This window comes from Cernens ardua, from assembly GCF_051251085.1.
GTDB lineage: Bacteria > Pseudomonadota > Gammaproteobacteria > Pseudomonadales > Halomonadaceae > Cernens > Cernens ardua.
Genome location: NZ_JBPCZH010000004.1, coordinates 173,015 through 230,685 on the forward strand (window position 1 = coordinate 173,015; position 57,671 = coordinate 230,685).

Annotated in this window: 48 protein-coding genes and 1 tRNA gene (2 of these 49 running past the window's edge); 24 read left to right on the forward strand and 25 right to left on the reverse strand. The window is 49.3% G+C overall.

The window, feature by feature from the left end; all coding sequences use genetic code 11:
* The 3 genes from LMG33818_RS08800 to LMG33818_RS08810 form a co-directional block, all read right to left on the reverse strand.
* Positions 1 to 427: the 5' portion of a formate/nitrite transporter family protein gene (locus LMG33818_RS08800; RefSeq protein ID WP_442323005.1), read on the reverse strand. It extends 353 nt beyond the left edge of the window; only the first 427 of its 780 coding nucleotides appear in the window; the start codon lies at positions 425 to 427; its stop codon lies beyond the left edge, outside the window.
* A 468-nt stretch (positions 428 to 895) separates the two neighbouring features.
* Entirely contained in the window at positions 896 to 4,039 is a 3,144-nt protein-coding gene (locus tag LMG33818_RS08805; RefSeq protein ID WP_442323006.1) for an efflux RND transporter permease subunit, read from the reverse strand.
* A 372-nt stretch (positions 4,040 to 4,411) separates the two neighbouring features.
* The gene (locus tag LMG33818_RS08810; protein ID WP_442323007.1) at positions 4,412 to 4,717 is read right to left on the reverse strand and encodes a hypothetical protein; all 306 of its coding nucleotides are present in this window, start codon (positions 4,715 to 4,717) and stop codon (positions 4,412 to 4,414) included.
* A 303-nt stretch (positions 4,718 to 5,020) separates the two neighbouring features.
* Between LMG33818_RS08810 and LMG33818_RS08815 the strand changes: the two genes are divergently transcribed.
* Both LMG33818_RS08815 and LMG33818_RS08820 read left to right on the forward strand, forming a co-directional pair.
* The gene (locus LMG33818_RS08815) at positions 5,021 to 6,523 is read left to right on the forward strand and encodes an amino acid permease (RefSeq protein WP_442323008.1); all 1,503 of its coding nucleotides are present in this window, start codon (positions 5,021 to 5,023) and stop codon (positions 6,521 to 6,523) included.
* Between the two features lie 107 nt (positions 6,524 to 6,630).
* Complete coding sequence (locus tag LMG33818_RS08820; protein WP_442323009.1) at positions 6,631 to 7,635, forward strand: ornithine carbamoyltransferase; 1,005 nt, start codon at positions 6,631 to 6,633, stop codon at positions 7,633 to 7,635.
* Between the two features lie 133 nt (positions 7,636 to 7,768).
* Here LMG33818_RS08820 and mltA read toward each other — a convergent pair whose 3' ends face one another.
* A complete protein-coding gene (mltA, locus tag LMG33818_RS08825) occupies positions 7,769 to 8,968 on the reverse strand; it encodes a murein transglycosylase A (protein ID WP_442323010.1) in 1,200 nt (399 codons plus the stop codon).
* Between the two features lie 123 nt (positions 8,969 to 9,091).
* A complete protein-coding gene (locus LMG33818_RS08830; protein ID WP_442323011.1) occupies positions 9,092 to 10,687 on the reverse strand; it encodes a peptide ABC transporter substrate-binding protein in 1,596 nt (531 codons plus the stop codon).
* A 231-nt stretch (positions 10,688 to 10,918) separates the two neighbouring features.
* Between LMG33818_RS08830 and LMG33818_RS08835 the strand changes: the two genes are divergently transcribed.
* The gene (locus tag LMG33818_RS08835; RefSeq protein WP_442323012.1) at positions 10,919 to 11,812 is read left to right on the forward strand and encodes a DUF72 domain-containing protein; all 894 of its coding nucleotides are present in this window, start codon (positions 10,919 to 10,921) and stop codon (positions 11,810 to 11,812) included.
* Positions 11,813 to 12,220: 408 nt separating this feature from the next.
* Here the strand turns inward: LMG33818_RS08835 and LMG33818_RS08840 are convergent, their stop codons facing one another.
* Positions 12,221 to 12,403, reverse strand: coding sequence for a hypothetical protein (locus LMG33818_RS08840; protein WP_442323013.1), 183 nt, complete (start codon positions 12,401 to 12,403; stop codon positions 12,221 to 12,223).
* Positions 12,404 to 12,945: 542 nt separating this feature from the next.
* Here LMG33818_RS08840 and uvrD point away from each other — a divergent pair.
* The 4 genes from uvrD (at position 12,946) to LMG33818_RS08860 (ending at position 18,377) form a co-directional block, all read left to right on the forward strand.
* On the forward strand, positions 12,946 to 15,201 hold the full coding sequence (gene uvrD, locus LMG33818_RS08845) for a DNA helicase II (protein WP_442323134.1): 2,256 nt from the start codon (positions 12,946 to 12,948) through the stop codon (positions 15,199 to 15,201).
* A gap of 144 nt (positions 15,202 to 15,345) precedes the next feature.
* On the forward strand, positions 15,346 to 16,089 hold the full coding sequence (phoU, locus tag LMG33818_RS08850) for a phosphate signaling complex protein PhoU (RefSeq protein ID WP_442323014.1): 744 nt from the start codon (positions 15,346 to 15,348) through the stop codon (positions 16,087 to 16,089).
* 405 nt (positions 16,090 to 16,494) lie between these two features.
* Positions 16,495 to 17,277 (forward strand): sulfate transporter CysZ, encoded by a 783-nt coding sequence (cysZ, locus tag LMG33818_RS08855; RefSeq protein ID WP_442323015.1) that lies wholly within the window; start codon positions 16,495 to 16,497, stop codon positions 17,275 to 17,277.
* Positions 17,278 to 17,378: 101 nt separating this feature from the next.
* The gene (locus LMG33818_RS08860) at positions 17,379 to 18,377 is read left to right on the forward strand and encodes an N-acetylmuramoyl-L-alanine amidase (RefSeq protein WP_442323016.1); all 999 of its coding nucleotides are present in this window, start codon (positions 17,379 to 17,381) and stop codon (positions 18,375 to 18,377) included.
* Positions 18,378 to 18,380: 3 nt separating this feature from the next.
* On the opposite strand, the gene phoR is transcribed toward LMG33818_RS08860, so the two are convergent.
* The 3 genes from phoR to ubiA form a co-directional block, all read right to left on the reverse strand.
* Positions 18,381 to 19,676, reverse strand: a complete 1,296-nt coding sequence (gene phoR / locus LMG33818_RS08865) for a phosphate regulon sensor histidine kinase PhoR (RefSeq protein WP_442323017.1) — start codon at positions 19,674 to 19,676, stop codon at positions 18,381 to 18,383.
* Between the two features lie 54 nt (positions 19,677 to 19,730).
* Positions 19,731 to 20,426, reverse strand: coding sequence for a phosphate regulon transcriptional regulator PhoB (gene phoB, locus LMG33818_RS08870; protein ID WP_442323018.1), 696 nt, complete (start codon positions 20,424 to 20,426; stop codon positions 19,731 to 19,733).
* Between the two features lie 184 nt (positions 20,427 to 20,610).
* On the reverse strand, positions 20,611 to 21,504 hold the full coding sequence (gene ubiA / locus LMG33818_RS08875; RefSeq protein WP_442323019.1) for a 4-hydroxybenzoate octaprenyltransferase: 894 nt from the start codon (positions 21,502 to 21,504) through the stop codon (positions 20,611 to 20,613).
* Between the two features lie 537 nt (positions 21,505 to 22,041).
* Here ubiA and LMG33818_RS08880 point away from each other — a divergent pair.
* The 3 genes from LMG33818_RS08880 to LMG33818_RS08890 all read left to right on the forward strand — a co-directional run bounded on the left by LMG33818_RS08880 (position 22,042) and on the right by LMG33818_RS08890 (position 24,178).
* Positions 22,042 to 22,320 carry an HU family DNA-binding protein gene (locus LMG33818_RS08880; RefSeq protein ID WP_442323020.1) on the forward strand — a complete coding sequence of 93 codons (279 nt, stop codon included), beginning with the start codon at positions 22,042 to 22,044 and terminating at the stop codon, positions 22,318 to 22,320.
* A 288-nt stretch (positions 22,321 to 22,608) separates the two neighbouring features.
* A complete protein-coding gene (hmuQ, locus tag LMG33818_RS08885; protein ID WP_442323021.1) occupies positions 22,609 to 22,944 on the forward strand; it encodes a heme-degrading protein HmuQ in 336 nt (111 codons plus the stop codon).
* Positions 22,945 to 23,293: 349 nt separating this feature from the next.
* Complete coding sequence (locus tag LMG33818_RS08890; RefSeq protein ID WP_442323022.1) at positions 23,294 to 24,178, forward strand: VOC family protein; 885 nt, start codon at positions 23,294 to 23,296, stop codon at positions 24,176 to 24,178.
* 229 nt (positions 24,179 to 24,407) lie between these two features.
* On the opposite strand, the gene recG is transcribed toward LMG33818_RS08890, so the two are convergent.
* Positions 24,408 to 26,516, reverse strand: a complete 2,109-nt coding sequence (recG, locus tag LMG33818_RS08895) for an ATP-dependent DNA helicase RecG (RefSeq protein ID WP_442323023.1) — start codon at positions 26,514 to 26,516, stop codon at positions 24,408 to 24,410.
* A gap of 19 nt (positions 26,517 to 26,535) precedes the next feature.
* Complete coding sequence (locus LMG33818_RS08900; protein WP_442323024.1) at positions 26,536 to 27,504, reverse strand: hydrogen peroxide-inducible genes activator; 969 nt, start codon at positions 27,502 to 27,504, stop codon at positions 26,536 to 26,538.
* Between the two features lie 154 nt (positions 27,505 to 27,658).
* Here LMG33818_RS08900 and LMG33818_RS08905 point away from each other — a divergent pair, with 154 nt between their 5' ends.
* Positions 27,659 to 28,522 (forward strand): SDR family oxidoreductase, encoded by an 864-nt coding sequence (locus tag LMG33818_RS08905; protein WP_442323025.1) that lies wholly within the window; start codon positions 27,659 to 27,661, stop codon positions 28,520 to 28,522.
* Between the two features lie 80 nt (positions 28,523 to 28,602).
* On the opposite strand, the gene ridA is transcribed toward LMG33818_RS08905, so the two are convergent.
* The 4 genes from ridA to gmk form a co-directional block, all read right to left on the reverse strand.
* Positions 28,603 to 28,992 carry a deaminase RidA gene (gene ridA, locus LMG33818_RS08910; RefSeq protein WP_442323026.1) on the reverse strand — a complete coding sequence of 130 codons (390 nt, stop codon included), beginning with the start codon at positions 28,990 to 28,992 and terminating at the stop codon, positions 28,603 to 28,605.
* 158 nt (positions 28,993 to 29,150) lie between these two features.
* Complete coding sequence (locus LMG33818_RS08915; protein WP_442323027.1) at positions 29,151 to 31,283, reverse strand: RelA/SpoT family protein; 2,133 nt, start codon at positions 31,281 to 31,283, stop codon at positions 29,151 to 29,153.
* Between the two features lie 48 nt (positions 31,284 to 31,331).
* Positions 31,332 to 31,589: a DNA-directed RNA polymerase subunit omega gene (gene rpoZ, locus LMG33818_RS08920; RefSeq protein ID WP_442323028.1), complete on the reverse strand. Its 258-nt coding sequence runs from the start codon at positions 31,587 to 31,589 to the stop codon at positions 31,332 to 31,334.
* A gap of 144 nt (positions 31,590 to 31,733) precedes the next feature.
* A complete protein-coding gene (gene gmk, locus LMG33818_RS08925; RefSeq protein ID WP_442323029.1) occupies positions 31,734 to 32,387 on the reverse strand; it encodes a guanylate kinase in 654 nt (217 codons plus the stop codon).
* 141 nt (positions 32,388 to 32,528) lie between these two features.
* Between gmk and LMG33818_RS08930 the strand changes: the two genes are divergently transcribed.
* Positions 32,529 to 33,800: an NTP/NDP exchange transporter gene (locus LMG33818_RS08930; RefSeq protein ID WP_442323030.1), complete on the forward strand. Its 1,272-nt coding sequence runs from the start codon at positions 32,529 to 32,531 to the stop codon at positions 33,798 to 33,800.
* 163 nt (positions 33,801 to 33,963) lie between these two features.
* On the opposite strand, the gene LMG33818_RS08935 is transcribed toward LMG33818_RS08930, so the two are convergent.
* Together LMG33818_RS08935 and LMG33818_RS08940 are read right to left on the reverse strand one after the other, a co-directional pair.
* A complete protein-coding gene (locus tag LMG33818_RS08935) occupies positions 33,964 to 34,980 on the reverse strand; it encodes a bile acid:sodium symporter family protein (protein ID WP_442323031.1) in 1,017 nt (338 codons plus the stop codon).
* Between the two features lie 56 nt (positions 34,981 to 35,036).
* A complete protein-coding gene (locus LMG33818_RS08940) occupies positions 35,037 to 35,888 on the reverse strand; it encodes a YicC/YloC family endoribonuclease (RefSeq protein ID WP_442323135.1) in 852 nt (283 codons plus the stop codon).
* A gap of 301 nt (positions 35,889 to 36,189) precedes the next feature.
* Here LMG33818_RS08940 and rph point away from each other — a divergent pair, with 301 nt between their 5' ends.
* Positions 36,190 to 36,909: a ribonuclease PH gene (gene rph / locus LMG33818_RS08945; RefSeq protein ID WP_442323032.1), complete on the forward strand. Its 720-nt coding sequence runs from the start codon at positions 36,190 to 36,192 to the stop codon at positions 36,907 to 36,909.
* Between the two features lie 254 nt (positions 36,910 to 37,163).
* Positions 37,164 to 37,715: a menaquinone-dependent protoporphyrinogen IX dehydrogenase gene (gene hemG / locus LMG33818_RS08950; RefSeq protein WP_442323033.1), complete on the forward strand. Its 552-nt coding sequence runs from the start codon at positions 37,164 to 37,166 to the stop codon at positions 37,713 to 37,715.
* 208 nt (positions 37,716 to 37,923) lie between these two features.
* Here hemG and LMG33818_RS08955 read toward each other — a convergent pair whose 3' ends face one another.
* Positions 37,924 to 38,685: an exodeoxyribonuclease III gene (locus LMG33818_RS08955; protein WP_442323034.1), complete on the reverse strand. Its 762-nt coding sequence runs from the start codon at positions 38,683 to 38,685 to the stop codon at positions 37,924 to 37,926.
* Positions 38,686 to 38,796: 111 nt separating this feature from the next.
* Here LMG33818_RS08955 and pyrE point away from each other — a divergent pair, with 111 nt between their 5' ends.
* The 6 genes from pyrE to LMG33818_RS08985 all read left to right on the forward strand — a co-directional run bounded on the left by pyrE (position 38,797) and on the right by LMG33818_RS08985 (position 44,623).
* Complete coding sequence (pyrE, locus tag LMG33818_RS08960) at positions 38,797 to 39,462, forward strand: orotate phosphoribosyltransferase (protein WP_442323035.1); 666 nt, start codon at positions 38,797 to 38,799, stop codon at positions 39,460 to 39,462.
* 181 nt (positions 39,463 to 39,643) lie between these two features.
* Positions 39,644 to 40,201 (forward strand): YfaZ family outer membrane protein, encoded by a 558-nt coding sequence (locus LMG33818_RS08965; protein WP_442323036.1) that lies wholly within the window; start codon positions 39,644 to 39,646, stop codon positions 40,199 to 40,201.
* Positions 40,202 to 40,423: 222 nt separating this feature from the next.
* Entirely contained in the window at positions 40,424 to 40,912 is a 489-nt protein-coding gene (trmL, locus tag LMG33818_RS08970) for a tRNA (uridine(34)/cytosine(34)/5-carboxymethylaminomethyluridine(34)-2'-O)-methyltransferase TrmL (RefSeq protein ID WP_442323037.1), read from the forward strand.
* Positions 40,912 to 42,978 carry a DNA helicase Rep gene (rep, locus tag LMG33818_RS08975; protein ID WP_442323038.1) on the forward strand — a complete coding sequence of 689 codons (2,067 nt, stop codon included), beginning with the start codon at positions 40,912 to 40,914 and terminating at the stop codon, positions 42,976 to 42,978. Before trmL ends, rep begins: the two co-directional genes overlap by 1 nt.
* Positions 42,979 to 43,140: 162 nt before the next feature.
* A tRNA-Arg gene (locus LMG33818_RS08980) sits at positions 43,141 to 43,217 on the forward strand.
* A gap of 488 nt (positions 43,218 to 43,705) precedes the next feature.
* Positions 43,706 to 44,623: an LAPAL motif-containing putative phage structural protein gene (locus LMG33818_RS08985; protein WP_442323039.1), complete on the forward strand. Its 918-nt coding sequence runs from the start codon at positions 43,706 to 43,708 to the stop codon at positions 44,621 to 44,623.
* 126 nt (positions 44,624 to 44,749) lie between these two features.
* Here LMG33818_RS08985 and ypfJ read toward each other — a convergent pair whose 3' ends face one another.
* Complete coding sequence (ypfJ, locus tag LMG33818_RS08990; RefSeq protein WP_442323040.1) at positions 44,750 to 45,676, reverse strand: KPN_02809 family neutral zinc metallopeptidase; 927 nt, start codon at positions 45,674 to 45,676, stop codon at positions 44,750 to 44,752.
* Positions 45,677 to 46,065: 389 nt separating this feature from the next.
* Here ypfJ and LMG33818_RS08995 point away from each other — a divergent pair, with 389 nt between their 5' ends.
* Positions 46,066 to 46,833, forward strand: a complete 768-nt coding sequence (locus tag LMG33818_RS08995) for a nucleotidyltransferase domain-containing protein (RefSeq protein WP_442323041.1) — start codon at positions 46,066 to 46,068, stop codon at positions 46,831 to 46,833.
* Between the two features lie 114 nt (positions 46,834 to 46,947).
* Here the strand turns inward: LMG33818_RS08995 and LMG33818_RS09000 are convergent, their stop codons facing one another.
* Together LMG33818_RS09000 and LMG33818_RS09005 are read right to left on the reverse strand one after the other, a co-directional pair.
* The gene (locus LMG33818_RS09000) at positions 46,948 to 48,144 is read right to left on the reverse strand and encodes an AAA family ATPase (protein WP_442323042.1); all 1,197 of its coding nucleotides are present in this window, start codon (positions 48,142 to 48,144) and stop codon (positions 46,948 to 46,950) included.
* Positions 48,145 to 48,599: 455 nt separating this feature from the next.
* A complete protein-coding gene (locus tag LMG33818_RS09005) occupies positions 48,600 to 48,809 on the reverse strand; it encodes a hypothetical protein (RefSeq protein WP_442323043.1) in 210 nt (69 codons plus the stop codon).
* 481 nt (positions 48,810 to 49,290) lie between these two features.
* On the opposite strand from LMG33818_RS09005, the gene proP reads away from it, so the two are divergent.
* Together proP and LMG33818_RS09015 are read left to right on the forward strand one after the other, a co-directional pair.
* Positions 49,291 to 50,808, forward strand: a complete 1,518-nt coding sequence (proP, locus tag LMG33818_RS09010) for a glycine betaine/L-proline transporter ProP (protein ID WP_442323044.1) — start codon at positions 49,291 to 49,293, stop codon at positions 50,806 to 50,808.
* Positions 50,809 to 50,963: 155 nt separating this feature from the next.
* The gene (locus LMG33818_RS09015) at positions 50,964 to 51,431 is read left to right on the forward strand and encodes an NUDIX domain-containing protein (protein ID WP_442323045.1); all 468 of its coding nucleotides are present in this window, start codon (positions 50,964 to 50,966) and stop codon (positions 51,429 to 51,431) included.
* Positions 51,432 to 51,434: 3 nt separating this feature from the next.
* On the opposite strand, the gene LMG33818_RS09020 is transcribed toward LMG33818_RS09015, so the two are convergent.
* A complete protein-coding gene (locus LMG33818_RS09020; protein ID WP_442323046.1) occupies positions 51,435 to 52,421 on the reverse strand; it encodes an alpha/beta hydrolase in 987 nt (328 codons plus the stop codon).
* A gap of 320 nt (positions 52,422 to 52,741) precedes the next feature.
* On the opposite strand from LMG33818_RS09020, the gene LMG33818_RS09025 reads away from it, so the two are divergent.
* Entirely contained in the window at positions 52,742 to 53,455 is a 714-nt protein-coding gene (locus LMG33818_RS09025; RefSeq protein ID WP_442323047.1) for a nucleoside 2-deoxyribosyltransferase, read from the forward strand.
* Between the two features lie 91 nt (positions 53,456 to 53,546).
* Here the strand turns inward: LMG33818_RS09025 and LMG33818_RS09030 are convergent, their stop codons facing one another.
* The 3 genes from LMG33818_RS09030 to speA all read right to left on the reverse strand — a co-directional run.
* Positions 53,547 to 53,894 carry a hypothetical protein gene (locus LMG33818_RS09030; protein ID WP_442323048.1) on the reverse strand — a complete coding sequence of 116 codons (348 nt, stop codon included), beginning with the start codon at positions 53,892 to 53,894 and terminating at the stop codon, positions 53,547 to 53,549.
* Positions 53,895 to 54,292: 398 nt separating this feature from the next.
* The gene (locus LMG33818_RS09035; RefSeq protein ID WP_442323049.1) at positions 54,293 to 55,633 is read right to left on the reverse strand and encodes a hypothetical protein; all 1,341 of its coding nucleotides are present in this window, start codon (positions 55,631 to 55,633) and stop codon (positions 54,293 to 54,295) included.
* A 392-nt stretch (positions 55,634 to 56,025) separates the two neighbouring features.
* A protein-coding gene (gene speA, locus LMG33818_RS09040) for a biosynthetic arginine decarboxylase (protein WP_442323050.1) crosses the window boundary here: on the reverse strand, positions 56,026 to 57,671 show its 3' portion. Its footprint extends 301 nt past the window's final position; 1,646 of the gene's 1,947 nt are visible here — the last part of the coding sequence; its start codon lies beyond the right edge, outside the window — the gene reads right to left on this strand; the stop codon is at positions 56,026 to 56,028.

Consider the following 57,671-nt stretch of genomic DNA (forward strand, 5'->3'; position numbering starts at 1 on the left):
CCCCATGATTGAAAATAGGTAGATATGTGATCGTCAACGAAGCAATCAGGGCACCCACCAAATTCCCTGTAAACACAGCGAGCCATATCCTCAGCACGCGGCGAAAGCGCCTGAATGAGGGCTTGCTCATGAACGGCAAGACAGGCGTCACGGTGTTTTCAGTAAACAATTGTTGATTGGCCGTGATAACTAGAATGAAGCCCACGGTATACCCCATGGCTTCGATCAGGAAATCAAAAGGGCTATTACCAATGTAGGTATGCAGGACTGCACGGGCAATCAGGGAGGTGCTCATGGTGATACCACCGGCAACGGCAGACCACCAAAGGGCCATGAAATCACGGCTGAGCTCTTTCTCTCCACTGCGACGGATCTTTTCATGTACCGCAGCTGCCTTCGACGGCATGTTCTCTTCTGTGATACTCATTAACTCATGACTCCAAAGTGATAAAGGCCATTATAGACAAGTGGCCCAGTATCCTGTTTGAGACTCATTCATCAGGGAATGAGGCGAGCGCACTTATGGGGCAATAACTGAAGCAATCCAGTTTAGCTGGTTTTTCTTCATGTGTGTGCGGTTAATGTAACCGTCGGTTAGCCAGCACTCGGTGCTTGATTCAAAAGAGGCGGCAATATATAGACTTTATCCTCTTATGGATAGGGGGCGCGGTAATTTATCTTCAATCGCATTGATGTGTTTCTACTATAAGAACGCGTTTATGTGCGGGCGTTCATACGTAACGACAGAATGAAGAGGCGTATGCAGTTTTGAAGACAAAAACATGTTAAGCGTTATCTTCTCCCGCTATGTGAAGGTTGGATGCCGATAAGGAGACAACACCACCCCCCATGCAGTGGCTCGGTTTTCGACGGGTTTGTCCTATTGAAGAATAACTTATCGTGCTGAAGAAGGTTGAATGAACCTCAGAATGTATTTGAACCACAGCCGCGAAATAAATTTGCCTACTTTATCAAGATAGACATAGATGACCGGTGTTGTGTAAAGCGTAAAAAGCTGACTGACGACCAACCCACCGCAAATGGCAATACCCAACGGATGACGCAGCCCTGCATCGCCGCGTGTTTCCAGTACCATGGGGAAGGCACCTAGAAAGGCAGCCAGTGACGTCATGATAATGGGGCGAAAGCGTAGTTTGCATGCTTCCAGTACCGATGCTTCAGGTGTATCGCCCGTTTCACGTTCATGAGAGATGGCAAAATCTACCACCATAATGGCATTTTTCTTTACTATGCCTATCAATAGCAGTATCCCTATCATTGCGATGACGGTGAGCTGTGTCTTGGTCATGATCATCAGCAGGAGCGCTCCCAGCCCAGCGGGTGGAATCGTCGACATGATGGTAATCGGATGGATCAGGTTTTCATAAAGCATTCCCAGCACAATATACATGGTGACTAACGCCGCCAGTAGTAGCCATGGGATGGACTCGGCAAATTCGATCATTTCCTGCCCTTCACCGGGATAGACACCATGGATGGAATCAGGTACGCCTACTTGTACCATCGCTTGTTGAATAGCCTGTTGGGCTTGTTGAAGGGAGTAGCCATGCGCCAGATTGAAGGAAATATTGCTGACTGCCGACTGATCCTGATGATCGACCTCTACCGGCGCATTGGCGGGTCGGAAGCGGGTAAACAGTGAGAGAGGAATTGCTTTCCCTTGTGTATTTACGATGTAGAGTTTATTCAGAATATTCGGGCTTTGCCGGTACGCGGCTTTCACGTCCATGACGACATAATACTGGTTGAGGGGGTAGTAAAGTGTCGCAATTTGCGATTGTGCAAATGCATTCCCCAATAACGTATCAATGGTTTGGGCATTGATACCGTAACGCGCTGCCGCCTGCCGGTCGATTTCCAGCATGATTTCCTGACCCGCATTTTGTGATGAAGCATCCACACCGGTGAGCTGGGGCAAATGCTTCATGGCCTGCGCCACTTTCGGGGCCCATTGTTTTAAAGCGGTCAGGTCTCCTGATTCCAGACTGTACTGGTAAGCACCACCAGAACTACCACCGCCGCCCGATTGAAGGTCACCAGCCGAATGGACAAACAACTGTGCTCCCGGGATATTGGCCGTTTTAGCCATCAGGCGGTTGGCTACATCCGTAGCAGAATCGCTGCGTTGATTGAGAGGCTTTAGATCGATGATGAACTGCGCTTCGTTGACGGAACCAAAATTATCCCCCACGAACATCATTAAGTTATTCACATCCGGATCTTTGCGGATGATGCTCGACATACGGTGGACAATTGGCAGCATGGCCTGATACGACGTCGTTTGATCTGCCGTCGCCATGCCGAATACGATCCCTGTGTCCTGATCGGGGAAAAACCCCTTTTGCACAACAGTAAACAAGTAGCCATTCAAGACAATGGAGCCAATGAACAGTAAAAGTACCAGCGGTTTCAACCGAATGGCCCAGGTAAGCGAGCGAGCATATCCCTGAGTGAGGGCATTCAGGCCCCGTTCTGCCCTGTCTGAAAGTCGCTGTAGTATGGCTTTGAAGGTGCTTTGGGAGCTGGTGTGTACCTGTGGGGAAAGTTTCAATAGGTAGGCGCACAGCATGGGCGTGAGCGTTAGCGAGACGAAGAGAGACATGACCAGAGAGATAGAGAGTGTCATCGCAAACTCTCGGAAAAGACGCCCGATAATGCTGCCCATCAACAGGATAGGAAGGAAGACGGCAATGAGTGAGGCTGTCATGGCCACGACGGTAAAACCTACCTCGCGAGTGCCCTTGATAGCCGCTGCTATCGGATTCATCCCCTCTTCAATATGACGTGTAATGTTTTCCAGCACGACAATGGCATCGTCGACGACAAACCCGGTGGCGACGATGAGCGCCATGAGGGAAAGGTTATCCAGGCTATAGCCCATCAGATACATCACCGCACAGCTTCCCATCAGTGAAATGGGCAGGGCAACGGCAGGGATGAGCATGGCTCTGAGGTTACGTAAGAACAGCAATACGACCACGATCACCAACAGTACGGCAATATACAGCGTCAGCTCTGTGCTTTGGAGAAATGCTTGAATGGTCGTGGAGCGATCAAGGCTAAGATTGAGTGAAACGCCCGCTGGAAGCTGGCTTCTCAATTCAGGCAATCGGGCTTTGATCGCATTGACCGTTTGCAGGATATTGGCATCCGCTGATTGGCTGATAATCAGCATGACGGTTGGCTGACCGTTGTATTCTCCCGAGTTATAAATATCTTCGACGGAATCCGTGACGTTAGCGACATCGCCAAGATGCACGCTATGCCCCTGATGGTAGCCGATGACCAATGGGCGATAATCCGCTGCTACGCTTTGTTGTGCGTTATTTTCGATAATCCAGTGAGTACTTTTTCCCTCCAGTCCACCGACAGGTGCTACGCCGGTGGTTTCCCTGATAGCGGTAGCAATGCTGTTAAGTGAAATACCCTCATGGCTTAAGCGATTCGGGTCAAGTTCGACGCGAATAGCGGGTAAAGAGCTGCCAGCCACTTGCACCTGACCCACGCCACTGACTTGTGAAATGCTTTGTTGCAACCGGCTGGAAGCAATGTTGTACAGTTCTGTAGAAGTGTGATTATGAGACGTAAGTGCCAGAACCAGAATGGGGGCCTGAGAAGGATTCGCCTTGAAGTAGGTGGGCATTTGCGTCATGCCGCTGGGGAGCATACTGCGTGTTGATTCGATGGCGGCTTGTACGTCACGTGCGGCGCCATTGATATTACGATTCAAGTCAAATTGTACGATGACCTGGGTATAACCTACTTGACTGCTTGAGGTAATTTGGGAGATGCCACCTATTTGCCCCATCGCTCGTTCCAACGGCGCCGCAACGGTTGATGCCATTGTGTCCGGATTGGCACCCGATAGTGATGCCTGAACAATGATGGTGGGCAGCGTAAGCTGCGGTAACGGAGCAACAGGCATCAAGGCATAGCCAAGGCAGCCCAGCAGAAAGATGGAAGCGCTGATCAGCACAGTGGCAACGGGCCGACGGATGAATAATTCGAGAAATTTCATTCGTCACAACCTGTTTGAGTCGCTATGTTCGCTATATGCGCGTTACAAGGTATACAAGGAAGAAGCGATCCACTAAAAAGCGGCCGCTCCGCGGGAGAGCTTCCCCGACGATTTGCTACCCTTTCATACCTCATTCCCTCATGAGAATTGAGAGTGGTATATCCGCGATTACCATCACTGGAAGAGATTCCCGTCACAACGATTTACGCCCTGTACTTTTTATAATTTTAATCAGTATTTTTATCAGAAGAGGCTTTCTTTTTTGCTCCTTATAGCATAGCAGGGCGGACAATAGCGTCTACCCCGAATATGGTCAAAATTCATGATCTTTTAGCAGGGCCGAATTTTACGTGAGTTCATGTTGGCATTTAATCAAACCGGGCTGCCCTCGACGGGTTGATTTTGCTGATCGAAGAAAAATGAATTGAAGTCTGAACTTACGTGAGAAAAGAAGTGGACTGTCATAATCGCGAATACAATATTGAGCACAAACAAAATGATAGCCCACAGCAATGCCGCAGCAGCAAAGTTTCGTTTGGTTGGATTCGTGTTTTTGCTAAAAAACCAATACAGACAAAATGCAAGCCCTACCATGGGGATGCTTAATGCTAATAGTGTCCAGAACCAATTCGTTTTGGATATGATGGGGGTAGCTGATTGCTCATGAGAAGGGGACATGTGGAGGCTCCTATAATGGGTACAGTAAAGCTGCAAAGAGAACGACGTAAAAGATAGATGTAAAGAATGGTATGTTGGGACGGAATTGAATGTGTTCTCGGACTGATTGATATCGTTAGGGGCATTATAGTGCTTTGAAGCACCGGGCGCTCTTTCAGTGAGTATTCAGAGAGTATGCAAGAAGTGCCCTTTCTATTTACATCGAGACATGAATGATTCACATTCGATAGGGATGCTTTTTCGGTATCCACAGTATCTACCACGATTAAACAATAACAAAGATAACAACAGTGAGATCAACGTATGACAGTTAGCTCCGAACCGGGCAACAATAAACGATCAGTCCCTGCTTCTTCATCTCTAATTACGTCCAAAACCACAATGACGTCCACATCTGTAGATGCACATGCACCTCGTACGCTTAAAGGTAAGCTCAAAACGCGTCAGGTGACCATGCTATCGATGGCTGGGGTTATTGGGGCAGGGCTGTTTATTGGATCCGGGCATGTGATTGCTCTGGCTGGCCCTGCAGCCTTTTTGTCTTATCTGGTCGTGGGCCTGCTGGTGTTTTCGGTAATGCGCATGTTGGGAGAGATGGCAGTCATTCAGCCGGATTCCGGTTCATTCTCAACCTATGCTGATCGCGCTATCGGTAAGTGGGCCGGATTTACCATCGGGTGGCTGTATTGGTGGTTTTGGGTGTTGATTATCCCTGTTGAAGGGATCGCCGGTGGCGGGATTATTCATAGTTATCTTCCCATGGTGCCGGTGTGGTTGGCTGCTTTGCTGATATTACTATTGTTGACGTCGACCAACCTTTTGAGTGTGAGTGGCTTCGGTGAATTTGAATTCTGGTTCGCACTGATCAAGATTGTGGCCATCATTGCCTTTATTGTTCTTGGTATTCTTGCCGTGTGTGGATTACTGCCCTGGGTTCACGATGAAGGCGGTTTTGCCCGTCTAACCTCCAATGATGGCTTTGCACCCCATGGATATGGTGCTGTCTTTGGGGGAATGCTGGTGGCGGTGGGCTCTTTCTTTGGCTCTGAAATTGTCACTATTGCGGCTGCGGAGTCACGTAACCCTGAGCGTCAGATCACGCGTGCGACCAACCTGGTGGTATGGCGCATCGCTATTTTTTACCTGCTATCGATTTTTTTGGCGGTGGTTCTTGTTAATTGGAACGATCCGCGTCTGATTTCTCAGGGTACCTTTGAAACGGCGATGGAGATGATGAATATTCCCGCGGCCAAATTCATTGTCGATATGGTGGTGCTGGTGACGGTAACCAGCTGTACCAATTCGGCCATCTATACAGCATCCCGCATGCTCTATTCGCTGGGTACGCGTCAGGATGCACCAGCAGCCATGGGGCGTATTGCGGTGAATGGTGTGCCCCGTAAAGCGGTCTGGGGCTCTACCTTCGTTGGGGTTATCGCGTGCCTCTGTAATTTTGTTTTCCCCGGAGAGGTTTTTGATATTTTGCTGGCTACCACTGGAGCCATGGCCATTCTGGTTTATATATTCATCGTCATCTCGCAAATTCGTTCGCGTAATGCTCTGCAAAAACGAGGTGAGGAGCCTCAGTTAAAGATGTGGTTGTTCCCATGGCTGAGCTATCTGACATTAATTATTCTGTGTGCGATTCTGGTGTATATGATTTTTGATCCTGCCTTTCGCATTCAGGCTGTCATGACGGGTATTGTGGCAATTGGGGTTATTTGCTGTGGCATTCTCAACAGCCGCAGGCTGAAGCGTCGTCGTGATGAACAGGCAGTAGCACAACAAACCTCTGCAAATATTTGAGTGAACCTCTTCGTTTGAAGCCCGGTTCCTGATATGTTGAACGATTCCGTTTCTACCTCGAAAAGTGCGGCGAGTAGCGCACCGACTGTTATTCATGGAAGTGGGTCATGGCCTTTAATTTGAAAAATCGCTCTTTGTTGAGCCTAATGCATCATACTCAGCGTGAAATTGAATTTCTTGTTGATCTGGCAATTGACCTGAAACATGCCAAGTATTCAGGAACAGAGCGCCCCTGTCTCTCCGGTAAGAATATCGCGCTGATTTTCGAAAAAACATCAACGCGAACACGCTGTGCTTTCGAAGTAGCAGCTCGGGATCAAGGGGCGGGTGTCACCTATATAGAGCCGTCCTCTTCCCAGATCGGTCACAAAGAGTCAATCAAGGATACTGCCCGCGTATTGGGACGTATGTTTGATGCGATCGAATATCGAGGCGACAGCCAGAATACGGTTGAAGAATTGGCTGCTTACGCAGGTGTGCCCGTTTTCAATGGGTTGACGGCTGAGTTTCATCCGACCCAAATGCTGGCAGACGTGATGACAATGCGAGAGCATGCCAGTAAGCCCTCTCGTGATATCAGCTATGCCTATCTGGGAGATGCCCGCTATAACATGGGGCGTTCACTTTTGATGATTGGTGCCAAGCTGGGAATGGATGTGCGTATCGGAGCACCCCGTTCGCTTTGGCCAGATGATGCTTTCGTGGAAGAGTGCCGTGCGTTTGCCAACGCCAGCGGTGCGACGGTCACTTTGACAGAAGATCCCCATGAAGCGGTGGATGGCGTTGATTTCATTCATACCGATATTTGGGTCTCCATGGGTGAACCCGTAGAAGTATGGGATGAACGTATCAAGCTTCTGACGCCATACCGCGTTGACGATGCCATGATGGATGCCGCTAATAATCCTCAGGTGAAGTTCATGCACTGCTTGCCTGCATTCCATAATTCGGAGACGAAGGTTGGTCGTGAGGTGGCGCAGCGATATCCCGATTTTGCCGATGGGATTGAAGTGACTGAGCAGGTATTCGAGTCTCCCGCTAACGTATGCTTTGATCAGGCGGAAAATCGCTTGCATACGATCAAGGCATTGATGGTGTCCTCATTGGGCTGAGTTGCAGTTTGCCAGTTGTTTTATTTTGAGGACAACTTGCTGTTTTTTGCCTAGGCAGCGTGAGATATCAGGGATAAAAGAGAAAGATATGAAAAAGCACGATACCGAAAGGTGTCGTGCTTTTTTCCTGAAATTATCGAGGCAGCAACACCCACATTGAGCCGCGCTGTTTCATCCGACCTGCTTCCAGCCCGGCTGTATCCCCTCTTCCCCAAAAGAAGTCCGCACGTACAGACCCTTTGATTGCATTCCCCGTGTCCTGAGCCATCATGAGCTTTTGCAACGGAGCACCACTCAAGGGTTGCGTAGTGGAAAGGAAGACCGGCGCGCCCAATGGGATTCTCGTGGGATCAATCGCGATACTGCGTTGAGGCGTCAGCGGCACTCCCAAAGCACCGATGGGGCCATTCTGTTCACTTTCATTGTTGATAGGCAACGCACGGAAGTAAACGTATCGCGGATTGGAGTTCAACATGCGGGCCACTTGCTGGGGATGCGCTCGTGCCCAGTCTTTGATACCCCGCATGGTTGCATTGGCATATGTGATCTCCCCCCGCCGAATCAACCATGTGGCAAATGAGCGAAAAGCATGTTCATTCGTGCCTGCAAAACCAACACGCATCAGCCGACCATTATCCAGCTGGATAACGCCGGAGCCCTGAATCTGTAAAAAGGCAGCTTCCACTGGATCGTTTACCCACACCAGTTCGTGCCCTTTCAGCACACCACTTGCCAATAATTGTGCCCTTGGACGGGTAAGGCGCCAGTGGCTCACATCCCGGGGGCGTGAGTAGAGCGGTGTTTGATAAGGTCCGTGTCGATACAGTGAGCCTTCCAATACGGGTTCGTAATAACCTGTGATCGTACCGGTACGTGTGCCATTTGGATTGATGACCCGATAGGGGACAAAATTGGCATGGAAAAAGTGCTGGATAGCCTGGGCATCCAGTGGATCAACATCATTGGCTGCCCGACACACAGGGGCCCAGCGTACTTTTTTGACCAATGCCAGGCAGCTGGATTTGAATGCACCCCATGCTGGAATGAGGTTGTCGTTACTCCACCCGGGCAAGTCCGACCAGTGGCTACGGACAAGATGTGAATTACGTGCATCCGGAGGTGTCGCAGGATGGAGCCCGGCTCCCGGCGAAGAGATTACGGAAGGGTTATTGGCCTGCTCATCGGTAGGAATGGGGGCCGGTTGCCCGCCCGGTGTTTCAACAATAGTGGGCTGGTTGGACGTAGGGGTAGCACAAGAAGCCAAAAGCAATAGGCAGCCCAGCGTTAGGCCAGTGCCCAGTGAAAATCGGCGACCAAAAATTGAACTAAACAAGTGAGTACCTCTTTCCCGATCCGTTTGTGCAGCCACGATGGCACGAGAGACTGTGATGATATGGGCTCATGATACAGATATCCCTCATGCCTTTATATGGGCCTATTGGAGAGTATTCATGATTTAAAAACTCATCCACCGTGCCGGATGTGTATTCAGTACGTTGGCTTTCCAGCCATGTATCTTTGGATTCACCAAATACTGTGAAACATAGGTGAACAATGGCAATAATGCATAATCATTCATGGCGACCCCTTCAGCCTGCTCCATAAGCTGGATACGTTTGGCTTCGTCTGTGGTTGCATCTGTTTCGCCCATTAAATGATCGAACATGGGGCTTGCATAACCTTCGTAATTCTTGGCGACCCCACTTTGGAGAATCGACAGGAAATCTTCGGGATCATTATAGTCAGCAATCCAGGACGCGCGCCCGACATCAAACTTGCCTTCGCGCAGCGAGGCAAAGTGCACCGAGGCTTCGCTGTTATTCATCCTGACGTTGACACCCAACGGGCGCCACATGGCAGCCACAGCGACAGCTACTCTGCGCCACTGATCGTTGGTGTTATAGCTCAGGGTCAGCGTGAGAGGGTGAGAGGGTGAATAACCGGCCTCAGCCAGGAGTTGTTTTGCTTTCGCCAAACGCTGAGCATATGGAGCGTTCCTGTCATCTGCCGTTTGAGGGGTATAGCCCTTCATACCGGGGGGAACGAGGCTCTCCGAAGGCAGAAAGGAACCTTCCATGATGGCTTTTGCCAGCACATCACGCCTGACTGCCAGCGTAAGGGCTTCTCTGACCCGCTTATCCGAAGTGGGATGCCCCGGACGATTATTGAAGGCATAGTATTCGGTCCCCAGATAAGGGGACTGGTGCAGTGCATCTGCATACTTTGACTTCAACATGTTATAGAGCGTCGGCGGTACAGAGGTGATATCGAACTCTCCGGCACGGTAGCGTATCACCGCCGAGTTGATATCCTCTGCGTTGTAATAATTGACTGTATTGATGGCTACTTTGCTGGCGTCGTAGTAATAGGGATTTTTGACGACCTCAATGTGATCATGCAAGATCCATTGCACAGGTTTATAGGCGCCATCTGTCACAATATGATTCATCTTCACCCAATTGGAGCCATATTTCTTGACCACTTTTTCAGGCTGAGGGTAGGCGGTGAAATGCGTCATCATGTGAAGGAAATAAGAGGTTGGTCTGTTGAGTGTGACCTGGAAGACACGACCATTTTCCAGCGATTTCACCCCAAGAGAATTTACGGGCTTTTTACCGCTGTTGATCGCTTTTGCATTTACCACCGGGTATAGCATATAGGCATAATCGGACGCATTTTTCGGATTGAGTACCTGTTGCCAACCAAAGACGAAATCATCCGCAGTGACCGGTGTGCCATCTGACCATTTTGCATCCGGGCGAAGATAGAACGTATACGTTTTGCCGTCATCGGATATTTTCCAGTGAGAGGCCACCCCAGGGATTGGTGTGCCTTCTGCCGAGTTTTGCAATAGCCCTTCATACACATCCTGAAGAATTTGCGACTCCCAGATACCCCCTTGTACCTGCGAAGTATCAAACGAAGTCAATTCACCCCCCACCCCGATATTAAGTGTGGTTGCATCGGCAGCGGTGGTTGTGACGCATAACACCGAAAACAGACCAAGGGATAGGAGAGCCAAGGGCATGGTGTGTTTGAAGTATTTCAGCATGCAAGGACGTCCTGATTTTCAGGGAAAAAGTATAGGGTGAAAACGTGACGCGTTCATCGCGTCGTTTGAGCTACATCCGGTTTATCGGAGAGATGCAGAGCGATTGAAAGCCAAGCAACCCTCATCAACACCTGTCATGGCACTCATACACGGATTAAAATGCTACTCATGATGGGCGATGTTTAGAGCAACAGCAACAGTTATTAAGTTGGAATGATTTAAGGTTGAACCATGTCTCGAGGGAATGGCAGGTTGTATCTGGGGTTACCCATGTGGGCCAACGGCGATTGGCGCGGCTCGCTGTATGCACAACATATGGATATGCAGCAAAGTCTGAAAGAATACGCCACCGTTTTCTCGGCAGTAGAGGGTAACACTACCTTCTATAGTGGTGCGCCCAAAAGTGAGACAATTCAGTCCTGGTTAAGCTCGGCACCCGAAACCTTCAAGTTTTCTTTCAAGCTCCCCTCGTTGTTAACGCATGAAAAACGTTTACACGAAATTGATTCAGAACTGAATGAATTTTTGGATCGAATATCTCCGCTAGGTAAACGGCTCGGGCCAGTGATGATTCAGCTACCACGAAATTTTGGTCCTGATGAAGTTGAAAAACTTGAGGCGGTTCTAGCCCACTGGCCACGTCATATTCCTTGTGCCGTAGAACCTCGTGATATCGCATTATTTAATAAAGATGCGGTGGAAAAGTATTTTAATCGCTTGTTGATAACTTATCAGGTAGATCGTGTCTTATTGGATGTCAGGCCTCTTTTTTCAACACCATCAAATAATGACCTGGCACTTGTACATGCACAAAAGGAAAAGCCAAAGCGTCCTCTACATGTGATTTCTACTGGTGTATCGCCAATAATACGTTTTATTGGTCATACTGACATGAATATTAATGACTATTATTTTACACCCTGGATTGAACGTATAGTCCTGTGGATAACTCAGGGGAAAACCCCTTTCTTGTTTGTGCATACCGCGGATAACAAAAGCGCCCCAGCCCTTGCCAGACAATGCTTGCAGCGGATTGAGAAAAGGCTTTTGGATAATTCATCCGAATTGCCTGAGGGATGTTATATAGGAGAATTTCCGGGAGAAAGACAGGGAACACTTTTTTGATAAATGCGTTCTCGTCCAGCATGAGTCGAGCATCTTAAGAAATAATTGATATTCGACTGAATAAAATAGTTTATAAATGAAAGTATTTGAGAATAATTTTTAAAGCACACGCAGTCATCTCACAGCACTTTGCCTTACTTATACTTTTCATTTCATCTCAAGATAGGCCTAAGGTAAAGCTACTGTTTAGTAGGGAATGAAGAAGTGGGGGCCTGCGACATCTTTTCTTTTATATTAGTTACCAGGATGTTCATTGTTCGTAATATATTAAGTTATATTTTAGTGTGGGAGCTTCCTTTCATCTCATTGTTCTAGCCCGATTTCCTTAAACAAATACTTCTACACCAAAACGGCCGCGCATACGGCCGTTGATTTCCCGGTTGTATCGGTTTTTACCCTTTATAGGGGCTAAAGCATTTTCATCTCATGATCAAGTTTGCGCCTTTCCCAGTGGCGTTCTATCCCCTGGCGCGCATGGCGATATCGGTAGGAGGCGAGCTTTTGGCGTTTGGTTTGTGCCATGGCTTCCAGTTGAAGGAAAGTATCGAGCAATTTGTTTTCAACAGCAGTATGTGACGATTTGTGATGCATTCACAAGCTCCTTGAATCGCAGGAAAGCAGTGAAGAACCGGACATCCGAACCGCGTGTGCAACAGTATGAGGTATCGTTTCCAACTATTGTACAGACAGTTCAGGCGCAGGTTCTCGCCTTACATATCAGGTTGTAACGATGCGAATGATAGCCGTATTGAGTCTCTCGCCTTGTTGGATATTGGCAGTTGTAATGCGTGACACATTAAAGCGCTTTGCCCTTGATGGCAGTCGATAGCCACGTCCACAGAAAGCACAATGTCACTGTATGGTTATAACGGTAGCCGATGACATTCTGATGACGCCTCTTTATTTCTTGCCAAGGCTACCTTCTTTGTATAACTCAAAAATACCCTTGTGAAAAGCAGATGTCGTCAAAAGGTGGTAATGACATGTTTTACAGGCCAGCAATGAGAGGTACTGCCTCACTGTTCGATAGAGATACGATGCTACTGGTACCGCCATTTCCTTCAGGTTCAACAGGGTAATTATGGTAGAATCAGCGGTATTGGCATGATTTCAATCCTCTTGGAACAGAAGGTATCGACGTGACATCAGCGCATCCTTTGCTAGACCATCTGAATGATGCACAGCGTGAGGCTGTCAGTGCACCTCAGGGCAACCTTCTGGTGCTGGCAGGAGCAGGTTCAGGTAAAACACGGGTATTGGTCCACCGCATTGCCTGGATGATCGAGCAAGAGCATCTTTCTCCTTATTCCATTCTAGCGGTAACGTTTACCAATAAGGCCGCGCGGGAGATGCGTACGCGCCTGGATGCGATTCTGAGCCTTTCTTCCCGTGGTATGTGGGTAGGGACTTTCCACTCGATTGCCCACCGTTTGCTGCGTACCCACTGGCACGATGCCAAATTGATCGAACATTTTCAGATCATCGATGCAGACGACCAGCTACGCCTCATCAAACGTCTGCTGAAAGATCACGGGATTGATGATGAGAAGTTTCCTCCGCGTCAGGTGGTCAATTTCATCGCCGGTTGCAAGGAAGAGGGGTTGCGTCCACCACAGATCGATACGGCAGGTGATCCCTACCTCCATCAGATGGTGGAGTTGTACGCGCTTTATCAGAATGCCTGTGAGCTGTCCGGGCTGGTTGACTTCGCCGAGCTGTTGCTGCGTTCTCTGGAGCTGCTACGGGATAATCCCGCACTTTTAGAACATTATCAGGAGCGCTTCTCTCACATTCTGGTGGATGAGTTCCAGGATACCAATACCTTGCAATACCTATGGCTCAAGCTATTGGCAGGAGAACGGGCACGGTTAACGGTAGTGGGCGATGATGATCAGTCGATCTATGGCTGGCGTGGTGCCAAGGTGGAAAATCTTGAGCGTTTTCGGGATGAATTCGAATCGACCAAAGTGATACGGCTTGAACGTAACTACCGCTCCACCGAAGCGATCCTTGAAGCAGCTAATGCCCTGATACGCAATAACACTGGGCGCATGGGTAAAGAGCTCTGGACGGATATTGGGCAGGGCGACAAAATCTCTGTTTACGCCGGTTTCAATGATTTGGATGAAGCCCGGTTTATTGTTGATACCCTTTCCCGCACGGTGAAAGAGGAAGGGCTGTCTCGAAGTGATGTAGCAATTCTTTACCGCTCCAATGCACAGTCACGTGTGCTGGAAGAAGCGCTGATTCGTGCGTCTGTTCCGTATCGGATTTATGGCGGACATCGTTTTTATGAGCGTTTGGAAATCAAGAATGCGCTTTCCTATCTACGATTGATGGTGACGCGTAATGACGATGCGGCGTTGGAGCGTGTGATCAACGTACCGGCGCGCGGTATCGGTTCCAAAAGTGTGGAGCGGCTGCGTGCCCATGCTCGCGATGAAGGCATGACACTGTGGGATGCCATTCATGATGCCATCGCGAAAAAGGCGATTTCTGGGCGAGCAGCCAATGCGCTGACTGATTTCGTTAATCTGATTGATGGGCTGGATAACGACACGTCCGGATTACCTTTGGATGAGCTGATTGATCATGTATTGACGAAAACCGGCTTGATTGAATTTCACCGAGCCGAGCCCGGAGAAAAAGGGCAGGCACGTGTTGAAAACCTGGAGGAACTGGTCAGTGCCGCACGTGCCTTTGCACAAGGGCAAACGGGGGTACGTGGCCTTGACCCGTTCGAGCCAGAGGGTGAAGCGGCTGGTGAGGCCACGCTGGAACAGTTTCTGGCGGATGCATCACTGGATGCGGGTGAGCAGCAGGCAGATGAATACGAAGATGCCGTTCAGATGATGACGTTGCACTCTGCGAAAGGGCTGGAGTTCCCGCTCGTCTTTATTGCGGGGGTAGAGGAAGGGTTGTTTCCTCATAAAATGTCTGCAGAAGAGCCGGGGCGTTTGGAAGAGGAGCGCCGCCTTTGCTATGTCGGTATCACTCGTGCAATGAAGAAGCTGTACCTGACTTACGCTGAGATGCGCCGCCTTCACGGCAAGGAAACCTATCAGCGTCCCTCCCGCTTTATTCGCGAATTACCCGCGGGGCTGGTGGATGAAGTGCGTTTGCGAGGGCAGGTGTCGCGTCCCATGACGGAACGTCCTTCCTCTGGCTATCGCGCACCAAAACCAGCCTCTGGGCTTTCCCGTCAAACAGAGGCAGAGGGCGCGGGGATGACATTGTCATTAGGGCAGCGTGTCCGTCACCCGATGTTTGGCGAAGGGGTGATCGTCAATGCAGAAGGGCAGGGAGATCGCGCGCGCGTTCAGGTCAGTTTTGAGGATCATGGCGATAAATGGCTGGTACTGGGCTTTGCCAAACTCGAAGCACTGTAATGTAGAAACAAAGACTGGAGTAGAAACCAAAACCAGCAACGAGAGTAGTGCGATCACGCTCCCTAGGCGCACAGCGTCATATTAATGTCATTCAATCAGGTGATACTATCGGTCATAGCGCCTATTACGTATTAAGGGAGATCCATGGATATTTCCAACGAACAATACAGCCAACATATCTCCCGCCAATTCAATCAGGAATTGGAAGGATTGAAGACGAACCTGATGGCGATGGGGGGGCTGGTCGAGAAACAGCTTACCGATGCACTGACAGCATTACTGGAGCGTGATGGTGCGCTGGCTGAACAAGTGCGTCAGCAGGATCACGACGTCAATGAAATGCAGCTTAAGATCGATGATGAAAGCACTGAAATCATCGCGCGTCGACAACCGGCTGCCTCGGATTTACGGTTAGTCATTGCTGTTATACGTGCGGCGTCTGATCTTGAGCGTATAGGTGATGAGGCGGACAAGATTGCTCGTCATGCCCTGGCTCTGATTGGGGGCAAGGAAACGGACAGAGGCATCACTGAAATTCGCCGCATTGGCACGCAGGTTAAAACCATGGTGCGTAATGCGCTTACTGCATTCGCGCGTTTTGATACGCAACTGGCGCTTGATGTACGCCGTGCAGACACCGACGTGGACCAAGAGTACAAAAGTGCCTTGCGCTCATTGGCTACCTTCATGATGGAAGATTCTTCCTCTATCACCAGCGTCATCGATGTCATGTGGGTACTGCGTGCGCTGGAACGAATAGGTGACCATGCCGATAACCTCGCAGAATCTGTGGTATATCTGGTCAAAGGGTTGGATCTGCGCCACTCCAATCGTCGCGATCTTGATGAAAAGGATCTGGACGATGGCTCTTTAGGTAGTTACAAGTAGTTATGAATAGCGAATATGTTTTTAGTAGCTCTTATCTGGGTGGCTCATGGTAGCAGGATGTCATTCGGTTCTCAGTCACCTATATTTTGACTGAATAAAGAGTTCTTTTGCTTTGTTGAAGCTGAAATAGTTGGTTTTGCAGGAACTAGGCCCCGATTGCTGGACTCAAATGCCAGCATCGGGGTTTTTCATTGGAAACACCTGCGTAAATCCGTGTTGTGACGTTGTATTGTTCAAACGAGTTATAGGTTAGTGTTCCTTTGGAATGCGGTTCATACTAGCGTGATCGAACCGTGGGGACGGCTGAATCGTCGTACTTCGTGGGTCGATTGACTCTGCCGAGTATAATCAGGGCGAGTGAGCCCGCTTACCAGAATTTGTAGCATTGGAGGTTGGAAGAAATAGATGTTGGAAGGATTCGAAGCGTTGGGTGAGGGAATAAGACTGGTGATGCGCCCCGGCCTAAGGCGTTATGTCATCATCCCGGTCATTATTATTCTTGTAGTGTATTCACTTACGCTTTATGGCCTTGTAAAGGTATTTACCCATTGGCTGGATGAGTGGATTGCCTTGATTCCCCACTGGCTGGACTGGCTGGGCTGGATCCTCATTCCCCTGATTACGCTGACATTGATCGTCATTGCGTTCTTCACGTTTACATTGATGGTTAACCTTTTGGCTTCGCCGTTTTATGGTTTTCTGGTTGAACGCGTTGAAAATGAGTTGGGCATGGAGGGCGCCAATGACCAGCGTAGCCTTGGACGGCAGGCATGGGATGGATTTATTCGTGAACTGCACAAGCTCAGCTATATCCTGCCCCGAATGCTGATTCTATTCTTGCTGGGGTGGGTACCTGTTGTTCATTTGATCACGCCATTTCTATGGCTGGTGTTCTCCTTTTGGAGCGTTGCGCTGGAATATCTTGATTACACGATGGATGTCCACGAAGTTTCTTTCAAAAAAATGCTCAAATTATTGGGCAAGCTGCCGATAAAAACATTGGGATTCGGATTTGCGGTGAGTGTTTTGCTATGGATTCCCATTGTGAACCTGATTGTGATGCCTGCCGCCGTCGCAGCGGGGGTAATCATGTGGCGCGATAGTTATGGCAAGGTAAGCCGGCAGCTTGAGTATCAGTCTGGCGCACGGGCCTCGGCATCATCGGATCATAAATCATCAGGCGAATAAAAGGGCAAAACACAATAGTGGAGAAACACCCCGCGGGGAAAAAGCCGTATTTCAACTCGCTTGGCGTATTGAGAGATAAATATTTCTGGAATTTCAGTGTAATGATTAAATGGATAAGCGGGTTGTTGTGTCTGTTGATATTAACAGCCTGTAGTAGTGGCCAACCAATAGGTCCCGGTACATCTTCCTTGTACAACAAGCCTCCCTCATACAAAAAGGCACGTTCTGATGATTTTAGTGTGCCGGTCATTCAGGACAGGTCTCCGGGAAAGATACTGACAAAACGTGAAGGGGCTCGATTAAAGCCCAGGCAAGGCTATTGGGTAGATCGCTCTCTTCATACCCGTGGGGAGAACCAGCGTATCCACTTTTTGGTACTGCATTACACCGCAGGCAATGATCAACAATCAATAGATGCGTTGACAGAAGGCGCTGTAGGTGTGCACTACCTTGTGACCAATCAGCCGGCCAGTTATCGCCAACGGCCCGTGGTGTATCAATTGGCGGATGAGCAGATGAGAACCTGGCACGCGGGGGTAAGTGCCTGGGGGAATAGACATAATCTGAATGACACATCCATTGGGATTGAAATCGTGAATCCGGGTTATACACGCTCTTTAAGTGGCCGGGTATATGCGCCTTATTCAGAGTCTCAGATTCGTTTGATCATCGCGTTGGCACGAGATATCGTCAAACGCTATGACATTCCGCCTACTCATGTGGTGGGGCATGCCGATATTGCTCCCGGTCGCAAGACAGACCCGGGCCCGTTCTTCCCATGGGAGCAGTTATATCGTGCTGGTATCGGTGCATGGCCTGATCATCAGACGGTTTTGATGTATAAGAACCGTTTTGCTGGTGGTCATATGCCAAGTATACGTGTGTTACAGCGTGGGCTGGCGGCTTATGGTTATGCCATTGAGCCGACAGGTAGGATGGACAAGCAAACGAAGCAGGTATTGACCAGCTTCCAAATGCATTTTCGCCCCACCAATTATTCGGGTCACTATGATCTTGAAACTGCCGCAATTCTTTTCGCGTTGTTGAACAAGTATGATGGGGAACAAAAGGCTCAATCGTTGCTGGATGAGGCGTGGTAGCCTTCACTCCTGAATGACGCGGTTGGCAGGAAAGGCAAGCGTGAAATGTGCGCCGTCTCCTGGCTGTGATTCGACCTGAATCTGGCCTTCATGGTGAATCATCACGTGCTTGACGATGGCAAGCCCAAGGCCAGTGCCACCTGTTGAACTGGAACGACCTTTGTCTACGCGATAAAACCGTTCGGTCAGGCGGTCAAGGTGATGTTTTTCGATACCTTCTCCGTCATCACTGACACAGAGTTGACCGGAGCCGTCTTCCTCAACTCGCCATGTAATATGAATATGCGCCTTTTCACCTGAATATCTGACCGCATTCGAGACCAGATTGGTGACGGCGCTACGCAGTTCTTCTTCTGCCCCCAGCAAATGGTAACCCGGTGTTATATCCACGCTGATGGAATGTTGGCCTTGCGATAATGCATTGCCGTCCTGTTCCGCCTGTTGAACGAGCATGGCGATATTGACGGGATTGTAAGGGCTGATAGGTACGCCATTTTCAAGCCGCGACAGCATGAGTAGATCGTCTATCAAATGTCGCATGCGGTCACTTTGCTGCTGCATCTGTTCAAGTCCGCGTTGCATTCGCGGCGGCAGCAGTTCGCCAGCGTAATCCGCCAGAGGCTCCAGATAACCGGTAAAAACGGTAAGAGGCGTACGTAGCTCATGAGAAACATTGGCGACAAAATCGCGGCGCATTTCCTGGAGGCGTTGCAGGCGGGTGATGTCGCGAACCACCATCAGTCGTTCATTACGGCTATCACTGACAATCTGGAAATGTAACCAACGGGATTCATCGAGCGGCGAGCGGGTAGTCAACCCCTCTTCATATTTTCCGGACTCGAAATAGCGAACGAACTGCGGATGGCGAAGGAGATTCGTTACATATTGCCCGCGGTCTGCCGGATACTCCAGGCCCAACATCGTGCTGGCGGCTGCATTCCAGGTGTCCAGTGCCCCTTTATTATCAAGGACGATCATGCCATCTTTCATGGCCTCGGAGAGGCGGTCGAAACGTCCAATCACCTGGCGTAATTGGGTTTGTCGACGGCGCTCACGGCGTTGATAGCGATATAGATGGTCGAAAATATTGCCCCAGACTCCGGGGGCCGAGGGCGGCAATGTGTCGTAGGCTTTGTGAGACCAGCGCAGAATCCGCCACACCTGCCAAAAGCTATAAGTGATATAGAGCGCCAACCCGAGCACCATTCCTGTGACAGGATGATCCGCTAATAAGCCAATAACACAGCCTATGAGGAAAAGGGCGACGAGCAGTGCTATCTCTTGAGTCCAATAACGCATGAGGTATCAACAATAGCCTCGGATAGTTGAACAATGCGGGTAGTTGAACAGTTCTCAAATGGCACGGGAACGCTGGTTTGAGAAACGATACCCGGTGCCTCTCACTGTTTGTACCAAATAGTCATGTTGCTTGCCCAGCGCTTTTCGCAGGCGGCGGATATGCACATCGACGGTACGTTCCTCGACATACACACTGGCTCCCCAGACCTGATCCAGCAGTTGTGCGCGGGAATAAGCACGTTCCTGATGCGACATGAAGAAGGCCAGCAAGCGGTATTCTGTCGGGCCCATATCGATAGATTCACCATTGATACTGACACGCTTGCTATCAAGGTTAAGTGCCAACCCATCGATTTCGACAATATTCTGGCTGGAAGGGGAAGAACGCCTTAAAACAGCGCGGAGGCGGGCAACCAGCTCGCGGGGGGAAAACGGTTTGGTAATGTAGTCATCGGCACCCGCTTCCAGCCCCTGCACCTTGTTATCTTCTTCACCCTTGGCTGTCAGCAGGATGATCGGTGTCTCTTTAGTGGTTTCTTCCCGTTTCAGGCGGCGCGCCAGTTCAACACCACTGACCCCCGGCATCATCCAATCGAGCAAAATAAGATCAGGACGCTCATCGACAGCCAAGGGCAGCGCCTGTTGAGCATTTTCCGCTTCGAGCACATTGAAATCGGCCATTTCCAGCGCAATGGCGATCATGTCCCGGATAGAAGCTTCGTCATCTACAATCAACACTGTCTGTTTCATTGCATCTCTTCTCGTTGTGGTCGAAGAACAGGCAAAACCGCATTTAATACTTGCCGAACAAAAATGCCTCTGTGCCCTTGAGGGGCGTTTATGGCGGTTGCATGACAATTTAAGCGCAATGTGGTGACAGTCTTATGACACTGCTGAATCCAACCTGTTTTTGCTGTTTAGGATGCTTTCTTGATTATCCTGCCGTAGGCCAAAGTGCCAAAACAATGCCGGCGAAGAGGGAAATGCCGACCCAGTTATTATTCAGGAATGCCTGAAAGCAGCCTTCCCTGCTTCTGTGCCGTGTCAAATACCCCTGGTAGACGAATAGGCAAATCACACCCACGAGTCCCAACCAGTAGAAACCGTCCAGACCTGCCTCCACACCGAGGCCTGCCAGCAATAATAAAGTGATGACCTTTAATAAGGTCAAAATAGTGAGGTCATATTCACCGAAGAGAATGGCTGTTGATTTTACGCCAATCTTGAGGTCGTCATCACGATCCACCATGGCATAGGCTGTGTCGTACATGAGCGTCCAAACCACATTGGCCAGGAAAAGCCACCAGGCGATCGCAGGTACATTCCCTTTGACTGCCATGAAGGCTGTAGGAATACCCCAGCTGAAGGCAGCTCCCAATACGACTTGAGGAAGTTGGGTGTAGCGCTTCGCAAAAGGGTAGCAGGCAGCCAGAACAGCGCCCCCAAGGGAAACAAGAACCGTTTTTCCGCCGGTGAAGCAGACCAAGATGAATGAGATCACCATGAGTGAGAAAAACAGGATGAGCGCTTCCCTGGCAGAAATCCTGCCAGTAGCCAGCGGACGGTTTTTTGTTCGCTTTACCTTGCCATCGAAGTGCCTGTCCGCGTAATCATTAATTACACAGCCTGCAGCTCGCATGCAATACACTCCAACAACAAAAATGATGAGAAGCTTGCGCGAAGGTAAGCCATCCGCTGCCAACCAGAGGGCGGCCAGCGTGGGCCACATCAGTAGCCATGTGCCTATGGGGCGGTCAAGGCGCATGAGTTGAAGAAAGTCGGGCAGTCGCGTCAATCTATGGCGGAGCGATACATTCGGGTGTGTCATGAAATTGCCGATGTTCTCAGAAGAAGGTTGTAAAAAGCTGGATTAGCGGTGAAATCATATCGCCAATATACGAATGCTGGCATTAATGTAGATGGGAAAATTGTAGCATTTTCTGGCAATGTAAGGACATGTCCGCTATGGTTGCGGCTTATACGCTTGTTTTATGTCAGATAGTGGCCCATTTTCATGAATTTATTGGATCATTTTTCTTACGTAAACCATGCTTGTACAAGGATAGACATTTCCCCTATAAAGAGTGAAAGTCTGATTCCATATAGCGTGTGCGTTTTCATTCCAACGTACACAAAAGGTGTTCAAGTGAATGCTTGATTTCCCTATCGGCATGACATCGTTCATGATGATCGAAAGGGTATGTTACAAGGGCCAAATGGCTTCCTGTAATAACAGTCAAGTGAACCTCGTAGCTGCCTGTGTGTTTCTTGTAAAAGCCGCCCAGGGTCTGTTGCGTGAGTTCCCATATAAACACCGGTAAACCGGTGATCTGCCAGATAATGGCAAATTCAGGAGATTATATTTATGCGTAAACCCGAACTCGCAGCTGCCATCGCTGAAAAGTCTGATCTGTCCAAGGAAAAGGCCGGTCAGGTTCTGAATGTGATTCTTGATGAAATCACTGCCAGTGTTGCCAAAGGGCAAGACGTTAGCCTTGTCGGATTTGGTTCCTTCACCGTTCGTGAGCGTGCTGCTCGTACGGGTAAAAACCCGCAAACTGGCGCAGAGCTCAAGATTCCTGCCAGCAAAAATGTTGCCTTCAAGGCAGGTAAAGGCCTGAAAGACGCCGTTTCCGGTAAATAAAGCCCTTTCGGCACACTATCTCGATACCGGCTATTCGGTTTGGCCGGTATCGTTCGGTTTTCTGCTGCGCTGATCATTTGCCCCGCTGTTTTCTCCCCCCTTTCGTTGTAATTTGCCTCCTCTTACTGTCTACGACTTTACTCATCCTTAATATTGGGCTTTTTCTATCTATTCGATAGTGTCAATTTCAAGTTTTCCTCTGATGTATTGGTATCAAGCAGGGTAGAATGAGGATGTGATTCAATTCATGGCTACTCACTTGAAGCCCCAGACCGGAGAAAGATCCACATGTATATCGCAATGAATCGTTTCAAGGTACGTCCTGATGCAACCGATGCGTTCGAGAAACGTTGGCTGGATCGTGAAACCCACCTGGAAACCCTGCCGGGATTCGTTGAATTCAATTTACTGCGTGGGCCAGAGCAAGAAGATCACGTTCTCTATGCCTCACATACCATTTGGCGCAGTAAAGAAGATTTTGTGCAATGGACAAAATCAGAGGCATTCCGTGCAGCGCATGCCAACGCAGGGCAGGCAAAACGTGAAGAGATCTATCTTGGCCCTCCCGTATTCGAAGGGTTTGAGTCTCTTCAAGCGGTGGTTGCAGACAAGAAAAGTGATTGATTCTTCCTGCAAAATGGCTGGAAGATAAATAGTCAAGAAGCCATATCACTTTGCGGTACAAGCCAAACAGAATGGAATGGCTGGACGGCCCTCTATCAGCGCTTTATGCTGAAGGTGAGTATCACTGCCTGTTTTCGGGTTATGTCGATGTATCAGTCTTTTACAGATGAATACCGATGTGCTTCCTCACCGTTCATTAAGATCCAACTGGTTGGTAAGCGTTGTTTTTGATGAACAGAAAGTGATATGTAAATGAGTGAATTGCTGCGTGGCAGGTCATAAAGTAGGGGGGTGATAGCGTCAAAAACCCTATATTTTTAGTGGAAAGCGATACGATAAGGATTCGTGGATGGGTTTTGGCATTGATCACCCCATGATAGCGGTGAAGGATCTCGACTCTGCATTAAAGCAAGTGTTGGCGTTGGGGTTTGTACATAATCAGCGACAAAGTCACCCTTGGGGAACGGATAACTATCTGCTGCTTTTTCCCGATACTTTTATTGAAATCATTACGATTGCCCGCCCGGAACAAACCAGCTATTCGGATGCCAATGGTTTTCGATTTGCTCGCGCTATAGAAGCTCGCTTGAGATATGGTGATGGTGTTGCCATGTTGGCACTTGATTCACAGTGCATGGCACATGATCATGCGCTGGTTGAAGCCAGAGGTTTCGCCCCCTGGGAGCCTATCGAGTTCAAGCGAATGTCGCACAGCCGGCAAGGCTCCGTTGAAATGAGCGTTGTTCTTGATATTCTACATGACCCTTCACAGCCATTTCTTACCCAATTTCTTTGTCATTATCCGCACCCTGAATTGCTTCGTCGTGATCCTTCTGATGAATACCATCCCAATCAGGTCTCACGCCTCAAGGCCATGTGGTATATCAGTGATAATATCCAGCGTGATTTCGAATATTATCGGCTTATCCATGGGGCGGCCAATATCTTTTCTGTAAATGGCGGATACCGTGTGGCAACTCCCAAAGGCGATATCTGGCTGCTTTCCCCGTCCTCCCTGAAAGAACACATCCCTGATTTGGAAAATGTCGCTGAAGCGCCTTCCCGTGCGGTGGCCATCAGTTTGGAAACCATGGACCTGAACGCCGCTATCGCCCACTGGGAAAGGAACAATGTACCCTACATGAGGATCAATGAGCATATAGCAGATATCCCTGCCAGCGTTTTGGGAGGCACCGTTTTACGCTTTGAGCAGTGCGAAGACTGTCTTCTTTGAGAAATGAAAAGAATAGTTGAGACTTTTTAAGAGCCGTCGGGAACTCAGCCGATCAGCCATGGCCCCCTGTAATGTAACTTTCAGTACTTGTGACTTATAACGTGACGTTTGGCTTTTTAAAGGCTTGGAGACGAAAAAACATAAAATATCAAATATACGCCTTACGGAAATATCCAAAGCGGCCATGAAATGGCGGGGCTTTATAGAGAATAGGGCTTTTTTTTATTGGTTACACAGTGGCATAACGTCCGGTTTCTTCGCCTAACCACCGGCGTATCAATGGGACAGCGACCTCTGGATGAGTCTCCATTAACTCTCCCCCCAATCGATGGACGGGCTCAAGTAACGGGCGATCCCTCACCATATCGGCAATCTTCATGCCCAGCAGCCCTGTTTGGCGTGTTCCCAGCACTTCACCGGGGCCCCGCAGCTCAAGGTCACGTTCTGCAATCCTGAAACCATCATTGGTTTCTCGCATTACAGCGAGCCGTTCGCGTGAATGATCCGATAATGGTGCGGCATAGAGCAGTACACAATAGCTGTCTGTACTTCCTCGGCCTACACGCCCTCGCAGCTGATGTAGTTGGGCCAAGCCAAGGCGCTCCGGATTCTCGATCACCATCAGGCTGGCATTGGGAACATCCACGCCCACCTCTATCACAGTAGTGGCGACAAGAAGATCGATATCACCTTCCTTGAAGGCCTGCATTACCGTGCTTTTTTCCTGTGCTTTCATCCGCCCATGGACCAATCCAATGGTGAATTCAGGTAACGCTTCCGATAGCAGAGCGTAAGTATCTTCTGCGGCCTGGCTTTCGAGAACCTCCGACTCTTCAATCAATGTACAAACCCAATAGGCCTGACGCCCCTCTTCACAAGCATTACGAATCCGCTCAATAACCTCTTGCCGCCGATTGTTGGCGACTGCCACGGTTTTGATTGGCGTACGCCCGGGGGGTAATTCATCAATCACGGAAAGATCCAGATCCGCGTAGGCGCTCATGGCCAACGTACGGGGAATGGGGGTTGCTGTCATGACCAACTGGTGCGGTGTAATACCGCTTGCTTCCCCTTTTTCCCGAAGAGCAAGCCGCTGATGAACACCAAAGCGGTGCTGCTCATCAATAATGGCGAGTCCCAAGCGATGAAACTGAACATCCGGTTGAAACAGTGCATGCGTTCCCACAATGACATTTGCTGTGCCATCGGCAATGTTGGCTTTGGCATCCAACCGAGCCTTGCCCTTTAATTTGCCAGCCAGCCATGCGACTTCGATTCCCAAGGGGGTGAACCAGCTCTTGAAACTATTGTAATGTTGTTCAGCCAATAGCTCTGTAGGTGCCATGATGGCGGCCTGATAACCACTGCCTACGGCTCTGAGGGCAGCGGCGGCCGCCACTACCGTCTTACCCGAGCCGACATCGCCCTGAACCAGCCGAAGCATGGGTGACTGGCATTCGATATCCCGATCAATTTCGTTCAATACGCGGCGTTGTGCACCTGTCAGCGCGAACGGTAATAACGTCAGGAATCGTGTTCGCAGGGATTCTCCTCCTGTCAGGGCGGGTGCATCATCGCTCTGAATCTGAACACGAATTTGGCGAAGGCTCAGCTGGTGAGCGAGCAGCTCCTCGAATGCCAACCGTTGTTGCGCAGGGTGTGTGCCACCAGCCAATGATTCCAAAGAGGCTTCGGGTGCAGGGTGGTGAAGTTCACGGATGGCATCGTGCAGATGAATCAAATGAAAGCGGGAGCGAAGTGTTTCAGGCAACCATTCCGGTAATGCATCCGGATGTTGCTGAAAACGCTGGTAGGCCTGTTCTACCAGTCCACGTAAACGTTGCTGTGTGAGCCCTTCAGTAGTGGGATAAATGGGCGTTAAATGTGCCTCATTGCTGGAATCATCATCATGACCGCCCTTGAGAAGCTGATACTCGGGATGATAGACCTCTAACCCAGTACTCCCTGCCCGTGCTTCACCAAAAAGGCGTACCTGAACACCCGGTGTGAATTGCCGTGCTTGCGCAGGTGCAAAGTGGTAAAAGCGAAGCGATAAAATACCTGTTGTGTCTTTCAGGCGAACCAGCAGGCTGCGCCGACGCCCCTGGATAACATTCGAGGCTGTCACCACACCTTCCACTACCGCTTCCTGCCCTGCTCGCAATTCACCTATCGGCGTAATACGTGTTCTGTCCTGATAGCGTAATGGCAGATGGAACAACAGATCAGCAATAGAGTGAATACCCAGTCGAGCCAGCTTCACTGCCATGGCATCTCCTACACCTGCCAACTCGGTAACGGAGTGATCCAGCGGGCTCATATAGGCGTTATCTCTCACTCTTGTCCAATCAGTGTCCTCAAACGGTTGAAGACGACGTCGTATGTTCAGGTGTTTGCTGTGCTTCGGTGCCCGATTTATCCAAATGCATACTGGCTGGATTAATCGCGCTGGTCAGTGCATCTATGGCTTTGGGGCGAGGGAAACTGGCCCGCCAGGCGATGGCGACTGAGCGTGAAGGCTGCGGCGATGTGAAGGGGCGAGAGTCGATCATCCCTTCCTCATAGTAATTCAGGCCCGTCGCAGAACGAGGGAGAACCGTGATACCCAACCCGGAGGCCACCATATGGCGAATGGTCTCCAGTGAACCGCCTTCAGCCATTAATCCATTATTCGGATTGTTGACACGCGCATCCAATGCCGGGCAGGCTTCAAGTATCTGATCACGGAAGCAATGACCTTCACCCAGCAGTAGCAGACGCTCATCTGCCAGCCACTCCTTGCTAATCTCTTTTTCAGCAAGCCAGGGGTGGCCTTTCGGCAGAATGACCTCGAAGGGTTCTTCGTAAATGACCTTAGTCAAAACATCCGGTTCGGTGAAGGGTAGCGCCACGATAATGACATCGAGTTCACCTGAACGAAGCTTGCGTCGTAGATCACCTGTCAGCCCTTCCTCGATATACAAAGGCATTTGGGGTGCGGTTTTGGCGAGCTCAGGCACCAAGTGAGGGAATAGATAAGGCCCAATGGTATAGATAGCGCCAATGCGCAGAGGGCTTGAAAGCTGGTCTTTTCCTTCACTGGCCAATTCCTTGATAACATTGGCCTGTTCGAGTACTCGCGTAGCCTGACCAATGATACGCTCCCCCATCGGGGTGACCTGGACTGTCGATTTGCTACGCTCGAAGAGCGCAATACCCAACTCTTCCTCGAGTTTTTTTACGGCGACAGAGAGTGTTGGCTGCGAAACGAAGCAACGTTCTGCGGCACGTCCGAAATGACGTTCTTGCGAAAGCGTCACGATGTAGCGAAGTTCTGTTAAAGTCATGGATCCCTTCCATCATGCACCACGCAGGGTGCCGCGGCAGGTTCAGCGACAGTTCTTTAACGACAGTCTTTTTGAAACCGGCCACTTATGAGTGTATTGCTAGCCATTGGTTAGAGCCAAATCGACGATAATTTATTACCCGGGAGTTGCACAGATGAATAGCTCGATCCTGATCGTAGGCTGTGGATATGTAGGTACTGAGCTGGGCATCCGTCTGGTGAACCAGGGGCATCGTGTATGGGGAGCTCGTCGTTCCCCCCAGGGATTGCCCGATAGTATAGAGCCTGTAGCGCTTGATATCACAGACCCAGTATCGCTCTTATCCCTACCGGATGTCGATGTCCTAGTATACGCTATCAGTGCAGATAAATTCGACGAATCTGCCTATCAAACTGCCTACGTCGATGGTCTGAATACAGTTCTGTCCCATTATGAACAACGTGCTCATTCACCACGTCATGTCTTTTTTGTCTCATCAACGGCGGTATATAACCAATCCGAGGGAGAGATTGTGGATGAAGACAGCCCGACAGAGCCGACCTCGTTTTCAGGCGCATTGATGCTGCAGGCGGAACAGCGCTTGCTGAATAGCTCCTTGCAGGGCAGTGTCCTTCGATTATCGGGTATTTATGGCCCTGGCCGAGAGCGATTGATCAATCAGGTAGAAGAGGGGCATGTTGCACCACCCGACCCTGAAGTGCTGACTAACCGTATTCACCGGAATGATGCAGCGGGCACACTGGCCTTTCTGATTCAGCGAGTCCTTTCCGGCGCATCATTGGCGCCCGTTTATTTGGGTACGGATTGTGATCCGGCCTCCTTGCATGAGGTGACCCAATGGTTGGCGGATCGTTTGGGGGTAACACCGCAGGCAACGATGGAAAGATCAGCCCGCCGTCGTTCCAACAAGCGGTGTTCCAACGCACGTTTGTTATCGGAAGGATATAGGTTTCAGTTTCCCGATTTCAAAGCAGGCTATGAGCAGGTGTTGGAGGAAAGGGCATCTTCAACACGGTGAGCTGAAGGATTGGATATGAATATAAAAGCGCTGCCAAAGGGGCTCGGCAGCGCTTTTCAGACTGACTTTGAAAGCAGTACTTAGTCACCAATGACCATCACGCCTTCTGCTTCTACCAGACTTCCCTTGGGAAGCTCTGAGATACCCACAGCAGCGCGTGCAGGGAAGGGTTCGGAAAAGAATTCCTGCATGACCGTGTTGACCTTGCCGAAGTTGCTCAGGTCCGTCATGTAGATATTCAATTTGACGATCTCGCTCAATGAGCCGCCCGCCGCTTTACATACCTGTTCCAGATTCGTGAATACCTGACGCGCTTGTGCTTCTACGTCACCTTCCACCAATTCCATTGTAGCGGGATCAAGCGGAATCTGGCCTGAAAGATAAACAGTATTACCTGCTTTTACTGCCTGAGAGTAGGGCCCAATGGCTGCAGGCGCCTTTTCCGTGTGAATAACAGAACGATTGCTCATGAAACACCTCTACTATTTGTCACCATGTGACTGTCATTGTATGACGCTATGTAATGGAACATGTGTCAATGCGTACAAAATTCGATGGTTTTCACGAAACGTGAAGGAATCCATTATCTTTTTTATGAAAGAGATTTTATACGCATGGGTAAATGTCATTATTGCTGAATAACGCGAGTGACATGCTCCAACGATTGTAAATTACGCAAGCGCTTGATAATACGGGCCAGGTGAATACGGTCCTGTACCAACAGGATCAGGCGGATGACAACCAGCCGCTCATCGTGTTCACAGCGGCGTATACTCTCGATATCGGCGCCGGCATCATCGGCGAGCTCACTGATGTTGGCGATCAGATGAGGGTGTCGGCCGATGGTAATTTCCAGCTCTGAGGGGAATAATACGTGCCCAGGCATATCGGCCCACTCTATTTCCACACATTGATTCGGTGAAGTGAGCAATTGGATGGCATTGGGACAAACTCTTCGATGTACCCAAATACCTTCATTCGAGGTCAGGTGACCAATAACATGATCACCGGGAAGCGGATAGCAGCAACGTGCTGCACGGATCCCTTCTGTTTTTGGTCCGAATTCGATGGAGAGAAGATTCGGCTTCGGAAGCAGAGCCAAATCGCCACCGGATTCAGGTTGTGCCAATTTACGCGCAATACTATAAGTAATATTACTGCCGGAACCGATGGCATGAAAAAGATCATCGACGGTTTCCAGATTGGCATCATGTAACACAGCCTCCATGATCCCCGGGGGCAGGTCGTCCAGATGAGTATTGAAATCCGCCAATGCCTTGTTCAGTAGCTTTCGGCCAAGAAGGATGGAGTGACTGAGTTGCTGATGCTTGAGAAAGTGACGAATGGCAGAGCGCGCTTTGGCGGTGACAACAAAATTCAGCCAGTTCTGGTTTGGTGTGGCGCCGGGTGCGGTAATGATTTCGACGGTCTGACCGCTGCTCAGGGGCATGGACAATGACGCTAGATGTCGATTGATTCGACAGGCAATACAGCTGTTCCCTATATCCGTATGAACTGCGTAAGCAAAATCGACCGCGGTAGCATCGCGCGGCAGTTCCATGATTTCCCCTTTTGGGGTGAATACGTAGGTATCATCAGGGAAAAGATCATTTTTGACATGCTCGAAAAACTCAAGCGAGCTACCCGCCTGACGTTGTATTTCCAAGAGGCCCTGCACCCACTCATGGGCGCGTTCGTGACTCGCGCCACCTTCTGCTACCTCGTCGGACTCTGCCTTGTACAGCCAATGTGCCGCAATGCCATTGTTGGCTGTGGCTTCCATTGCACGCGTGCGTATTTGTACCTCTATAGGATAACCATCAACACCAAAGAGGGTGGTATGCAAACTTTGGTAACCGTTTGACTTGGGGATGGCGATGTAATCCTTGAAGCGCCCGGGGACTGGCTTGTAAAGGCCATGTACCGCGCCAAGGATGCGATAACAGTCATCCACATGGTCAGTGATAATCCGGAAACCGAAGACATCCATCAAATCATTGAAGGACTTGTGTTTGTCGCGCATTTTCCGGTAGATGGAAAGCAGGTGTTTTTGGCGTCCAACGACGGTACCGGGTAACCCGGCATTATCCAGAGTTTCCTGCAGCGTATTCTGGATTTGCCGTATCAAAGAGCGGCGGTTACCTCGCGCACTGGCGACTGCACTTCGAATACGTTCCGAACGCATGGGATGGATGGCCTGAAACGCAAGGTCTTCCAACTCTACATGGATCGTATTAATACCCAGCCGATTCGCAATTCGGGCGTAAATATCGAGCGTTTCACGCGCAATTCGCCGCTTCTTGTCAGGTCGAAGCGAGCCCAGGGTACGCATGTTGTGCAGACGGTCGGCCAGCTTGACGATAATGACACGGATATCCCGTGACATGGCCAGCACCATCTTTTGCAGGTTGTCTGCTTGTGCTACGGCCTTGTCTTCAAAGGCTATCTTGGCGAGCTTGGAGACGCCATCGACCAAATTGGCCACTTCCCGCCCGAACTGCTCTTCCAATGCCTCACGGGTAACAGCGGTATCCTCGATGACATCATGCAGCATGGCTGCCATCAGACTTTGAGGATCCATGTGAAGGTTGGCGAGGATATTGGCGACAGCCAGGGGGTGGGAGACGTATGGTTCGCCCGAGCGGCGACGCTGACCATCATGGGCCTGTTCAGCATAGTAATAGGCACGTTTGACCTGACGGATTTCCTCTTCCTGAAGATATCCCTCTAAGCGGTCGGCCAAATCATCTATTGCAAACATGAAGCAAGCAAAGTCTGAGCCCGGATGGCTCCGAGCCCATCGATATTATCAAATATCGTATTCGGGTTGCGGTTCAGGGCGAACACGCGGTGCCGGTGCTTCAACGGGCTCGTCCAGTACACTGGAGGTTACCATACCTGCAGCGACTTCACGCAGCGCCAGTACGGTCGCCTTGTCGTTTTCCCAGGGAAGGTCGGAAGTACGGGAACCGCGGGCAAGCTGGCGCGCACGGCGGCTGGCAATCAGTACGAGCTGAAAGCGGTTATCTACATTTTCAAGACAGTCTTCAACTGTTACTCGTGCCATGGATATCACCTGCTATGAGCTGAATAAATGAATAAGGGCTTTCCTTGAGCGCTATTACAGGGCTGGAAAGCATGATCCAGGGTTGCATAACACCCTACTTTAGGCGGAAGTTCGCCATAAATCAAAAGGAGGGTGAGTCTACTCTCAGGACGTAACCCGTGACAAGAGGGCATCCAACAGTTTTTGGTGACTGATACCTGCTCGTGGCATGGCTGCCCGCTCCGAGAGGACGATGGCCTCAAGTTCCTTGAGCGCTTGCTCGAAATCATCGTTGAAGACCACGTAATCATATTCGTCATAGTGTGAGCTTTCACTCACGGCTTCCTGCATTCTGCGTGCAATGGTTTCTTCGGAATCCTGACCACGCTGGCTTAAGCGAGAATAAAGAGCTTCCTGACTGGGCGGCAGAATAAAGATACTGCGCGCTTCAGCCATTTTCTCACGGACTTGCCGGGCACCTTGCCAGTCAATTTCCAGTATGACGTCTTCACCGCTGGTCAAACGGGATTCGACTTCCTGTTTTGACGAACCATACATCCGGTCAAACACATGGGCATATTCGAAGAAAGCCTCATCTGCCACCATCTGCTGGAATTTCTCCATACTCACGAAATGATAATTCACACCGTTCACTTCCCCCGGGCGTTGATCGCGCGTAGTGTGGGAAATTGAAACAGCGATACCTGACATCTTCTTGAGTAGCGCGGTGACGAGACTGGTTTTTCCCGCCCCTGAAGGGGCTGAAACGATGAAAAGCGTGCCACGTTCGGACGCCTTGTATGAAGGTGCATGTGCCATAACTGCAGATCCGTGAAATATCAGTCTGCTAGTATGACATAAGTTGAGGGTAGATAGTGCGGTGATACAGGTTGAATTATAAGTACATGGCCGTGTTTTACACGTGCGTTGCCATGCTTTTCCATTCATAAGAGGGTGCGCATGTTTCAGCGTTGTATTGCCTGTTTTGTGGATATTCGCGAGAACGAGGCCACTGCGCTGAAGTGGTCTTGGCTGTACTCTTTCTCCCTGCTGTTGTGTTATTACATTTTACGACCGATCCGCGATGATTTGGGCGTAAACGGGGGGGTTCATAACCTTCCCTGGCTTTTTACTGGTACGTTGATCACCATGATTCTATTGAATCCGGTGTTCGGTTATCTGGTGAAGCGATGGCCGCGGGAAAAGTTCGTTGCCATCGCCTATCGCTTTTTTGCGCTGAATTTGGTGATATTTTCGCTGGCACTCGTTTTTTCTACTGCCACTGAACGTGTCTGGGTGGGCAGAGTCTTCTTCATATGGGTGTCCGTTTTTAATCTCTTCGTAGTCTCGGTGTTCTGGTCATTGGTGGACGATGTATTCTCCAGTGAACAGGGTAAGCGACTCTTTGGATTTCTTGCCGCAGGTGCGACATTGGGCGGCGTAGCCGGCGCTTTGACAACCTCCGTGGTTGTCGAATTGATTGGTCAAAGCTGGATGCTGATCCTCTCGGCTATATTATTGGAGTTTGGCATCTTCGCAGCACGCAAACTATTGCGAAATTCTCCCCGTTTTGTTGATAAAGAGGCTACAAGTGAGGAGATAATCAAGGGCGGGAGCATTATTTCCGGGTTGGTGAACACGTTTAAATCACCCTACCTGCTGGGCATTGCCGGTTTCATCCTGTTTTATAGTGTAACCTCGACGTTCCTCTATTTTCAGCAAGGCTCTATTGCCCAATCCGATTTTCATAACAACGGTGCGCGTACCGTTTTCTTTGCCCACATTGACCTCTGGGTCAACATCATCACGTTTATTCTACAGATGGGAATAACCGGCAGGTTGACCCGCTGGTTAGGGGTCGCACTGATTATCAGTATTTTGCCGCTGGTCTCGGTTCTGGGGTTTGGTTCGTTACTGGTCTGGCCGAGTGTGGTAGCGCTCATTCTGGTGCAGGTAGTGCGTCGTGTCAGCAATTTCGCCTTTGCACGTCCAACCCGGGAAATCCTCTTTACCGTGATTCCGCAAGAAGACCGTTATAAGGCAAAGAATTTTATCGATACGGTGGTCTACCGTAGTGGAGATCAGATTGGCAGTTGGTCCTACGTAGGGCTTACTACTATAGGATTGGGAGCGACCGGTGTAGTCGTGGTGGCCATTCCTCTATCGGTAGCATGGTTACTGTTAAGTTTGTGGTTAGGCTGGCGGCATCACAAAATAGAGCAGCTTTGCTGAATAGCATTCTACGCACTCTTCGGCGTTAACCGCCTCTAACCGTCAATGATTAATGAATACGCTTGAGTTCATTTCATGAACATAGACTGTTTCCAGTCCCCGAGAGGGTTAGGCTGCAGGCCGATATTTCATGAACCGCCCCTCGGTATCCAGTGAGCAATCGCTAGAGCGAGTTGTCGTCCCGTTTGCTCAAGCGCTGCGCAATAAAGGCACAGACCATGAGCTGAACCTGATGGAAAATCATCACCGGCAAAATAATCAACCCTATGGATGACGCGGGGAACAACACTTGCGCCATGGGAACGCCGGTCGCGAGGCTTTTCTTCGATCCGCAAAACAGGATCGTAATGCGGTCTTCCAGATTGAAGCCAAACTGCTTGCCAAAAAATGCGGTCAATCCCAATGCAATCGCCAACAGTAGCGCACAGAAAATTACCAACGCCAGTAGGGAAAGAATTGGTACGCGATGCCAAATTCCCCCAATTACCGCGCTACTGAAAGCGGTATACACCACGAGCAGAATCGATCCCTGATCCAGATATTTGAGTACCCCCTTATTGCGCGATACCCAGCCGCTGATCCATTTACGGGCGACTTGCCCGGCAATGAAGGGCACCAATAGCTGAAGCATGATTTTCTCAATGGCATCCATCATGGAGTGGCTATCCGTCGTGCCACTGGCTTGCATGGTGAGCGCCACAATAAGCGGCGTCAAAAAGATACCGAACAGGCTGGAGGCCGCTGCACTACAAATGGCGGCGGAAACATTGCCTCGTGCCATCGAAACAAATGCAATGGAAGACTGGACGGTAGAGGGCAGCGCGCACAGATAAAGAATACCGGTGTAGAGTCCAGTCCCTAGCAGGGGAATCCCCAGTGGGCGTAGCGCCAGTCCAATCAGAGGAAAGACAATGAACGTGGTAGCAAAGATGAACAGATGCAGCCGCCAATGGCTAGCTCCCGCAATGATGTTCTCTCGTGACAGCTTGGCCCCATGCATGAAGAAGAGGGCAGCAATGGCAATATTGGTGAGCCATGAAAACATCGTTGCGACTTCCCCGTGGCAAGGGAGGAACGATGCAATCAGTACAGTACACAGTATTGATAACGTAAAATTGTTGGGTAACCACGTGGGGCGGGCCATCATGTTCTTTTTCATCTCCCTTGCTACCGCGGACATTCATGTACTTGAATTCATGGCGTTTGGTACATGAAGCAATGCACGGTTTTATAGCGTTATTCTATATTCTGAATTTGCTCTCTAACCTGTTCGATCACTACTTTCAGCTCGACAGCCAAGTGTGTAGTTTCCCTGACGACAGACTTGGACGCAATTGTATTGGCTTCGCGATTCAATTCCTGGCTGAGAAAATCGAGGCGACGGCCAATGGCATCCCCGCTTTTCAACTGAAGTGACATTTCCTGAATATGGCTGGACAAGCGATCCAGTTCTTCACTGACATCGGCACGCTGGACCAACAGCGCCAGCTCACTTCCAAGCCGATGTTCGTCCAGCTCCAGCCCCAGTTTTTCGGCTCTGCTCTCCAATAGCGCACGCTGACGTTGATTAATATCCGGAATCAATTGCCGAATATCGGTCACGATAACGGAAAGAGTTTCAATACGTGTCTGGATTGCTGCCGTCAGGCGCTCACCCTCACGGTGGCGTGCCTGCTGCAACTGGGCTGTCCCCTCTTCCAATAACTGTAAAGCCGTGTTCTCGAGTATTTCGGTATCGAGGGTGGGCGGTGTACAGATACCGGGCCATGCAAGTATATCGAGTGATGTGGGCTGTGCAATTCCGATAATCCGGTTTTCGACAACCTCCATTGCGTGTTGCAGCTCCGTAAGTCGGTCATTATTGACATGAAGAGCTTCTTTCGAGGAAGGGTGTGAATATTTCAGAGTGACACTGACTTTGCCTCGGTGTAAATGTTCTTTCAAAAACTGTCGGAAGGCAGCCTCTAATCCACTGAATTCAGAGGGTAAATGGAAGGAAAGATCTAGATACCGGTGATTGATCGAACGCACTTCGAGTTCAAGACTGCCTTGTGATGTATGTGTTTCTACACGAGCAAAGCCTGTCATGCTATTCACGTCAATTTCCTTGTATTGAAAAGGCTGTAGTCAGCGCTTTTGATTTTATGGCGTATCCATAAAGGATTGGGCATTATTTCTGGTGAACCCTAACGCATTTTTTAGCAGGAGTCTGTGTTATCACTCGAACCACGTTACAATAGTGGTCATGAATGCACTTGCAGGCTGGCCGAGTTCTTCCATTCGAATCTGTCAGCCAGATGGCATGTCTTTATATTCAGTCCATCATTTCTTGAATAGTGCACCCATCCTCTGTTGAATAATTTCATAACCTGATCGAGAAAAAGTTCCTATGCGACCAAGTGGAAGACAACCTGACGCCCCCCGTGATATCCGTATTACACGTGAATATACCAAACATGCAGAAGGGTCCGTACTGGTAGAGTTTGGCGACACGAAAGTACTGTGTAATGCCTCGGTGGAGGAGGGCGTGCCACGCTGGTTGCGTGGTAAAGGCCAGGGGTGGGTGACTGCAGAATATGGCATGTTGCCCCGTGCGACGCATACCCGAGGAGGGCGCGAAGCAACCCGTGGTAAGCAAGGGGGGCGTACTCTCGAGATCCAGCGCTTGATTGGGCGTTCACTTCGTGCGGCAGTCAACCTGAAAAAACTGGGCGAATTCACGATTACCGTCGATTGCGATGTTATTCAGGCGGATGGTGGTACACGTACAGCGTCCATTACAGGCGGTTGTGTTGCACTGGTGGATGCACTGCATTACCTGCAACGTACGAAGAAAATCAAAAGTGATCCTCTGGTTCAGTTGGTGTCATCGGTATCGGTAGGTATCTATCGTGGTACCCCTGTGGTAGATCTGGACTACGCTGAAGACTCCAGTGCGGATACGGATCTCAACGTCGTCATGACAGAATCCAAAGGGCTGATTGAAGTACAGGGTACTGCCGAGAAAGCCCCTTTTGATCGCTCCGAACTGAATGCCATGCTGGATCTGGCCGAGCAAACGGGTGTCCAATTATTCGAACATCAGCGTAAAGCGTTGGGACTGGTGTAACTTAGCGACAAGTATCAATGTCAGTAAGTCCCTGAGCAGTACTGCAATGGGGCGCCTGACAGTGAATGTTGTGAAGCTTTTCGGCATGCATGCTCGCGTTGTAGTGTTCAGCGTCCAAAATACTCAAGAGAGCGCACGAATAGCGGGCAACAAAACACCTGTGATATTGCAGTAGTGGTAAGTCGTAGTGATAAGTCAGTCGTAGTGATAAGTAGCAACAAGTAGTCGTAATTATTCTTAAAAGGAGCTCAATCGTGACATCTGCCCCTGCAAAACGTGTTTTGCTTCTTTATAGCACTCATGATGGTCAGACCCGAAAAATCGCGGACGCTGTTGCCTTGCAAATGAGTGAGTCAGGAGTAGAGGCACATATTGCGGATCTTCAGGATTCGGCGGCGCCTTCACCCGAGCATTTTGATGGCGTGTTGATAGCGGCGTCGATTCGTTATGGAAAATTCAACCCGGCTCTTTCGAAATTTACCACGCATTACGCGCCACAATTGAATGCGATGACGACCGCTTTTATTTCTGTCAATCTCACGGCGCGCAAGCCCGACAAAAATACGCCCGAGACCAATGTGTATACGCGCAAATTTCTCGAAGGCTCATCCTGGCAACCGACTGAGTGCCTGGTCGCTGCGGGTGCCCTGCGTTATCCACGTTACGGTTTTTTCGACAAGCTGATGATCCGTATGATAATGAAAATGACGGGTGGTCCAACGGATCCTTCTACGGATGAAGAATATACTGACTGGCAACAGTTATCGTCATTCACACAACGATTTATTGACCGATTGAACGCGTGATTTCTTCTCTTCGCGAATGATGGATGCTCTCTTTATGACGAGGGTTGAACAACCGCATGTCATGTGGAGGGGATCGAGAGGTTGGACGAAAGGCAAGATGTAAAATAAACAGGAATGAAAAAGAGAGTCCCCTGACAACTGTCAGGGGGAATTCAGGCCTGATAAGGCATTATGGTGTGCGTATTTTCTGTTCTAATTCTATTAACGCTTAGATTTCAATATCGTATTCCACGATCAGGGGAGCGTATTCAGAGAACGTGGCCTCCCGATCAATCCAGGCGTTTTTGATATGACGCTGTAGATTTGGGCCTACCACCTGATAGTCCATTCGCCATCCATCCTGCAGATTTCGAGGGACATCCTGATCCAGCTGCGGCCAATAGGTATATTGTTCTGCTCCACGCTCGACTTCACGGAATGTATCAACAAATCCGAGCGGCCCAAATACCTGATCCATGAATGCGCGCTCTTCTGCGCGGAATCCGGGGGTAATCTGGTAATCCGCCCAATGCCTGACGTCGATGGTTTTGTGTGCAATTTGCCAGGTACCGCAAAGTACATACTCACGACGCTTGCGCCGTAGCTTGTTCAGATACTCGCTAAAAGGCGTAATAAACTTCAGTTTTGCTTCAGGGTCTTCGGGCATCAAAAACGAGGCAACGCTGAATTTTTCATAATCGGCCTGAAGGAAACGCCCTTCATGATCGCATTGCTCAAATCCCAATCCATACATGATGGCTTTGGGAATCTGACGACAATACAAGCCCACACCGGAAAATCCATCTTCCTCGGCATCAATAAAATAGCCTTCATATCCTTCCGGATAAAGGATGTCATCGCTCAGTTCGAAGCTTTTTACCTTGAGATTCTGAATGCAGACAACGTCAGCATCCTGAGCATTTAGCCAATCAAGAAAGCCCCTCTCTACCGCGCGTTTAATACCATTGACATTGACAGTAACGATCTTCATACATGGTCCCTTGTTATCTGCGCGTGTATGATACCTGAGGTTTTATCTTTTTGGGTTAATTCGCGTCGCTTTTTAAGATTTTAATCAGACGCCAGTTTCAAAGGCACGCACATGCAAGACTTTCAACGCAGGTTTATAGAATTCGCCATAGAGGAAAAAGTCCTCTCTTTTGGTGAATTCACTCTTAAATCAGGGCGAATTAGCCCCTACTTCTTTAATGCTGGCAGGTTTACCAGTGGCCGAGCCCTTGCTGAGCTGGGGCGCTCCTATGCGGAAGCCATCATCCAGTCCGCACCACAATTTGATGTGTTGTTTGGGCCGGCCTACAAGGGGATTCCTTTAGCCGCATCCACCAGTGTAGCTCTTGCGGAACATTTTAGCCGAGATATTGCATATTCGTTCAATCGAAAAGAAGCCAAGGATCACGGTGAAGGTGGTTCCATTGTGGGTGCTGAACTCAAGGGTAATGTGCTCATCATTGATGATGTAATTACGGCGGGCACCGCCATCCGTGAATCGATCGCGCTTATCAAGGCACAGGGAGCGACCCCTGCGGGCGTAGTCGTTGCGCTTGACCGTGAAGAACGGGCCAATGATGAAACCTCATACAGTGCCATTCAAGCGGTAGAAGCCGAGTTTGGTATACCCGTTATTCCTATTGTGGGATTGGATAGCATTCTGACGTATCTGGAAACAGAAAGCGCTCATCCCCAGCTTGAGCAGTTTGCCCTCAAAATCCGTGATTATCGTAACCGTTACGGCATAAAGCAAAAATAGTTGCTGATACCTGTTGATTCACATTATTGTCATGATTCAAACAGGTGTACTCTGTCACTAGCCTGGCGTTAAAAGCCAAGGATCAGGAAAACAAGGGTACCTGAACCCACGAGTAATTCAGTACGCTATTATACTCAGTGGCTCACGGGCTCTCCATGAGCATCAAAAGGTTGATAAAGTTATGAAACGTATTCTTACCATTGCGACTCTCTCTGGCGCCGTTTTGTTGGCCAGTCATCAGGCAGAAGCCATTAGCATCAATGGGGAAGTCGGTAGTCACTATGAAGGCGTGAATGCGACGCAGGCATTTACTCCCCTGTTCCGTGGCAGTCTTGGCTATGCACATACAAACCGCCATGGTCATAAAGCCAATTTATACAATGCATCCCTGATGTTTACCCCCTGGGTGCCGGGTTTGGATGTAGGCGTGGGTGGTCGTTACCAGTACCAGAATACTCACTACGGTAATGGCGGTGGCCTTGGGCTCGGTGGTTATGTGTACTACCCATTGCCTGCCTTCCCCCTTCTGAGCATTGGTGGTGATGCCTATTACACGCCCAGTGCCCTTTCGCAGGGAAGTGCAAAAGAAAGCTACGAATATGATGTGCGTGGTCGCTTCAAACTGTTTGCGCAAACCTATGCGTTTGTGGGCTACCACTACCAGCACTCCAAGTTCAAACACACTGGCGGCCACTCCTTCTTTAATGGGCCCCAAATCGGTGTCAGTGTTGGTTTCTAATCCTTGATTTGATTGAATTTGAGGGTAGGAATCAATGCCCTGAGTATTGATGGCGATCTGGCGTTCTCTCTTTGAAAGGGCGCCAGATTTTTGTTTTCATGGCCAGCTTTCTGCCTATACCCACCTGATGTGTGCCTGATTTAGCATCCCCAACTCCCCCATTGTTGCAGTGATTCCTGTATCATGAGGTGATCTGCCCATCTACTGTGCCAGTAACCTTCTATGTTAGATATCGTTCTCTATGAACCTGAAATTGCCCCTAATACCGGCAACATCATTCGTCTATGTGCCAATACCGGCTTTCGATTGCATTTGATCGAGCCCCTTGGGTTTGTACTGGATGATCGGCGCTTGCGTCGGGCAGGCCTGGATTATCATGAATGGGCAGCCATGCGTGTTCATAAAAGCTATGCAGATTTTCTGGCGGATATTGCACCCAAACGTATATTTGCCATCACGACCAAAGGTACCACCACGCATGACACCCCCGATTATCAGATAGGGGATGCCCTGATGTTCGGGCCTGAAAGTCGTGGATTACCGCCAAGTATCATTGAATCTCTGCCGCCTGAACAACGTCTTCGTATCCCGATGCAACCCGACAGCCGTAGCCTGAACTTGTCCAATGCCTGTGCGGTCATGGTGTATGAATCCTGGCGGCACTTGGGCTTCGCGGGCGCAGGAATAAAAACGTCCCCCGGGGTGTCGTGATGGACGCAGATATCAAGCAACGGGTAGCCAAACTCAATCCGCGCCAGCAGGAAGCCGTTCGCTACATCGATGGCCCTTGTTTGGTACTGGCCGGCGCGGGTTCGGGTAAGACAAGCGTTATTACCACCAAAATTGCCTATCTGATTCGCGAATGCGGCATGAGCGCGCGCCGTATTGCTGCCGTAACGTTTACCAACAAGGCGGCACGCGAAATGAAAGAGCGTGTCAGTAGCATGTTACCGGGGCGTTCCGGCTATGGGCTGACGGTGTCCACCTTCCATACTCTGGGGCTGAATATTATTCGTGCCGAGTTGAAACGGCTCGGGTATCGCTCAGGTTTTTCACTTTTCGACCCTGAAGATGCCAAGGCACTGTTGCGTGATCTGATGCACAAGGACGCGCAGGTAGATGCTGATCAGATCAGCCGTGTTCAGAGCATTATTTCCAATTGGAAGAATGATCTTGTCTCGCCCGGTCAGGCGTTGTCTCATGCGGAAACGGACGATGACGCCTATGCAGCGCACGTCTATGAAGCTTATGTACGCCATTTGAAGGCCTATAATGCTGTTGATTTCGATGATTTGATCTACCTCCCCGCCAAATTATTCGAAGAGAACGAAGAGGCACTTGCCCATTGGCGCAAGCGTATTCAATACATGCTGGTAGATGAGTATCAGGATACCAACTCAAGCCAATACCGCCTTGTCAGATTGCTGATGGGGGAGCGGGAGACCTTTACCGTAGTAGGTGATGATGACCAATCCATCTATGCATGGCGAGGCGCGCGTCCAGAGAACCTTGTCCAGTTGGGTGAAGATTTTCCGCGCCTGAAGGTTATCAAGCTTGAGCAAAATTATCGTTCAACCGCGCTCATTCTGAATGCGGCCAATACGCTGATTGCCAATAACCCGCACGTATACGAGAAAACCCTGTGGTCCCAAATGGGCGAGGGGGAGAACATCCGTGTTCTGGTATGTCGTAATGAAGAGGCGGAGACAGAACGCGTTGCCAGTGAAATACTAACGCGCCGCATTAAACTGAGTGCCAAGTGGCGCGATTTCGCAGTGCTATATCGCGGCAACTTTCAGGCGCGGTTGCTTGAATTGAAACTTCAGCACTATCAAATTCCCTACAAGCTGTCAGGGGGCACCTCCTTTTTCTCTCGTAACGAGATCAAGGATGCCATGGCGTATCTTCGCTTGTTGATCAACCCTGCGGATGACAACGCTTTTCTCCGTATTGTGAATGTCCCGCGAAGGGAAATTGGTCCCAGCACTATCGAGAAACTGGCGAATTATGCCAGTGAGCGAGGTGTGAGCCTGTTTGCCGCCAGTAGTGAATTCGGTCTTAATCAGATTCTGAATGAAAAGGCATTGAAACGCCTTGAATGGTTTTGTCGTTTTATTGAAGGTGTACGCCGCCGAATGGATCAAGGCAATGCCATCAGCGCCATTCGCAGCATGTTTCAGGAAATGGACTATGAAGCATGGCTGCATCAAAACGCCAGTGCGCCTGTTGTGGCTGAAAAGCGTATGCAGAATGTATGGACGCTGGTTGATCAATTGGAAAAATCGCTCAAGCCTTCCGACGAAGAAGTGGCTCAGAGCGATGACGATATCACGGCAGAAACCGATGATGTAGAAGCCGCGATCTCACGGTTGGTATTGCGCGATATACTTGATCAGCAGGCAGAAGAGGACGACACTGATCGAGTGCAGTTACTCACCATGCATGCATCCAAGGGGCTCGAGTATCCCCATGTCTATATCATGGGCCTGGAAGAAGACCTGTTGCCTCACCGCAACGCTATTGAATCAGGAACGGTAGAAGAGGAGCGCCGCCTTGCCTACGTGGGTATTACACGGGCACGTCGAACCTTGACACTGACGCTGGCCAAACAGCGCAAGGCTTTTGGTGAGATGATGGAGTGTACCCCTAGCCGATTTCTGGATGAGCTGCCTGAAGAAATTCTGGATTGGGAAGGTCGGGCTGATAAAGAAGATCCCGAGAAAAAATTCGAACGTGGTACTTCTGCCATTGCTGGGCTTCGTTCCTTGCTGAACTAGGCGAATGATTGCTGTTAAGTTATCCACATCTGGTTGAGCACTCGATCACTCACCGGGTGTGGATAAAATATTGCGTTTCAGTTTTACAGAGGCTGGACACGCGCGCCGGTAACACGTAGGATACGGCGCAGTTTCTCGCTGTGCGGGAAATTCCTTTCTTAAGCGCCTGTAGCTCAGCTGGATAGAGTACTGCCCTCCGAAGGCAGGGGTCATGGGTTCGAATCCCGTCAGGCGCGCCATCAGCCCTTTTTTGGCATTCCTCTCCAGTCATCAAAACCCAGTAAAATCAAGGCGTACAGCCCGATTCTCATCTTATGCCTGCCTGAATAAGCCCCTCCAGTCGCCGGTCAAATAGGTATACTAATAGGTATATTTTCCTGTTGGATCTTGTCGGTATACCTATTTATGGCTCTAACCGCCCTCGTTGTGAAGCTCGCGAAGCCTTTTGAAAAGACATTGACCATGACTGATGGCAATGGGCTCCAGCTGGTTGTTTTTACCAGTGGTCACAAGGGATGGCGATGACATTATCCAGAGCACTTAACTTAATGCATACTGAGTATCGATGCCTCAATATTTTTATTATTGCTGCAGTGTCATCCAGCTTTAGCTTTATATTAATTGACTCTGCTAAAAGGTTGTTCGGAATGGTGAATTAGCCTCTGGGTGCATACAATATCTGTATTGTATATCTCTCTTAAAGGTTGATGTGGTCGAGGATAGTGGAATGGAACGTTTTCACTTGGTTTATGACGGGCAAGCGTTAGAAAACCACACAATGGATGTAAGAACTTTATCGCCTGCACTCTTGGCCTTGGGCGAAATGGTTGATCGTGCCAACAGCATCCTTAATGGAGACCAGGCTAAAATCAGCCTGAATGTACATGCTTCATTTAAAGCCGGCTCCTTTGGTATTGACCTTGTAACGGCTCAGTCTATATTCGCTCGAGTACATGATTTTCTTTCCAAGTCAGAAGTTGCTGATGCTGCAGTAATTCTAAGTTTGCTTGGGTTGAGTGCAAAGGATGCATTGAAAGGTGTTATTGCCGTAGTCAAATGGCTTCGCGGCAGACCGGTGAAAAAAATCACGCCTATAAAAGATGGTATTGTTCGTATCTATGTTGATGAAGAACATATCGATACAGAAGAAAGAGTTATACAGTTACTCCGTGATTACAAGCTAAGGAAAGCACTTGAGGGTATCGTAGCGCCACTGGAAAAAGAGGGGATTGAATCTGTTTCAGTCATGCCTCAGAAAGGAGACAGCCCGGCTTTTATCATTGAAAGGGATTCGGCAGTATACTTTCGTGCCCCGCCCTCACAGGACGAAGTTCTTGACGAAGATGTTTATGAATCAATATTGCAAATCGTCAACATATCTTTTCAGGAGGGCAATAAATGGCGCTTTTCGGAAGGTGTGGGAGGAAACGCCTTCTATGCTGACGTGACTGACGAAAAATTCCTGGAGCGTGTACGGCTTAATCAGGAAAACTTTGCGAAAGAAGATCTCATCAAAGCAAAGATCAAAAGGACACAAAAAATGACCTTGTCCGGTCTGCGTGCCGACTATGAAATAGTGGAGGTATTAAATCATAGGTCAGCATCCCCGAAGGTCCAGCTTGGGTTGGATTTCGATAATGATTAGATCGGATTACATTATTCAACCAATAAATAGCATGGTTATTTTCATTACCCCCTCCATTCAAGACGGAGGGGTATTTTGTTATTTCTTATAAGCCAACCCGACCATGGTCAAGCTGGTCTATTGGTTTTAAAGGCTCTTCGCATCCAACGTATCACATTGATCAATATCACCCGATTTGAATCCACGCTGGAACCAAGTCACGCGCTGTTCTGACGTACCGTGTGTGAAAGAATCCGGAACGACTCGGCCTTGTGCCTGTTGTTCAAGACGATCATCGCCGATAGCGCTTGCGGTTTTCAGTGCCGAGTCAACATCGCCTTCTTCCAGCCAGTGGTGACGGGATTGTGCATGATTAGCCCAAACACCGGCGAAACAGTCGGCCTGAAGTTCCTGACGCACCGAGAGGCCATTTGCCCCTTTCATGGGATGCCCTTCCTGTGCCAATTGCTGAATCTTTGCAGTGATTCCCAACTCTTGCTGTACATGATGGCCCACTTCATGGGCGATTACGTAGGCACGCGCGAAATCATTATTGGATGAAAACTGCTGCTGCATTTCCTTGAAGAAAGAAAGGTCAAGGTAAACCTTCTGATCCATCGGACAATAGAACGGCCCGGTAGCGGATGTAGCGAAACCACAGCCGGAATTCACGCTCGATGTATAAAGCACGAGTTTGGGATCAGTATAGTGTTTGCCTCGTTCGGAGAATATCTGGCTCCATGTATCTTCTGTATCCCCCAGAATTGACTTAACAAATGCCACTTGTTCCTGATTACCCGCATTGTCACTGGAGGTTTGCGCTGTCGCTGTATGCTGTGTGCTCTGTTGAGGAGCAGGCGCACTGGTAGAAGAGGTATTACCGCCCCCAACCTGATTCAGTACCTGATTAAGAATTTGCATGGGGCTTTCACCCATTAACCACCCGACCAGTGCGATGATGGCGATGCCTCCGATGCTGGCTCCGCCTTTGCCAAAGGGTATACCAATCCGTCCGTTACTTGAGCCGCGTTCATCCTCAACATTATTACTCTGGCGTGCTTTGTTCCATTTCATGTATGGCGTTCCTTATGCCCTGTTCCCTTCAGGCGTTATGATCTTCGTTATGGGTATGAGTTTAGCAAAAAAGGGAAGGGAAGGCTGGTTTTGGTTGAGTTCTGAAGGGCGAAAGGAAGAAAGAGTTATTCGGCACTAAAATTTTTTACCTTTTCCATGAACTTTTTACCACACCCTCAGTCAGAGTAAGTAATTGTTCCCTACAATGATCCCTTGGTACCCGGCCCCCTTGCCGGGTTTTTTTTGGCCTGTTATTCGCCTCTATTAATATTCATTTCCTTTTGGTCTTCCCTTTCCATGGTATTCCTCTAGTCAAACTCTGATTACTCATATCTAATTAATGACCTGTGCTTGTTTTCTAAAACACAATCCTTGAGCAGGCTAATTTGATGACTTCCAAAGACGTACGGGAACCCAGTGTTATTTCCTCTGAGCAGGCTCTCACTATTGCTGGTGAGCTATTGGACACTCATTATCCGGAGGCCTCTTTCGCCTATGCGGCAGGCTCCATCATGCGTGAGGAAGGCACACACCTATCGGATATTGATTTCGTTGTGGTTTTCGACCATCTGGAAGCGGCCTGCCGGGAATCGCTGGTGTACAAGGGAGTCCCCGTGGAGGTCTTCAACCATGATCCGGAAACGCTCGGTTGGTTCATCAATGATGACGTTGAAAGAGGGCAGCCGGGTTTACTCAGTATGGTGGCTGAAGGCGTGATTATTGGTCATCAGAATCCTCTGGCAGAACAGCTTCAGCGGGAGGCAAAAAAACGTTTGGAGCAAGGGCCGCCACCCTTGTCTACAGCCGCGTTGAATGCACTCCGCTATGAAATCACGGATGCTCTGGATGATTTGAAGGGAGACCGCCCTCCCGTTGAAACACTGGCAATAGGTGCTGTGCTTTATCCCAAGCTGGCTGAACTTGCACTTCGTGGTCGTCATCGGTGGAATGGTGCCACTAAATGGCTACCCAGATTATTATCCAAAGTGGATGCCAAGTTAGCGGTTGAATTCGATACCGCATTCCGGACGCTTTTTACCTCCGGGGAGGTTGGGCCGGTTGTGGCGCTTGTTGAAGAGGAGCTGGCTCGGCAAGGCGGGCGATACTTTGACGGAGATCGCCGCCTAGCACCGGCATCCTGGCGTATTGCTCGATAAACCTGGCGATTTGTGAGCTACACAGAATAGGAAATATTTGAGTATAAGGAGCAATGAGGGTTAGACGTTTAAAGGGTATTGAGAGGCAAACAAGCGCTCGTTATACACTCGTTCTTATCCCTCATTGGGCCAGTGCCACGCGGGTGTATTCAGTATCCCCTGATTTCTGACAAGGGTTTGTCCGTTTTCCTTGTAAAGCTCGATAATATCGCACTGCTGAGCTTCCTTCAGCGTTTCTACCAATGATTCTGCATGAGAGATCACCCATACCTGACTATGTTCTGATGCCTTCACAATCAAACGGGCCAGTGCGGGGAGTAGGTCCGGGTGGAGGCTGGTTTCCGGCTCATTTAATACCATCAGGGCAGGCGGCCTTGGTGTCAACAAAGCGGCCACCCATAAAATAAATCTAAGAGTTCCGTCGGACAGCTCTGCACCTGTTAGCGGCCTCAACATACCGGGCTGATAAAGATTAAGAGTAAATAAACCGTCTTCAGAACGAGTGATGTCAATGTAACTCCCCGGAAAGGCATCATCGATTGCTTCATTCAGGCTATTGTGGTCGCCAATTTCGATAATGGTTTGAAGCGCTGCGGCCAGATCGCGTCCATCGGCGGAAAGAACAGGTGTACGCGTTCCAATACTGGACTTTCGTGCAGGTGCATCCTGGTCTGTCCTGAAGTGATCATAGAAGCGCCATTGTCGAATCATGTGTCTTACATGGAAGACTTCGGGTGCCACTTTGGGATCAGAGAGTTGATCAAACATGCTGGTATAGGGAGGGATATGGGAACTGGCGAGCTGCCACTTCCTGCCATCACGTACTTGAGCAATATATCCAGAACGATCGACCAGCGCTGTGTTTGGGCGATAGAAAGGCCCTCCGAAAATGATTTCCTTCTTGATTTCCGGGTCCAATTTAAAGGCAGAAGGCGGGACGGGCGTTTGTTGATCCTTGCTGTGGGCAGGATACCCCAGGGTAACGGCGTAGCCTAAATCATCACTGGCGAAGCCCAGTTTCAAGCGCTGGGCCTTGCGCTTGCTGGTAGCTTCAATCGGAACATCGCCGCGTTTCATGGCGGCACTGAGGTTGTTCGGGCCGGCCCAAAACGTGGAAGGGAGTCCGCCCTCCATGGCAAGTGCATTGATAACGCTACTTTCTCCGCGTGACGTATCCGCTAGCAAACGCAGTGCCTTATAAAGGTTGGATTTACCGCTACCATTCTGACCCACGATGACAGTGAGCGGCCCAAGGGAGAGTTTTAGATCAAGGAGGGAACGATAATTGGCAATAGCCAGTGTTGTTAACATGACAATGCTTCTCTCTATGACAGTTTGTTGTTATTGGAGGAAAAGGGGGTTCCGAGAAAAGTCCATGCTCCTTTTAACAATAGCAATATTTGGTTTGCAGGCATATTTCCTGGCTTCAAAGGTATCGAATACTAAACTATTTATCGTCGAACGCGGCTAATGCGCGATAGAGTTGAATTGGTTGAGCAAAACGGTAGGAAGGTAAAGGGATTGCGAGGGTAGGTGTGTTCAGCGCTGTAGTTGTGCCCCGTTATCCCTCTCATTTTAATGATGAGAGGCCGTTAACAAATACAAATCAGTTGAATGGATTACCCGTTCGCCCCAAGGGTTATGGCATCCTGCCTGACTTACGCCTTGTTCTCACTATCAGGAGAAATCAAGGGGCGAAGGGGTACTGTATAGCCTGAATCCGCTTCGGATTAATGGCTGAATAGATAAATGATGTTTGAAAATAATCACGAAGCCAGTTTCATCTCGCTTTCAGGCAGTTGATCGAAGGCATCCTTTGCCAATTGATCAATGTCGTCAGCGCTGATTTCCAGCTTGTTCTCGTTTGCAATGAGCGTAATCATTTCCATGGCGGAAGCATAGGGATCCTGACCGTTTTCCTGGGCATCCTCTGCATAGCCTTTGGCAGCATAGTAAAGCATATCAATAGCAAGCATGTGCGAATCCTCATCTACGTTTACGTGTACTGGTTGAGTACCCTAATTTGGATGATGCGCTTAAGTTGTGACAAATTTGCTAAAGCATGAATAAGTAATTGTTTCAGTCCGGAAGTCATCAACAGGTAGAAGATGATGACTTTTCCTCAGGTAAATATTCTCTTCAAAATGTTTACCCTCAATCACAGCCTATCCTTAATTGATCTGTCCTGTCTTGTAAAAAATGAGCTTTTGTCCAGCTGTTTTTTCAGGTGTTCTCCAACAGCTTGATCTTGAAGGATTCTTTCCGGAAAATTTTTTTGTAATTTTTTATGTCATCAAATAAAACACTGTTTTTTAAAGCAAAAATGGAATTCGTAGTGATGTAAAACAACTTAACAAGCAGGTGGGCTATGCTATTATTGTCCTTCGTTATTATCATTAATGATAAAAAACCACACGTACATTATGTATGAGCCAAGATCCCACTAGAGGAATTTAAATGGCTGGTTCAACCACCTTACCGCCCAATGAACATGGTCGGAAAAGAAGTAAAAAACGAGTGTTGAAGCTAAGTGACGTTACACTTGTCAAAAAGGAAACCCTGAAACGCGCCATCGCTGCCACCGCTCTTGGCAATGCCATGGAATGGTTCGATTTCGGCGTATATGCCTACTTTGCAACGACCATCGGGCGTGTCTTCTTTCCCGGTGACAATGCCAGTATTCAGTTACTGGCAACCTTTGGTGCCTTTGCTGCCGCCTTCCTGATGCGGCCTATCGGTGGCCTGGTACTGGGGCCTTTGGGTGACAAGATTGGCCGTCAGAAAATTCTCGCCTTCACCATGATCATGATGTCGGTCTGTACCTTCTGCATCGGTTTGATTCCCAGCTATAACAGCATCGGTGTATTGGCTCCTATCCTGCTGCTGATATTGAGAATGATCCAGGGGTTCTCGACAGGAGGGGAATTTGGTGGAGCAGCTACATTCATCGCCGAGTATTCGCCCGACCGCATGCGTGGTTTTCTGGGCAGTTGGCTTGAATTCGGTACCTTTATTGGCTACATCCTGGCCGCCGTCGTTGTTACCATTTTGACCTCAACTCTGAGCGAAAGTGATTTGCTTAGTTGGGGATGGCGTATTCCGTTCTTCATTGCAGGGCCTATCGGTATTGTCGGTCTCTACATGCGAATGAAGCTGGAAGAGACACCGGCTTACAGTAATCACGATGATTCGGAAGAAGAGGATGATGGTCGTAGTGAACTGGTCAGCCTGGTCTCTGGCCACTGGCGTCCACTGCTTCTTTGTGCGGGGCTGGTATTGGTCTATATGGTAGCGGATTACATGATGCTGTCCTACATGCCGACCTACATGACCGCCAACCTGCATCACAACGCTAGCCATAGCCTGTACCTGATCATACTGGTCATGGTAGTGATGATGGTCATCCAACCCTTTATGGGCATGGCGAGTGATATCTGGGGCCGTAGGCCAATCATCTTTATTGGCTGCGTTGGATTCGTTATTCTCTCCATTCCGTGTCTGTGGTTGATTCAAAGTACCAGCATGATCGCCATCTTCTTCGGTTTGATGATTCTTGGCGCCCTGCTTAACACCTTCACGGCTGTCATGCCCTCGACGTTGCCCGCGCTTTTCCCTACCGCGATTCGTTATGGTGCCGTGGCTATTGGATTGAATATATCCACGTCACTGTTCGGAGGTACCACGCCACTGGTAACGACCTGGCTGATAGATGCCTTTGGCACAAACATGATGCCTGCCTACTATTTGATGCTCTCAGGTGTAATTGGTGCGGCTGTGATTTTGTTGACGGCTGAAAGCTCCGGGAAACCCCTGATTGGTTCGAATCCGGCCGCGATGGATCGTGAGGAGGCCAGGGAGGTGCTGACCGATTATCACGATGATATCGAGAGCCAGATCAATGCTATTGATGAACAGATGGCAGCGCTCGCTAAAGAGCGTCGGGATCTGGTAGAGCAGCACCCTCGTATCGATTGATTGTTAGTGAGCATGTTACTGCAGTTTTGCGTTGTGAAAGGCCCTCTTAGGAGGGCTTTTTTGTGTTTGCTATAATTTTCAATTGATGAGTAGGCTTAACATGTAGTGTATTGCTGTTTACCTCGGATAAAACAACGATAGAGTGGGGGGATCGCATGTCTTCAGACTATATCAGGGAGTTACGTGGTTTGATTGGGCACCAACGGCTTTTGCTTCCTTGTGTGGCTGCCATCATCCGCGATTCCAAAGGGCGACTGCTTCTTCAGGGAAAGGGTAACGGTGAGCCCTGGAGTTTGCCAGCGGGTGGAATAGAGCCGGGAGAATCACCCGAACAGGCATTACACCGTGAAGTTCAGGAAGAAACAGGGCTAACGGTTACACAAGAGACTCTTCTGGCAGTATTTTCGGGCAAGCAATTTCGCTATACCTATCCGAATGGTGATCAGGTTGAATATACGGCCATTCTGTATGGTTGTCAGGTAACAGGGACGCTAAGCACAGAGGGTGACGAAGAAACCGTTGAATTGCGCTATGTGAGCCGTGAAGCAATGGTGAGCCCCGGGTCAACGTATGCACTTGCTCTTCCGTATCCCATGGAACTCCTGTTTGACAGAAAATTCTGAACGTTATGGTTTACGTACTTGGCCCGTGTCATGGCCGGCGTTCAAATAGCCATTTTCCTGTAGCCAGTCATGAGCCAGATGCGGCCAAATGGCTACCTCGCCATGCTTTTTCAATCCCCACCCATGTCCACCCTTCTCAAAAACATGCAGCTCGGCAGGTATGTGGTGCGACTGCAGGGCAGCAAACATCATCTCACTATTGTGGACGTTGGAAATCGGATCATCTGCTGCCTGAGCAAGAAACATGGGCGGTGTCTCTTTGGTTACATACAGTTGGGCTGAATAGGCGGCTGCATCCGTTGTCGTTGCCCCCTCGATTCGGCTGCTCTGGTTGTGATTATAGGGTGCCTGCAAGGTAATGACGGGATACAATAGAATGGCGAAGTCAGGTCGTGATGAAGCTCTATCCGCTGTATCTACCGGCTGATAAAAGTCATGTTGAAAGCGTGTGGCTGTAATGGCTGCCAGATTACCTCCTGCCGAAAATCCCATGACACCAATGCGTTGAGGGTTGATATCCCACTGGGTGGCATGTGTTCTGAGTAATCGCATGGCGCGCTGTGCATCCTGAAATGGGGCTGTGGTACTGATCTTTCGAGTACCCTTCGTTAAGGGTAAGTGAGTGCCTGTTGATAAGCCGGAGGTGTGGTGTGGGCGCGCGGAAGGTAGGCGGTAATAGAGAACAGCGGCGGTGATCCCTTCTGCGGTGAGCCACCTGGCCGCAGGAAGAGCTTCACGGCCGATTTCGATGTGATGATATCCTCCGCCTCCCATGATCAGCACGGCGGTGCCATTGGCCTTACCCTTGGGGGGAGAGTAGATCACCATATGAGGTGTAAGTGTTTCAACCACATTGCCTCGAATACTCTTTTCTTCCTCTCCAACATGAGAAGCGTTCGCTGGCCAAAGCTGTTCATCCTGCCCTTGGGGTAATACATGCCCTACTGGCCATGCATAAGCTGACGCAGAAAGAGTGATAGATATCAGCACTAGCCAGGTACACCATGATTCTCTGTTTATCAGTAGAGATAAACACTGTTGACCGGTAGATCGTAAGCTTCGGCCGTGATGAGCCGACGCGCTGGAGTCTGAGGCTAAAGGGGAACAGTACATGTAATCTCACAAGTATTGAGTAATGTGTATTTGCGCTGAAAATACAGTCATTAACACGCTAGAATGAGTATGAGGTCGATTAAAGCATGCAGGTAGGGGAGTCGCTAATATAATTGCCGCGTGTCCTCTAGCATTGCCGTTAGCGATAACAATAACAGTATTCATTTATTCAAATCATGGCAAAGGCAATGAATATCATGCCCATAAAGACAACAACATCCGCAGTATATCCAAGCGCTTCGTCTACAGCTGAGTCTTCAACCAATCCCCAGGTAACAACTCAAGTAAAAACCGGTACAGAGACTATATTCGCTGGACAGGAAGGCAGGAAAATCTATTTGGCAGGAGATCTGGTGTTCCGAACAGGGGCGCTGGCGCTTTTCGATACCCTGAAAGGGATCTGCCAGGAATATGGACTAACAGGGATTTCCCCGTTTGATGGTCAGGAGGACGTCAAGGCATTGGCCCCCGGCCGAGATACCATACTCACCATCGTCAAAGCGGATCGTGCCTTGATGGATGAATGTGATGCGGGGTTATTCTGTATTGATCCTTTCCGCCGTTCAGCGGATATGGACCCGGGTACTGCTGTTGAAATCGGTTACATGCACGCTCAAGGTAAACCGATGGAGGGATATACGGTAGATGGTCGAAATTACCCCGATAAGGTAGCTGATTATTGGAAGCATGCCTGGGGCGAGTCGTTGAGAGCTCGGGCAGGCAATAATGAGCTGGGCTCAGGTGATGACGAAGACACCGATGGTATGCTGGCCCACTCGGATGGGATGCGGCAGAATGGGATGGTCGAAGGTTTCATTGTGCTATCCGGTGGGGATGTTGCAGTGAATGAGCACTTCGAGACTGCGTTCAGGCAGGCGGTAGCGCGATTGGCAGACCGTATTGGCAATTGACGAAAATGTGGCTTTCATCAAAGCCACATTGACTCTAAGCCGCTGCTGAAGGGTGGAATCCGTCAGAGTCGGATCTTTGACAGAGCGAACGTCAAGGTGCCTCAGCAGCAATTTGTTGCATAAAATTACTCGGAATCATCGCTGCATAAAGCCAAATTGAGCCTGAGTAGATTAGCACCATTTCGATATTCAGGCGCAAGCACCAAAACAGGACCAAAGATGAAACCGAGAACAGCAAGCTGACGATTTGGGGGAGTCCTGAGTCTGTCAGGCGAGGGGTAACCGTAATTATATATAATACAGACAACACCCACCAAACCGTCGAGTTATCCAAAAAACCTTGATACGTACTGAATAAGCTGGCAGTCACTAAAGCAATGATGGCCTGGCTTACAAGAAACGGCCATAGACCCAATTTCAATCCTTTCGCACTTTCCATCTATTTTCCCTCGTTAAATCCTGAGTTCTGCCTCAGTCGAACAGTGATGACTTGATGAATAATGATTGAGTGTAAAGAATTCACGTTGACACCTGACAGCGTAATGAGCTGCTAATACGTTACTTCTGTACTACTCATTCACTTAAGTTTAATACGCTTTATTATTGAAAGGCGCAACAACACTTTATATCTAGGTCATATTTTATAGGTAAGTCGGATTATGAGGGGCATTAGCTAGCAAGTGAGAGCAGCAAAGTGACACATTTGCCTCTTTTACAGTCTGATTGCACATTCAATAGAAATTCGGCAATAAAAAACGTATATAAATAAGGCACTTGTCTCTATAAGGTAGAATGGGAGGATAGAAACAAGTGCCTATGCATGAGGGTAGGGGGCCCTCAGAATGAATACTGAAGCGCTACGCGGTTTTGCCAGAATGTATCGTGATGGGTGTCGGGACGATGTGCGACCTGAACACCCGCCCAATCCTGCAATGATAAGTGGCTCAGTGCTCCACCGAAGTTATAAATGAAGTACGCCAGATATTCAGACTGATTCAAGCTTTTTCCGGTATAACGTCCATTGTCATACCCTGTTGGATAACCAGCCTGATCCATAAAGGAGTATTGTACCCCGGCAATCAATTGGCCATGATTGATAACGTTATTGAACACGTTGGAAGCACTAATCAGGTAGGAGTTGCCCGCCCCAAGATCCTGCGTACTGGTAAAGAAGGGCTGTGCAAAAATGGGGCCTGAGGCCGCATTGTGTGCGTAAGGCGTTACCAATGCGCCATCAAGATAACCATTTCGATGCAGGGTGGTGTGATCGTAGTTCAGAGAGAGATTAAACGTTTTGTAGTCAAAGCCTGCCTGCAAACCATAGATATGGCTTTGTGCATCCTTCGATCCATTGGTCCCATTTGCTGTCAGCGTTTTGCCATTTCCGTAGCCATGGATGAACTGAACGGCGGCGAAGGGACGAATTCCATCACTGTCCAGTTCGCCTTTACCCTGGAAATAATCGATATTGTCGAAGTCATGATACGCCTCATGCCACGCATCACCGGTCCAGGTAATATTGGCCCAGTCGTAGGTACCATGCGCGCCGATACTCCACATGCCTGACGTCGTGCGATCTGCGGGGACAGTCCCGTCAAGATTGTACATGTTGGTTTTGCTGAAGCGCCCTGCGCCCCACCATTTATAACGATAAATCCGCGTTGCTTCGATATAGTTGTCGCTTGTTCCGTACTTCAGGTCTATCCCTTGAAAGAGGTTGGGCGTAATACGCCAGTTCCAGGTAGTGGCAAACGGGATGCTCAGTTGCTGATTTCCCCCCGTGATGGTAAATCCAGCGCCTTGCCAGCGTAGCCATGCTTCACCGATGTTGTTCTGGTTATTGCCCAGTTCTGTAATCAAATGGTTATCGTTACGATCTATTCCACGTTGGATATAACCGCCGACTCCGAAGGTAAAGCCCTTGTACGGAGCACTATAGAAGTTGACGTTGGCGCCATAGGCAGTGGTGTCCTGGTTCAATCCGCGTACAAAGTAGGCATTATGCGTCGAGAAATTCATCAGGCTTACGGTGCCGTTGAAGCTACCCTTCGTAAACATCTCCGTGAAGGATTCGTTATCCGGTGAATAAGGACTGGTTTGTGCATGTGCTATCAATGGAGATGAGATAAGTAATGACCCAAACATCATCAGATGCACGTGTTTTAATGAGGGGCGCATAAATAGGGTTCCTGGCAAAAAGTTTTTTTATTGTGTGTTAGGTTTTTATTGTGTGCTTTTTGTCGAATGCAGCTTGCTTAAGCGAGTCCGCCTACGACTTTCAGAGCCCGTCAGTTGTGTAAATACAGGAAACGAGGCACGTAGATTGGTCCGTGAAACCATTTTCTTGTTATTCGGACCTTTATGAGATGACGCCCTGGCCTGCGATCTGGCTATTCACAAGCCTGTTCGCTTACAAACTTGCCTGCCCCTGGATTTACCGGGATCAGAAAGAGCAACAGATATGAAGCCACAAGGCAATACTCGCCTTAATCCTAAACGGATAGGTAACAGGGGCCAAGCATTTTTTACCACTCTTGTTTTCTTATTTGACCTTATACTCCTCTAACGTCTTACCCCTCTAAATAGGTATAGCCTTCCAGACCAGTTTCCAGCTCGTTTAAAAACATGTCACGCTCTTCCTGAGAGAACTGGCTATCTTCCAGTTGCTGCTGATAGCGCCTGTGAAAATCATCAATATCGAAATTTACATAACCGAGCACCTGCGCCACGCTATTACCGGGTAGACATTGGCCGAGCGACCATTCACCTGAGGTTTTCAGCGTAATGTCTACAGTATCCGTATCACCAAACAGATTGTGTAAATCACCCAGAATTTCCTGATAGGCGCCGATGAGGAACATTCCGAGTAGTTTCTCTTGATCCTTTTTCCAATCAGGAAGCCGAAGAGAGGTCTCCGTACCTTGTCCATCAATATAAAGGTCGAACCGGCCATCGGAGTCACAGGTAATATCCTGCACAATACCACGTCGCGTGGGGAGGGTATTCAGCCCACTCAATGGCATGACAGGGAAGACCTGATCAATGCCCCATGCATCGGGTAAAGACTGGAAAAGGGAAAAGTTGACGAAAAGCTTATCCGCCAGCTTTTCATTCAGTTCTTCCAGTATTTCCCTGTGGGAGCGATTACGGTCATCCAGTAACCCCCGCAGCTGATGGCAGGCCGCAATGTACACTGCTTCGCCTTCAGCCCTTTTTTCCAGTGAGGCATCGCCGAACACGAAACGATCCTGCAAGTCATGAAAGGCTTGAGTCAGATCATGATAATACTCGGCGATCAAACGGGGCTCTGCTGGTTGTTGAAGCCATTCGTAAGTATTCCACAGGACATCCAGTTGGGCATCCGAGTCACTGCGTGCGGGTAGCGTTGAAGTAAGCTGGCGTTCTTCGTCAATAATATTGGTGATCAAAACGGCGTGGTGAGCTGTCAGCGCACGTCCTGACTCGGAAATGATATGGGGATGTGGAATGTTTTGGCTTTCACAGAGTTGATGGAACGCGGCCACTACGTTGTTCGCATATTCTGGCATTGAATAGTTGGTAGAGCATTGACTGCGAGAGCGCGTCCCTTCGTAGTCTATCCCCAACCCTCCGCCAACATCCACGACCTGAATAGGAGCACCGGCTTCATACAAACTCTGGAAAAAACGCGCGCATTCACGCAGACCGCGCTGAATATCATGAATGTTGGCGATTTGGGAACCCAGGTGGAAATGAACAAGCTCCAGTGAATCCAGCATGTCTTCCGTGCGGAGGCGTTCCACAACAGCCAATACCTGGCGTGCCGTAAGCCCGAATTTGGATTTTTCCCCACCGGAATTCTGCCATTTTCCTTTTCCGATCGACATCAGCCGTGCGCGTACCCCAATGCGGGGGCGCACATTCAACTTTTGTGATTCTTCCAAAATCATGGAAAGCTCGGACTGTTTCTCGACCACAATAAAAACCTTATGCCCCAGTTTTTCACCCAACAATGCGAGACGAATATATTCCCGGTCTTTGTAACCATTACAGACAATCAATGAGGGGGATTCAGATGACAGTGCCAACACCGCTAAAAGCTCGGGTTTGCTCCCTGCCTCAAGCCCCAGCCGCTTGTTGTTGCGTTCGTCAGTATTGAGAAGCTCTTCCACTACCCGCCGTTGTTGGTTGACCTTGATCGGGTAAACGGCCGTATACCCACCCTGATAATTCAGTT

Coding starts and splice junctions, on each gene's coding strand:
- LMG33818_RS08805 (WP_442323006.1), bottom strand. CDS start 4,039: ATGAAATTTCTCGAATTATTCATCCGTCGGCCCGTTGCCACTGTGCTG.
- LMG33818_RS08810 (WP_442323007.1), bottom strand. CDS start 4,717: ATGTCCCCTTCTCATGAGCAATCAGCTACCCCCATCATATCCAAAACG.
- LMG33818_RS08815 (WP_442323008.1), top strand. CDS start 5,021: ATGACAGTTAGCTCCGAACCGGGCAACAATAAACGATCAGTCCCTGCT.
- LMG33818_RS08820 (WP_442323009.1), top strand. CDS start 6,631: ATGGCCTTTAATTTGAAAAATCGCTCTTTGTTGAGCCTAATGCATCAT.
- LMG33818_RS08830 (WP_442323011.1), bottom strand. CDS start 10,687: ATGCTGAAATACTTCAAACACACCATGCCCTTGGCTCTCCTATCCCTT.
- LMG33818_RS08835 (WP_442323012.1), top strand. CDS start 10,919: ATGTCTCGAGGGAATGGCAGGTTGTATCTGGGGTTACCCATGTGGGCC.
- LMG33818_RS08840 (WP_442323013.1), bottom strand. CDS start 12,403: ATGCATCACAAATCGTCACATACTGCTGTTGAAAACAAATTGCTCGAT.
- phoU (WP_442323014.1), top strand. CDS start 15,346: ATGGATATTTCCAACGAACAATACAGCCAACATATCTCCCGCCAATTC.
- cysZ (WP_442323015.1), top strand. CDS start 16,495: ATGTTGGAAGGATTCGAAGCGTTGGGTGAGGGAATAAGACTGGTGATG.
- LMG33818_RS08860 (WP_442323016.1), top strand. CDS start 17,379: ATGATTAAATGGATAAGCGGGTTGTTGTGTCTGTTGATATTAACAGCC.
- phoR (WP_442323017.1), bottom strand. CDS start 19,676: ATGCGTTATTGGACTCAAGAGATAGCACTGCTCGTCGCCCTTTTCCTC.
- phoB (WP_442323018.1), bottom strand. CDS start 20,426: ATGAAACAGACAGTGTTGATTGTAGATGACGAAGCTTCTATCCGGGAC.
- ubiA (WP_442323019.1), bottom strand. CDS start 21,504: ATGACACACCCGAATGTATCGCTCCGCCATAGATTGACGCGACTGCCC.
- LMG33818_RS08880 (WP_442323020.1), top strand. CDS start 22,042: ATGCGTAAACCCGAACTCGCAGCTGCCATCGCTGAAAAGTCTGATCTG.
- hmuQ (WP_442323021.1), top strand. CDS start 22,609: ATGTATATCGCAATGAATCGTTTCAAGGTACGTCCTGATGCAACCGAT.
- LMG33818_RS08890 (WP_442323022.1), top strand. CDS start 23,294: ATGGGTTTTGGCATTGATCACCCCATGATAGCGGTGAAGGATCTCGAC.
- LMG33818_RS08900 (WP_442323024.1), bottom strand. CDS start 27,504: ATGACTTTAACAGAACTTCGCTACATCGTGACGCTTTCGCAAGAACGT.
- LMG33818_RS08905 (WP_442323025.1), top strand. CDS start 27,659: ATGAATAGCTCGATCCTGATCGTAGGCTGTGGATATGTAGGTACTGAG.
- ridA (WP_442323026.1), bottom strand. CDS start 28,992: ATGAGCAATCGTTCTGTTATTCACACGGAAAAGGCGCCTGCAGCCATT.
- LMG33818_RS08915 (WP_442323027.1), bottom strand. CDS start 31,283: ATGTTTGCAATAGATGATTTGGCCGACCGCTTAGAGGGATATCTTCAG.
- rpoZ (WP_442323028.1), bottom strand. CDS start 31,589: ATGGCACGAGTAACAGTTGAAGACTGTCTTGAAAATGTAGATAACCGC.
- gmk (WP_442323029.1), bottom strand. CDS start 32,387: ATGGCACATGCACCTTCATACAAGGCGTCCGAACGTGGCACGCTTTTC.
- LMG33818_RS08930 (WP_442323030.1), top strand. CDS start 32,529: ATGTTTCAGCGTTGTATTGCCTGTTTTGTGGATATTCGCGAGAACGAG.
- LMG33818_RS08935 (WP_442323031.1), bottom strand. CDS start 34,980: ATGTCCGCGGTAGCAAGGGAGATGAAAAAGAACATGATGGCCCGCCCC.
- LMG33818_RS08940 (WP_442323135.1), bottom strand. CDS start 35,888: ATGACAGGCTTTGCTCGTGTAGAAACACATACATCACAAGGCAGTCTT.
- rph (WP_442323032.1), top strand. CDS start 36,190: ATGCGACCAAGTGGAAGACAACCTGACGCCCCCCGTGATATCCGTATT.
- LMG33818_RS08955 (WP_442323034.1), bottom strand. CDS start 38,685: ATGAAGATCGTTACTGTCAATGTCAATGGTATTAAACGCGCGGTAGAG.
- pyrE (WP_442323035.1), top strand. CDS start 38,797: ATGCAAGACTTTCAACGCAGGTTTATAGAATTCGCCATAGAGGAAAAA.
- LMG33818_RS08965 (WP_442323036.1), top strand. CDS start 39,644: ATGAAACGTATTCTTACCATTGCGACTCTCTCTGGCGCCGTTTTGTTG.
- trmL (WP_442323037.1), top strand. CDS start 40,424: ATGTTAGATATCGTTCTCTATGAACCTGAAATTGCCCCTAATACCGGC.
- rep (WP_442323038.1), top strand. CDS start 40,912: ATGGACGCAGATATCAAGCAACGGGTAGCCAAACTCAATCCGCGCCAG.
- LMG33818_RS08985 (WP_442323039.1), top strand. CDS start 43,706: ATGGAACGTTTTCACTTGGTTTATGACGGGCAAGCGTTAGAAAACCAC.
- ypfJ (WP_442323040.1), bottom strand. CDS start 45,676: ATGAAATGGAACAAAGCACGCCAGAGTAATAATGTTGAGGATGAACGC.
- LMG33818_RS08995 (WP_442323041.1), top strand. CDS start 46,066: ATGACTTCCAAAGACGTACGGGAACCCAGTGTTATTTCCTCTGAGCAG.
- LMG33818_RS09000 (WP_442323042.1), bottom strand. CDS start 48,144: ATGTTAACAACACTGGCTATTGCCAATTATCGTTCCCTCCTTGATCTA.
- LMG33818_RS09005 (WP_442323043.1), bottom strand. CDS start 48,809: ATGCTTGCTATTGATATGCTTTACTATGCTGCCAAAGGCTATGCAGAG.
- proP (WP_442323044.1), top strand. CDS start 49,291: ATGGCTGGTTCAACCACCTTACCGCCCAATGAACATGGTCGGAAAAGA.
- LMG33818_RS09015 (WP_442323045.1), top strand. CDS start 50,964: ATGTCTTCAGACTATATCAGGGAGTTACGTGGTTTGATTGGGCACCAA.
- LMG33818_RS09025 (WP_442323047.1), top strand. CDS start 52,742: ATGCCCATAAAGACAACAACATCCGCAGTATATCCAAGCGCTTCGTCT.
- LMG33818_RS09030 (WP_442323048.1), bottom strand. CDS start 53,894: ATGGAAAGTGCGAAAGGATTGAAATTGGGTCTATGGCCGTTTCTTGTA.
- LMG33818_RS09035 (WP_442323049.1), bottom strand. CDS start 55,633: ATGCGCCCCTCATTAAAACACGTGCATCTGATGATGTTTGGGTCATTA.